Annotated in this window: 44 protein-coding genes, 3 rRNA genes and 1 pseudogene (2 of these 48 only partly in view); 16 read left to right on the plus strand and 32 right to left on the minus strand. The window is 72.5% G+C overall.

Annotated features, from left to right (window positions below; translation table 11 throughout):
- Positions 1-520, plus strand: the 3' portion of a protein-coding gene (locus tag ACTWM8_RS29645; RefSeq protein ID WP_446211801.1) for a TetR/AcrR family transcriptional regulator. 119 nt of this gene lie to the left of the window's left edge; 520 of the gene's 639 nt are visible here — the last part of the coding sequence; its start codon lies beyond the left edge, outside the window; the stop codon is at positions 518-520.
- Positions 517-984 carry an acyl-CoA thioesterase gene (locus tag ACTWM8_RS29650; RefSeq protein WP_446211802.1) on the plus strand — a complete coding sequence of 156 codons (468 nt, stop codon included), beginning with the start codon at positions 517-519 and terminating at the stop codon, positions 982-984. The genes ACTWM8_RS29645 and ACTWM8_RS29650 overlap by 4 nt, the downstream gene beginning before the upstream one ends.
- Positions 985-1,149: 165 nt before the next feature.
- Here ACTWM8_RS29650 and ACTWM8_RS29655 read toward each other — a convergent pair whose 3' ends face one another.
- From ACTWM8_RS29655 to ACTWM8_RS29670, 4 genes are all read right to left on the minus strand, one after another.
- Complete coding sequence (locus tag ACTWM8_RS29655) at positions 1,150-1,605, minus strand: nucleoside deaminase (RefSeq protein ID WP_446214714.1); 456 nt, start codon at positions 1,603-1,605, stop codon at positions 1,150-1,152.
- A gap of 208 nt (positions 1,606-1,813) precedes the next feature.
- Positions 1,814-2,341: a tRNA adenosine deaminase-associated protein gene (locus tag ACTWM8_RS29660; RefSeq protein ID WP_446211803.1), complete on the minus strand. Its 528-nt coding sequence runs from the start codon at positions 2,339-2,341 to the stop codon at positions 1,814-1,816.
- A 119-nt stretch (positions 2,342-2,460) separates the two neighbouring features.
- Entirely contained in the window at positions 2,461-2,628 is a 168-nt protein-coding gene (locus ACTWM8_RS29665; protein WP_170285394.1) for a hypothetical protein, read from the minus strand.
- 73 nt (positions 2,629-2,701) lie between these two features.
- Positions 2,702-3,088: a hypothetical protein gene (locus tag ACTWM8_RS29670; protein WP_446211804.1), complete on the minus strand. Its 387-nt coding sequence runs from the start codon at positions 3,086-3,088 to the stop codon at positions 2,702-2,704.
- A gap of 80 nt (positions 3,089-3,168) precedes the next feature.
- On the opposite strand from ACTWM8_RS29670, the gene ACTWM8_RS29675 reads away from it, so the two are divergent.
- From ACTWM8_RS29675 to ACTWM8_RS29685, 3 genes are all read left to right on the plus strand, one after another.
- Positions 3,169-3,930 (plus strand): M23 family metallopeptidase, encoded by a 762-nt coding sequence (locus ACTWM8_RS29675; RefSeq protein ID WP_446211805.1) that lies wholly within the window; start codon positions 3,169-3,171, stop codon positions 3,928-3,930.
- Between the two features lie 172 nt (positions 3,931-4,102).
- Positions 4,103-7,033 carry a glycosyl hydrolase gene (locus ACTWM8_RS29680; RefSeq protein WP_446211806.1) on the plus strand — a complete coding sequence of 977 codons (2,931 nt, stop codon included), beginning with the start codon at positions 4,103-4,105 and terminating at the stop codon, positions 7,031-7,033.
- A 74-nt stretch (positions 7,034-7,107) separates the two neighbouring features.
- Positions 7,108-8,178, plus strand: coding sequence for a PHP domain-containing protein (locus ACTWM8_RS29685; protein WP_446211807.1), 1,071 nt, complete (start codon positions 7,108-7,110; stop codon positions 8,176-8,178).
- Here ACTWM8_RS29685 and ACTWM8_RS29690 read toward each other — a convergent pair.
- Positions 8,061-9,274, minus strand: a pseudogene (locus tag ACTWM8_RS29690) (DMT family transporter); the annotation flags it as partial. The gene ACTWM8_RS29685 and the pseudogene ACTWM8_RS29690 sit on opposite strands and share 118 nt — an antisense overlap.
- A 173-nt stretch (positions 9,275-9,447) precedes the next feature.
- Here ACTWM8_RS29690 and ACTWM8_RS29695 point away from each other — a divergent pair.
- Positions 9,448-10,116 (plus strand): Uma2 family endonuclease, encoded by a 669-nt coding sequence (locus ACTWM8_RS29695; protein WP_446211808.1) that lies wholly within the window; start codon positions 9,448-9,450, stop codon positions 10,114-10,116.
- Entirely contained in the window at positions 10,100-11,770 is a 1,671-nt protein-coding gene (locus tag ACTWM8_RS29700) for a DUF885 domain-containing protein (protein WP_446211809.1), read from the plus strand. The genes ACTWM8_RS29695 and ACTWM8_RS29700 overlap by 17 nt, the downstream gene beginning before the upstream one ends.
- A gap of 62 nt (positions 11,771-11,832) precedes the next feature.
- Here ACTWM8_RS29700 and ACTWM8_RS29705 read toward each other — a convergent pair whose 3' ends face one another.
- The 6 genes from ACTWM8_RS29705 to ACTWM8_RS29730 form a co-directional block, all read right to left on the minus strand.
- Complete coding sequence (locus tag ACTWM8_RS29705) at positions 11,833-13,323, minus strand: DUF6114 domain-containing protein (RefSeq protein ID WP_446211810.1); 1,491 nt, start codon at positions 13,321-13,323, stop codon at positions 11,833-11,835.
- 83 nt (positions 13,324-13,406) lie between these two features.
- On the minus strand, positions 13,407-14,012 hold the full coding sequence (locus ACTWM8_RS29710) for a DUF6230 family protein (RefSeq protein ID WP_446211811.1): 606 nt from the start codon (positions 14,010-14,012) through the stop codon (positions 13,407-13,409).
- Between the two features lie 393 nt (positions 14,013-14,405).
- Positions 14,406-15,593, minus strand: coding sequence for a DUF3068 domain-containing protein (locus ACTWM8_RS29715; protein ID WP_446211812.1), 1,188 nt, complete (start codon positions 15,591-15,593; stop codon positions 14,406-14,408).
- 69 nt (positions 15,594-15,662) lie between these two features.
- Entirely contained in the window at positions 15,663-16,478 is an 816-nt protein-coding gene (locus ACTWM8_RS29720; RefSeq protein ID WP_446211813.1) for a class I SAM-dependent methyltransferase, read from the minus strand.
- The gene (locus ACTWM8_RS29725; protein WP_446211814.1) at positions 16,475-20,881 is read right to left on the minus strand and encodes an alpha-(1->3)-arabinofuranosyltransferase; all 4,407 of its coding nucleotides are present in this window, start codon (positions 20,879-20,881) and stop codon (positions 16,475-16,477) included. Before ACTWM8_RS29725 ends, ACTWM8_RS29720 begins: the two co-directional genes overlap by 4 nt.
- Positions 20,878-22,539 carry a substrate-binding domain-containing protein gene (locus ACTWM8_RS29730; RefSeq protein WP_446211815.1) on the minus strand — a complete coding sequence of 554 codons (1,662 nt, stop codon included), beginning with the start codon at positions 22,537-22,539 and terminating at the stop codon, positions 20,878-20,880. Before ACTWM8_RS29730 ends, ACTWM8_RS29725 begins: the two co-directional genes overlap by 4 nt.
- A gap of 260 nt (positions 22,540-22,799) precedes the next feature.
- On the opposite strand from ACTWM8_RS29730, the gene ACTWM8_RS29735 reads away from it, so the two are divergent.
- Positions 22,800-23,960: a glycosyltransferase family 4 protein gene (locus ACTWM8_RS29735; RefSeq protein WP_446211816.1), complete on the plus strand. Its 1,161-nt coding sequence runs from the start codon at positions 22,800-22,802 to the stop codon at positions 23,958-23,960.
- Positions 23,961-24,033: 73 nt separating this feature from the next.
- On the opposite strand, the gene ACTWM8_RS29740 is transcribed toward ACTWM8_RS29735, so the two are convergent.
- Positions 24,034-24,198, minus strand: coding sequence for a hypothetical protein (locus ACTWM8_RS29740; protein ID WP_157745799.1), 165 nt, complete (start codon positions 24,196-24,198; stop codon positions 24,034-24,036).
- Positions 24,195-25,913, minus strand: a complete 1,719-nt coding sequence (locus ACTWM8_RS29745; RefSeq protein ID WP_446211817.1) for a hypothetical protein — start codon at positions 25,911-25,913, stop codon at positions 24,195-24,197. The genes ACTWM8_RS29740 and ACTWM8_RS29745 overlap by 4 nt, the downstream gene beginning before the upstream one ends.
- Positions 25,914-26,063: 150 nt before the next feature.
- On the opposite strand from ACTWM8_RS29745, the gene ACTWM8_RS29750 reads away from it, so the two are divergent.
- Positions 26,064-28,406, plus strand: coding sequence for a hypothetical protein (locus ACTWM8_RS29750; RefSeq protein ID WP_446211818.1), 2,343 nt, complete (start codon positions 26,064-26,066; stop codon positions 28,404-28,406).
- A 16-nt stretch (positions 28,407-28,422) separates the two neighbouring features.
- Here ACTWM8_RS29750 and ACTWM8_RS29755 read toward each other — a convergent pair whose 3' ends face one another.
- Positions 28,423-29,178, minus strand: a complete 756-nt coding sequence (locus tag ACTWM8_RS29755; RefSeq protein ID WP_446211819.1) for an FkbM family methyltransferase — start codon at positions 29,176-29,178, stop codon at positions 28,423-28,425.
- A 167-nt stretch (positions 29,179-29,345) separates the two neighbouring features.
- Between ACTWM8_RS29755 and ACTWM8_RS29760 the strand changes: the two genes are divergently transcribed.
- Positions 29,346-30,560, plus strand: coding sequence for a polysaccharide biosynthesis protein (locus ACTWM8_RS29760; RefSeq protein WP_446211820.1), 1,215 nt, complete (start codon positions 29,346-29,348; stop codon positions 30,558-30,560).
- A gap of 135 nt (positions 30,561-30,695) precedes the next feature.
- Here the strand turns inward: ACTWM8_RS29760 and nudC are convergent, their stop codons facing one another.
- On the minus strand, positions 30,696-31,619 hold the full coding sequence (gene nudC / locus ACTWM8_RS29765) for an NAD(+) diphosphatase (RefSeq protein WP_446211821.1): 924 nt from the start codon (positions 31,617-31,619) through the stop codon (positions 30,696-30,698).
- A gap of 158 nt (positions 31,620-31,777) precedes the next feature.
- Between nudC and ACTWM8_RS29770 the strand changes: the two genes are divergently transcribed.
- Complete coding sequence (locus ACTWM8_RS29770; RefSeq protein ID WP_446211822.1) at positions 31,778-33,586, plus strand: VanW family protein; 1,809 nt, start codon at positions 31,778-31,780, stop codon at positions 33,584-33,586.
- A 64-nt stretch (positions 33,587-33,650) separates the two neighbouring features.
- On the opposite strand, the gene ACTWM8_RS29775 is transcribed toward ACTWM8_RS29770, so the two are convergent.
- From ACTWM8_RS29775 to ACTWM8_RS29800, 6 genes are all read right to left on the minus strand, one after another.
- Positions 33,651-34,277, minus strand: a complete 627-nt coding sequence (locus tag ACTWM8_RS29775; protein ID WP_446211823.1) for an NADPH-dependent F420 reductase — start codon at positions 34,275-34,277, stop codon at positions 33,651-33,653.
- 278 nt (positions 34,278-34,555) lie between these two features.
- A 5S ribosomal RNA gene (gene rrf / locus ACTWM8_RS29780) occupies positions 34,556-34,672 on the minus strand.
- Positions 34,673-34,759: 87 nt separating this feature from the next.
- Positions 34,760-37,870: ribosomal RNA gene (locus ACTWM8_RS29785) — 23S ribosomal RNA — on the minus strand.
- 370 nt (positions 37,871-38,240) lie between these two features.
- Positions 38,241-39,757, minus strand: a 16S ribosomal RNA gene (locus ACTWM8_RS29790).
- Together the 16S, 23S and 5S rRNA genes form the textbook arrangement of a ribosomal RNA operon.
- A gap of 1,073 nt (positions 39,758-40,830) precedes the next feature.
- Positions 40,831-41,082, minus strand: a complete 252-nt coding sequence (locus ACTWM8_RS29795; RefSeq protein WP_154941248.1) for an SCO4848 family membrane protein — start codon at positions 41,080-41,082, stop codon at positions 40,831-40,833.
- 137 nt (positions 41,083-41,219) lie between these two features.
- Positions 41,220-41,684 (minus strand): hypothetical protein, encoded by a 465-nt coding sequence (locus ACTWM8_RS29800; RefSeq protein ID WP_446211824.1) that lies wholly within the window; start codon positions 41,682-41,684, stop codon positions 41,220-41,222.
- 283 nt (positions 41,685-41,967) lie between these two features.
- Between ACTWM8_RS29800 and ACTWM8_RS29805 the strand changes: the two genes are divergently transcribed.
- The 5 genes from ACTWM8_RS29805 to pdxR all read left to right on the plus strand — a co-directional run bounded on the left by ACTWM8_RS29805 (position 41,968) and on the right by pdxR (position 47,347).
- Positions 41,968-42,405: a PRC-barrel domain-containing protein gene (locus ACTWM8_RS29805; RefSeq protein ID WP_446211825.1), complete on the plus strand. Its 438-nt coding sequence runs from the start codon at positions 41,968-41,970 to the stop codon at positions 42,403-42,405.
- A 50-nt stretch (positions 42,406-42,455) separates the two neighbouring features.
- On the plus strand, positions 42,456-42,623 hold the full coding sequence (locus ACTWM8_RS29810) for a hypothetical protein (protein WP_446211826.1): 168 nt from the start codon (positions 42,456-42,458) through the stop codon (positions 42,621-42,623).
- 94 nt (positions 42,624-42,717) lie between these two features.
- Positions 42,718-43,773: a tryptophan--tRNA ligase gene (gene trpS, locus ACTWM8_RS29815; protein WP_446211827.1), complete on the plus strand. Its 1,056-nt coding sequence runs from the start codon at positions 42,718-42,720 to the stop codon at positions 43,771-43,773.
- A gap of 289 nt (positions 43,774-44,062) precedes the next feature.
- Positions 44,063-45,781, plus strand: coding sequence for an arginine--tRNA ligase (gene argS, locus ACTWM8_RS29820; RefSeq protein WP_446211828.1), 1,719 nt, complete (start codon positions 44,063-44,065; stop codon positions 45,779-45,781).
- 78 nt (positions 45,782-45,859) lie between these two features.
- A complete protein-coding gene (pdxR, locus tag ACTWM8_RS29825) occupies positions 45,860-47,347 on the plus strand; it encodes a MocR-like pyridoxine biosynthesis transcription factor PdxR (RefSeq protein WP_446211829.1) in 1,488 nt (495 codons plus the stop codon).
- Here pdxR and ACTWM8_RS29830 read toward each other — a convergent pair.
- The 11 genes from ACTWM8_RS29830 to ACTWM8_RS29880 form a co-directional block, all read right to left on the minus strand.
- Positions 47,292-48,752: a UbiD family decarboxylase gene (locus tag ACTWM8_RS29830; protein WP_446211830.1), complete on the minus strand. Its 1,461-nt coding sequence runs from the start codon at positions 48,750-48,752 to the stop codon at positions 47,292-47,294. The genes pdxR and ACTWM8_RS29830 overlap by 56 nt on opposite strands.
- Positions 48,749-49,114, minus strand: a complete 366-nt coding sequence (locus tag ACTWM8_RS29835) for a chorismate mutase (RefSeq protein WP_446211831.1) — start codon at positions 49,112-49,114, stop codon at positions 48,749-48,751. The genes ACTWM8_RS29830 and ACTWM8_RS29835 overlap by 4 nt, the downstream gene beginning before the upstream one ends.
- Positions 49,111-49,458, minus strand: a complete 348-nt coding sequence (locus ACTWM8_RS29840) for a cupin domain-containing protein (RefSeq protein ID WP_446211832.1) — start codon at positions 49,456-49,458, stop codon at positions 49,111-49,113. The genes ACTWM8_RS29835 and ACTWM8_RS29840 overlap by 4 nt, the downstream gene beginning before the upstream one ends.
- Positions 49,448-50,146 carry a flavodoxin family protein gene (locus ACTWM8_RS29845; protein ID WP_446211833.1) on the minus strand — a complete coding sequence of 233 codons (699 nt, stop codon included), beginning with the start codon at positions 50,144-50,146 and terminating at the stop codon, positions 49,448-49,450. Before ACTWM8_RS29845 ends, ACTWM8_RS29840 begins: the two co-directional genes overlap by 11 nt.
- A gap of 58 nt (positions 50,147-50,204) precedes the next feature.
- The gene (locus ACTWM8_RS29850) at positions 50,205-51,509 is read right to left on the minus strand and encodes a TrpB-like pyridoxal phosphate-dependent enzyme (RefSeq protein ID WP_446211834.1); all 1,305 of its coding nucleotides are present in this window, start codon (positions 51,507-51,509) and stop codon (positions 50,205-50,207) included.
- A 28-nt stretch (positions 51,510-51,537) separates the two neighbouring features.
- Positions 51,538-52,755: an MFS transporter gene (locus ACTWM8_RS29855; RefSeq protein WP_446211835.1), complete on the minus strand. Its 1,218-nt coding sequence runs from the start codon at positions 52,753-52,755 to the stop codon at positions 51,538-51,540.
- 49 nt (positions 52,756-52,804) lie between these two features.
- A complete protein-coding gene (locus tag ACTWM8_RS29860; RefSeq protein ID WP_446211836.1) occupies positions 52,805-54,088 on the minus strand; it encodes an ATP-grasp domain-containing protein in 1,284 nt (427 codons plus the stop codon).
- A complete protein-coding gene (locus ACTWM8_RS29865; protein WP_446211837.1) occupies positions 54,085-54,936 on the minus strand; it encodes a B3/B4 domain-containing protein in 852 nt (283 codons plus the stop codon). Before ACTWM8_RS29865 ends, ACTWM8_RS29860 begins: the two co-directional genes overlap by 4 nt.
- A gap of 92 nt (positions 54,937-55,028) precedes the next feature.
- Entirely contained in the window at positions 55,029-56,267 is a 1,239-nt protein-coding gene (locus tag ACTWM8_RS29870) for an MFS transporter (protein ID WP_446211838.1), read from the minus strand.
- Positions 56,267-57,556 (minus strand): amidohydrolase family protein, encoded by a 1,290-nt coding sequence (locus tag ACTWM8_RS29875; RefSeq protein ID WP_446211839.1) that lies wholly within the window; start codon positions 57,554-57,556, stop codon positions 56,267-56,269. Before ACTWM8_RS29875 ends, ACTWM8_RS29870 begins: the two co-directional genes overlap by 1 nt.
- A 52-nt stretch (positions 57,557-57,608) precedes the next feature.
- On the minus strand, positions 57,609-57,671 hold the end of the coding sequence (locus tag ACTWM8_RS29880; protein ID WP_446211840.1) for a prephenate dehydratase. Its footprint extends 585 nt past the window's final position; 63 of the gene's 648 nt are visible here — the last part of the coding sequence; its start codon lies off the right edge, out of view; the stop codon is at positions 57,609-57,611.

Here is a 57,671-nt window from a genome sequence, read left to right on the forward strand (position 1 = left end):
CACGCTCGGGGTGAGCAAGTCCGGCCTGTTCGCGCACTGGCGCTCCAAGGAGGCGCTCCAGCTCGCCACCGTCGACCGGGCGGTGGAGCAGTGGCAGGAGCGGATCATCGACCCGGCGCTGCGCGCCCCCCGGGGCGTCCGGCGGCTCTGGGCCCTGCACGAGGCCCGGATCGACTTCTACGCCGCCCGGGTGCTCCCCGGTGGCTGTTTCTTCGCCAGCACCGACTTCGAGTACAACGCTCGGCCCGGCCCGGTCCGGGACCGGCTCGCCGAGGTGTTCGGCCGCTGGACCGGGTTCCTCGAACACCTCGTCCGGGAGGCGGTCGGCGCCGGCGAACTCCCCGCCGACACCGACGTCCCGCAGTTGGCGTACGAGATCGACGCGCTCGGGATCACCGCCGCGCTGCGGTCCCGGCTGCTGGACCCCGACACCGCCTACCGGCACGCCCGCCAGGGCCTGCTGCACCGTCTGCGGGCGTTGTGCCCCGATCCGACCCTGCTACCGGAAGGCCTCTCATGAGCCACGCCGTCGCCACCCCCTCCGCCGTCGAGTACGGCCACGTCGAGCACGTCAGCGTGTACTTCGACGACCTCGACGCCCTCGGCATCCTGCACAACTCGCGGTACGCGGTGCTGCTGGAACGGGCCCTGACCGCCTACTGGGCCGAGCGGGGAGTCTCGTACCAGGGCGGGCAGCGCAGCGCGCCGGACACCTTCCACGCGGTACGCGAGTTCACCATCACCTACCGCGCCCCGATCGCGGCCACCGGGCCGGTGGCGGTGCACTTCTGGCTCGAACACTTCGGCACCAGCAGCGCCGAGTACGCCTACCAGTTCCGCTCGCTCGACGGCGCCATCGTGCACGCCGAGGGCCGGCGGGCGATCGTCCGGCTCGACCCGGCGACCCTGCGACCCACCCCGTGGACCGAGACCGCCCGCGCGGTGGCCGCGAACCTGCTCCGCCCCGCCCCGACCCCGGCCTGATCGGCCCACCGGCCTGAGCGGGCCACGGGTCTGAGCGGGCCACGGGTCTGAGCGGGCCACGGGTCTGAGCGGGCCACGGGTCTGAGCGGGCCACGGGTCTGAGCGGCGACCGGCCCGGAACGGGACACGGCCTGGAGGGGCCGAGGATGCCGGGTCGGCGGGTGGTCAGCGGAAGAAGGCGCGCAGCAGGGCGGCGCTCTCGGACTCCAGGACGCCGCCGTAGACCTCCGGCCGGTGGTTGAGCCGGCGGTCGCGCAGCACGTCCCAGAGCGAGCCGGCCGCCCCGGTCTTGGGCTCCCAGGCGCCGAAGACCACGGTGGACACCCGGGCCAGGACCAGCGCGCCCGCGCACATCGTGCACGGTTCCAGGGTGACCACCAGCGTGCAGCCGTCGAGCCGCCAGCGACCCAGCCGCTCGGCGGCCCGGCGCAGCGCCAGCACCTCGGCGTGCGCGGTCGGGTCACCGGTCAGCTCGCGCTCGTTGCGCCCGACCGACAGCTCGGTCCCGTCCGGGCCGTAGAGCACAGCGCCGACGGGAATGTCGTCGGAGGCGTCCGCGCCGTCGGGGCCCGGGGCGGGCGTGTCCGGGCCGGTGACGGCGACCTCCAGCGCGCGGCGCATCCACAGTTCGTGCCGCTGCCGGCGGCCCGCCCCGTCCGGGTCGGCCAGCCCCTCGTCCGCGCCGGGCCCGACCCGGCCCACCGCGCCCGGGGTCGGCTGCCCCGGGCGTACGGTCTCCAGCGCCGGGTCGGTCGAGTCGACCGGCTCGGCGGCGCCGGCCAGCGGCGAACCGCCGCCCGGCAGGGCGACTCCGTCGCCGGACGGCGGGTCAGACCTCACGCAACTCCTCGACCTCGTCGGCGCACCCGAGCACCTGGCACACCTCGGCCGTGACGTCGGCCGGGAGCATCCCCTCGTGGGCGCAGAGCCGGAGCAGCTTCTGGGCGGAGATGCCCAGGTCGGCGAGGATGTCCGCGTCGCCGACCGGGTCCGCCTCGGGGTCGACGGCCGGCTGCTCGCTCTCCTCGTCCCCGGCGGCGGACGGCCGGGGCTCCTCGCTCTCGTCCAGCCCGGTGACCGAGGTCTTCAGGTCACCGACGAGCAGCGCGCCCAGCCGGGACTCCTCGGCGTACGCGGAGTCGGAGCCGAAGATCCGCAGGTCCTCCCCCTCGTCCAGGCGCAGGATCACCAGGTAGGCGTCGTCCGCCTCGACGAAGAGCAGTGACAGGTCGGCGTCGGGCTCGACGTCGCGCAGCCGGTCGGCGACGTCGTCGATGTCGGAGGCGCCCCGTAGGTTCACCTCGGCGGCGCTCCACTCGCCCTCGTCGCGCACCACGGCGGCAGCGAAGTACGACACGGTCCCCCCAAAGGCCTCGGCACAGCACGCCGACTCGTTACGCGATGCACGTTAACCGGTCGGGTCGGCAGGCGACCGGTCAACGCCCCGAAGGGCCGGTCAATCCTGAGAAAGTCGCCTCAGCCGGCGACGCGACGCCGGGTGGCGATCAGCTGTCGCAGCCGCTCGGTGCGCTCCCGCTGCGGCTTGTCCCGCTGTCGTACCGCGCGGGCCCCCGCCAGCTCGGCGAGAATCTGCAGGCGGCGACGGCTCCGCTCGGGGTCGAGCCGCGGGGTGGTCCAGGCCATACCGGAAAGCGTCCCCAGTCACAGCGAGTACGTCAAGATGGCGTTCGAAGCGAAGCCGGGCGACGACGCAGCGTCACCACATCGGCCAGTCCGCGCTGGTCGCCCAGCGCACGACCACGATCGCGAACGCGATGCTCCAACCACCCGCAGTGACGATCGCCACCCCGGTCGCCACGCCCCGGTCGCCGGACCGGACGAGGCCGAGAGCGGCCAGCCAGGCCACCACGCCGGCGATCACGGTCCACCACGCGTACCCGGGGACGCCACGGCCGAGGAGGCCGAAGAGCACCAGCCAGGCGGCGGCGAGCGCGCCGCCGGCGGCCACCCCGCTGCCGGTCACCGGGTGCGGCTCGCGCCACGTCGGCCGGCGCGGCGGCCCCGACGGAAACAGACCCGAGGGGGTACGCGCCATGAACTGCCCGGCGGCCGGCCCGGCCGGGTACATGGGCTGACCATCCATCGCCGTCACCGCTCCCGTCCACGCACCCCCGGCGCGCTCCGGGGGACCCTCCCACCGTATCCGTCTGCCAGGATGTCCGGATGTCGTCGCGATCGACCGGCCGCCGCGCGCGTCCGGCGTACCCGGTCCTGCTGTTGCTGGCACCGGCGTTGCTCGCCGGCTGCGCGTCCGGCGACCGACCGGCCGCCGCGCCGAGCACGGTCTGGGACACTCCGTCCGCGACGGCCGCCGCGGACCAGCCGGCGCCGGCCACGGCCGCGCCCTCCGCGAGCCCGGCCGGCCCGTCGGCGTCGCCGAGCCGGGCGCCGCTGCGCCGGGTCTTCCCGGTACGCGCCGGCAAGGTCGCCTACCACCCGACGCACTCGGCGTATCCGGGCACGGACATCTTCGCCGACTGCGGTGAGCCGGTGGTGGCGGTGACCGACGGGACGATCCTGGAGGTGAGCCGGGTGGACCGGTTCGACCGGCGGGGGCCGCTGGGGCCGTACAACGGCGGACTCTCGGTGTCGTTGCTCGGCGACGACGGGGTGCGGTACTACGGCTCGCACCTGAGCGCGATCAGCGCCGGTGTGGACGCCGGGGTGCGGGTCCGCGCGGGGCAGCAGCTCGGCAAGGTGGGCCGGACCGGCAACGCCAACAACGTCTGCCACCTGCACTTCGGCCTGTCGCCGAAGTGCACCGGCCACGACGACTGGTGGATCCGCCGGGGCGTGGTGTGGCCGGCGAAGTACCTGGATTCGTGGCGCCGCGACGGCAACCGGTCGCCGGCTGCCGCGGTGACCTCCTGGGAGCGCGAACACGGCTGCCCGAAGGCCCCCCGCACCACCCCGGACGCCGGCTGACCGGAGGGCACGGGAGCCCGCGCAACACGGTCGTCACCCGACTGACGCATTGACGAAAGTCTTGTCAATCGTTAACGTCCGCGTGTGAGAGAGCGCTCTCTCTAATAACAAACCTCCCGATTCCGACGAACCGCGACCCGGTCCCCCCGATCCGGCGCGCGCTGGAGGAACGATGAACCCTCCCGTCCCACCCCGCCGCACCCCCTGGGTGCTCGCCACCACCACCGCCCTGGCCGTCGTCGTCGCCGGTCTCGCCGTCACCGCCACCGCTCCCGCCGAGGCCGCCACCGTCGGTGCCGGCAGCTACACCACCGACCGGGTCGGCCCCCTGCCCACCGGCTGCGGGGACCTGTCCACCAACCCCCGGCAGTTCGTCACCGCCAACGCGCCCGCCGGCCCGATCCCCACCAACGACTGGTGGTCGTCGTTGCTGTGGAAGCGGACCAACTGCGCGTACAGCGAGCCGCTGCACGCGCACCCCGCCTCCTACCAGCCCTTCGGCGACGGCCTCGGCTTCTCCGCCACCTCCACCCCCACCGTCACCGGCACGGCGACCGGGGTGGGCGAGTACAAGTACGCGTACGCCGAGGACATCCGGGTCGGCGTGACCGGGCTCGGCGCGCCGGTCGTCAAGGTCGACGACTGGACGGACTGGACGGTCAGCCCGTACTGGAGCGACGGCGCGCGTACCCTGCGGGCCACCATCGGCCACGGCCTGCCGTTCGCCTACTTCCGGACCAGCGGTGGCGACGCGTTGATCAACCCCACCGGCGGCAGCCCGACGGTCTGGTCCCAGAACGGCGCCACCATCGGGTTCACCGTCCGGGGCCACGACTACGTCGCCTACGCCCCGACCGGCGCCACCTGGACCGTCGCCGGCGGGCGGATCACCTCCACCCTGGCCGGCAAGGGCTACTTCTCCGTCGCCCTGCTGCCCACCACGCCGAGCACCGACGCCACCACCCGCGCCGACCTGGCCACCACCTACGGCCGGTACGCCCACGCACACGTCACCGGCACCCGGGTCTCCTACTCCTACGACCAGGCCAGCAGCCGGGTCACCACCACGTACGCCTTCACCACCACACCCCGGGAGGGCACCGCCACCCAGACCGTGGTGAGCCTCTACCCGCACCAGTGGAAGGCGCTGGCCGGCGCCACCCCGATCGGCCAGAGCTATCCGTCCGCCCGGGGCCGGATGAAGGTGCTCACCGGCGTCAGCCAGTTCCGCACCACGATGACCTACCAGGGGGTGCTGCCGGAACTGCCCGCCGTCGCCACCGGCGCCGGCGCCGACCTGGCCCAGCTCCGGGACCAGCTCGCCGCGGTGCGGGGCAACCCGATGGACCAGCGCGGCACCGACACGTACTGGACCGGCAAGGGCCTCGGACGGGCCGCCCGGATCGCCGAGATCGCCGACCTGGTCGGTGACACGGAGACCCGTACGGCCGCGCTGAACGCCATCCGGTCCACGCTGAACGACTGGTTCACCGCCACCCCCGGCAAGACGGCCCGCGTCTTCTACTACGACCGGAACTGGGGCACCCTGATCGGCTACCCCGCGTCGTACGGCTCCGACCAGGAGCTCAACGACCACCACTTCCACTACGGGTACTTCATCGCGGCCGCCGCGACGCTGGCCAAGTTCGACCCGACCTGGGCCACCACCGCTCAGTACGGCGGCATGGTCGACCTGCTCATCCGGGACGCCAACAACTACAGCCGCGAGGACACCCGCTTCCCGTACCTGCGCGACTTCGACATCTACGCCGGGCACGACTGGGCCTCCGGGCACGGCTCGTTCGCCGCCGGCAACAACCAGGAGTCGTCGTCGGAGGGGATGAACTTCGCCAACGCCCTCATCCAGTGGGGACAGGCCACCGGCAACACCGCCGCCCGGGACGCCGGCATGTTCATGTACACCAACCAGGCGGCGGCGATCCAGCAGTACTGGTTCGACGTCGACGACGAGAACTTCCCGGCCGCATTCGGGCACTCGACGGTCGGCATGGTCTGGGGCGACGGTGGCGCGTACTCCACCTGGTTCAGCGCCGACCCGGAGATGATCCAAGGCATCAACATGCTGCCGGTCACCGGCGGCCACCTCTACCTGGGCTACCGCCCGGCCTACCCCAGGACCAACTACGCCGAACTGGTCCGCAACAACGGCGGCGAACCGACGGTCTGGCAGGACATCCTCTGGCAGTTCCTGGCCCTCGGCGACCCCGACGCGGCACTGACGAAGCTGCGCGCCAACCCCGGCTACACCCCGGAGGAGGGCGAGAGCCGCGCCCACACGTTCCACTGGATCCGCAACCTGGCGGCACTGGGCCAGGTGGACACCGGCGTCACCGCGAACCACCCGCTGGCGACCGTCTTCACCCGCAACGGCGCCCGCACCTACGTGGCCAGCAACATCACCGCCGCCCCGCTGACGGTGACCTGGTCCGACGGCACCCGGCTGACGGTCGCGGCCGGACGGACGGCGACCACCGGGGCGTACACCTGGAGCGGCGGCAACGCCAACGGCGGCGCGAGTCCGAGCCCGACACCGACCAGTCCGACACCGACCAGCCCGACACCGAGCCCGACGCCCACCAGCCCGAGCCCGACGCCGACCACGCCCCCGCCGACCGGCTCACCGACGCGGTACCTGCTCCCCGGCGGTGGCCTGGGGGCGGCCGGCGGCGCGACGACCACCACCGTGGCGAGCGCCGGCGGCACCAACCACGACGGCACGCCGACCAACCCGGTGGTCTTCACCGCGACCGGCCTGACCATGGCGTACTCGGGTGGGCAGACCCGGTTCGACCTGTTCCTCGACGCCGGCTCGGCCGTCGGCAACGGGGTGCAGGCGCGGGTCTCCTACGACCTGACCGGTGACGGGACCGTCGACCGGGTGGAGACGTACCGCTACTTCGCCACCGACCCGGTCCCCGGCTACGAGCACTACACCCAGAACGCCGGGCTACTCTCCGCCACCGGCGCCCTCGGCAACCTGTCGAACGGCACGGTGAAGGTGGAGGTCTGGTCCGCCATCGGCACGAACCCGACCACCCTCGGCATCGGCGACCGCTCGGTCGTCACGCTGCCGTACGCCTGATCCGCCGTCCCACCACCAGCCCGCGCCGCCGGTCGTACCCCCGACCGGCGGCGCGGGCGCGTAGTTTGCAGGTCATGACCGCCCGGGATCCCATCGCCGACCTGCGCCGGATCGCGTTCCTGCTGGAACGGGCCAACGAGGCCACCTACCGGGTCCGGGCGTTCCGGTCGGCGGCGAAGGCCCTGGCCGAGCTGCCGGCGAAGGAGGTCGCCGAGCGCGCTCGCACCGGCAAGCTCACCGAGCTGACCGGCGTCGGCGACGTCACGGCCCGCTGCGTCGCCGAGTCGCTGGCCGGCGAGGAGCCGGTCTATCTGCGCCGGCTGGTCGCCACCGAGGGCACCGACCTGGACGCCGCGGCCACCGCGCTGCGGACCGCGCTGCGCGGCGACTGCCACACCCACTCCGACTGGTCCGACGGCGGGTCGCCGATCGAGGAGATGGCGCTCGCGGCGGTCGAGCTGGGCCACGAGTACGTGGTGCTGACCGACCACTCGCCCCGGCTCAAGGTGGCCCGGGGCCTCACCGCGGACCGCCTGCGCAAGCAGCTCGACCACGTCGCGGCGGTGAACGAGGCCCTGCCCGCGGGGTTCCGCATCCTCACCGGCATCGAGGTGGACATCCTCGCCGACGGCTCGCTGGACCAGACCGACGAGCTGCTGGCCCGGCTGGACGTGGTGGTCGGCTCGGTGCACAGCGGGCTGAGCGACGAGCGGGCGAAGATGACCCGCCGCATGCTGGCCGCGATCGACAACCCGCACCTGGACATCCTCGGCCACTGCACCGGGCGGATGGTGTCGTCCCGCCCGGCCGGGGTGAAGGGTCCGGGTGACCGCGCGCACCGGCCGCGTACCCGGGGCGAGAGCGACTTCGACGCGGACGCGGTCTTCGCCGCGTGCGCCGAGCGCGGCGTGGCCGTCGAGATCAACTCCCGGCCGGAGCGGCAGGACCCGCCGAAGCGGCTGATCCGCCGGGCCCTGGAGGCCGGCTGCCGGTTCGCCATCAACACCGACGCGCACGCGCCGGGGCAGCTGGACTGGCAGCGGTTCGGCTGCGAGCGGGCGGCGCTCTGCGGCGTCCCCGCCGACCGGGTGGTCAACACCTGGCCGGCCGACCGCCTGCTGAAGTGGGCCCGCACCCGGGGCTGAGGGGGCCGCGATGTCGCCGAAACGGCGGTGTCCGCGAGCCGGGAGACCGCCGTTTCGCCGCAATGGAGTGGATCAGTGTCGGACCGGCGGCCGCGAGGCGCTGCGGCCGGCCGGGTCAGCGGGCGGCGGGCTCCGCGGCCGGAACGGCGGGGATGCCGGTAACCGCCTCGGCGCGCGGGCGGCGCGGGCCGACCAGGCCCTGCGTCACCGCAACGCCGAGCAGCACGACCAGGGCGCCGACGGGCTGGTGCCAGTTCAGCCGCTCGTCGAGCACCACCGCGCCGATCAGCACCGCGAAGATCGGGATCAGGTAGGTCACCGTGGAGGCGGTGCTCGCGCCGGCCACCCGGATGTTGCGCAGGTTGATCACGAAGGCCAGCCCGGTGCCGAGCGCGCCGAGCGTGAGCACGCTGCCCACCACCGGCGCCGACAGCTCGGTCGGCACGGGCGGCGCCCCGACCAGCAGCGGACCGACCACCGCGAGCTGCGCCGTCGCCACCAGCAACTGCGCCGCGGAGAGCGACAGCCCGGAGTACGAGCTGCCGGCGATGAACTTCTTCTGGTACGGAATGGCCACGCCGTAGCAGGCCGCCGCACCGAAGCACATCAACTGGCCGGTGAAGTGCGAGCCGCCGACGCCCTCCCAGACGCCGAGCACCACCAGCACGCCGAGGAAGCCCAGCCCGAGCCCCACCGCCCGGCGCGCGGTCAGCCGCTCGGTGCGGAAGGCCAGCACCGCCAGCGGCAGCACGATGAGCGGCGTGGTGGCGTTCCAGATGCCGGCGAGCATCGACTCGACGCGCTGCTCGCCGTAGCCGAAGAGGGTGAACGGGAGCGCCACCCCGAACGCGGCGACCACGACCAGGTGCGCCCAGACCCGGGGGTCCCGCGGCAGCCGGTCGCGGAGCACGGCGAGCACCACCAGCAGGGTGAGCGCGCCGGTGGCCACCCGATAGAGGGTGAGATGCAGCGGGTGCAGCTCCTCGATGCCGACCTTGATGAAGAGGAAGCTCGCACCCCAGATCGCGGCGAGCGCCAGGAAGCCGGGCAGCCAACTGCGCAGCGGCGCCCGGTCAGGGGTCACATGGGTGGTCACCCCTGACACTCTGCCGCAGGGGTACGACGATGTCCCGCGAAAATCGGACGCCGTGTCGACCGCCACAGCGACCCCGCCACCGGGCGGCCGTCGACCCGCCGAGCCGGTGCGGGATTTGCGCAGGAACCCCGGCGGCGCACCGTCGTTGATCAGCCGGGAGGGGTGAGGCGTTGATGCTGCTGACGCGCGGGTCGGATCAGGTGCTCGACCTCGACGGCGGGTGGACGGTGCAGCGCGCGGAACGCCACCTCCGGGTCGGTGAGCTGGCCGGCGCCCGGCACGAGTGCGTCGACGGTCGGCTGGTGGTCACCCCGTTCCCGCCGGCCACCGAGAGCATCGCGATGGCGAGCCTGGCCAGCGCCCTGGTACCGGCGGCCGAGGCAACCGGCAGGCACGTGCTCGGCCGGGTCAACCTGACCTTCTCGCCGACCTGCTGGATCCAGCCGGACGTCACCGTGCTGCACAGCCTGCCCGCCACCGACGAGGAGGAACGGTGGGTGCCGGCGGAGCTGTGCGCCCTGGCCGTGGAGTTCGTCCGGCCCGGCGGGCCGGCGCCGGACGGGGCGGACAAGCGGCGCCGCTGCGCCGAGGGCGGCGTGCCGTACTTCATGCGGGTGGAGATCGGCAGCTGGATGCGCCGGGTGGCGGTGGAGCTGTTCGGCCTCGACGGCGACGGGCACTACGTGCCCACCGCGCGGGCGGTCGGCGGGCAGCGGCTGCGCGCCCGGTCGCCGTTCCCGATCGACGTCGACCCGGCGCGACTGCTGCCCCGAACATGCCAAACACGCTCGACATCAGGGCCGGTTGGTCACGTAGGGTCGCAGCGTGGGACGAATCGATGACCTCGCGAACCGCTACGTGGCCGACTGGGCCCCGCTGAGCCCGACCGGCGCCACCTACGTCGGCATCGCCGGCTACGACGACCAGCTCGACGACCTCTCCCCGGCCGGCTACGAGGCCCGGGCCGAGCTGACCCGGCGCACCCTCGCCGACCTGGACGTGACCGAGCCGGACACGGAGACCGAGCGGACGGCCAAGGAGGCCATGCAGGAACGCCTCGGCCTGGACCTCGCCCGGTACGACGCGGGTGAGGTGACCAGCGAGGTCAACGTGATCGCCAGCGGGCTGCACGAGATCCGCATGGTCTTCGACCTGATGCCGACCGAGGGCGAGGCCGCCCAGGCCAACGTCGCCGCCCGGCTCAACCGGTTCGCCACGACGCTGGAGGGTTACAAGACCACCCTTCGCGAGGCGGCCGCCGCCGGCCGGATCAGCTCGAAGGTGCAGCTGGTCGAGGTGGCCAAGCAGTGCGACGTCTGGACCGACCCGAACGGCGACAACTTCTTCCACGGCCTGGTGGAGCGGCTCGGCGCGGACGGCACCCTCGGCGCCGACCTGCGCCGGGGCGCCGCGGCCGCCACCGCCGCCACCGCCGAGTTCGGCCAGTTCCTCCGCACCGAGCTGGCCCCGCAGGGGCGGGACAAGCAGGCCGCCGGCCGGGAGCGGTACGAGCTGGCCTCCCAGTACTTCCTCGGCGCGAAGGTCGACCTCGACGAGACGTACGCCTGGGGTTTCGCGGAGCTGGCCCGGCTGGAGGCCGAGATGCGGGCGCTGGCCGCGAGGATCGTCGGCCCGGGCGCGAGCATCGACGAGGCGGTGGCGGCGCTGGACGCCGACCCGGCCCGGACCATCCAGGGCAAGGAGGCGTTCCGGGACTGGATGCAGGCGCTGGCCGACAAGTCCATCAGCGACCTGCACGGCACCCACTTCGACATCCCGGAGCAGGTCCGCCGGATCGAGTGCTGCCTGGCGCCGACCAGCGACGGGGCGATCTACTACACCGGCCCGAGCGAGGACTTCTCCCGCCCCGGGCGGATGTGGTGGGCGGTGCCGCAGGGCATCACCGACTTCTCCACCTGGCGCGAGGTGACCACCGTCTACCACGAGGGCGTGCCGGGGCACCATCTCCAGGTGGCGCAGACGGCGGTCCGGGCCGAGCTGCTCAACCGCTGGCAGCGGCTGCTCTGCTGGGTCTCCGGGCACGGCGAGGGCTGGGCGCTCTACTCCGAGCGGCTGATGGACGACCTGGGCTACCTGGAGGATCCGGGCGACAAGCTCGGCATGCTCGACGGGCAGGCCATGCGGGCGGCCCGCGTGATCGTCGACATCGGCATGCACCTCGAGCTGGAGATCCCGAAGGACAACCCGTTCGACTTCCACCCGGGCGAGCGCTGGACGCCGGAGCTGGGCTGGGAGTTCATGCGGGCGCACTGCCGGGTGCCGGACGAGAACCTGCGCTTCGAACTCAACCGCTACCTGGGTTGGCCGGGGCAGGCGCCGTCGTACAAGGTGGGCGAGCGGATCTGGCTCCAGGCCCGCGAGGAGGCGAAGGCCCGCAAGGGTGCCGACTTCGACCTCAAGGAGTTCCACCGGCAGGCGCTCGACCTCGGCTCGCTGGGGCTCGACCCGCTGCGCAAGGCGCTGGCCCGCCTCTGAGTGCGGTGCCGGGGGCGGGCGGGACGGCCCGCCCCCGGCCACCAGGGGTGGTGGGAGGAAGGTCAGGGGAGAGTGAGCTTCAGCGCCGGCCGGGCGGTCAGCGTGCGGCAGTCGACGAACGCCAGGTCGATCACCGGGTCGGTGAAGGTGACCGAGATCGGCAGGGTGACCGGGATGCCGTCCGGGAACGGCAGGTCCGGCGTCAGCGTGATCTTGATGCCGAGCAGCCGACCGACGAAGCGGGTGGCGTAGAACGCCACGTCGCCCTGCACGGTGAGCCGGTCGGTGACGTACTGCTGGTTGCGCCCCGCCGGGCCGTCCGCCACCAGCTTGAAGTCGTCGGTGACCGCCTTGCTCATGCTGAACTTCAGCGCCTTGAGCGTGCCGTTCGCGGTCGGCAGGTCGACGATCCCCTCGAACCGCAACGAGCTCATGGTGACCGAGGAGCCGGTCAACTTGGACGGCTGCCGGGCCACCTTCGGCTGCCCCGGCTCGGGGGCGATCCGCGGCAGCAGCTTGCCGGGCTCGACCTGGCCGGGCCGACTCGGCCGACTCGGCCGGCTCGGCGCGCAGCCGGTGCGGCTCGACGTCCGGCCGGTGGGGGTCGGTCCGGCGGTCGGCGCGGCCGCCTTCGCGCTCGGTGTCGGGCTGGCCGAGGGGCTGGCGCTCGGCTCCTCGCGCCCGCCCCCGGTGAAGAGGTCACCGATCCCGCGCAGGATGTCGCCGAGCACCCCGCCGTCGCGGGTCGGGGTCGGCGACGGGCTCGCGCTGGCCGACGGCGTGGCGGTCGGCGCGCTCCGGCTGGGTGTCGCGGAGGGGCTGGCGGCCGGCGCGGACGGGCAGGTGGTGGTGGCGGCCGGAACGGGGACCGCCGGGGCGGCCTGCACCGGCGACGGGCGGGTGGCGACCAGCCCGGTGGCGGAGAGGCCGAGCACCATCAGCGCCACGGCGAGGTAGCGCGGGTCGCGGGGCCCGGCCGGCGGGGCGTCGTAGCCGGCGGGAGCCGGGGCGGAACGCTCCTGCTCGTACGCCGGCGCGTCGCCGCGCTGGTGGGGCAGGGTCGGGAGCAACTCGTCCGCCAGCGTGGGGTCGTCGGATCCGGCGTTGTCCCGGTCCTCGTCACCCGGGCGGTCGTCCACCGCGGTGGCGGAAGCATCGGTCGACCTGAGCGGCGTCCAGGCGAAGCCGAGGGCGCTGCCGACCATGCCGAGCAACAGGCCGACGAAGAAGCCGCCGAGGTTGAGACCCATCAGCGAGTAGATCGTGGTGACCGCGGCGACGATCGAGTAGAAGAGCCGCTGCCCCGGGCTGAACCAGAGCAGCAGCCCGCAGGTGAGCAGGATGACGGGGATCAGCAGCGAGTAGAGCCCGGTGGCTCCGGAGTGGAAGCTCAGGCCGTTGAGCGTCATCCGGGTGGAGGCGAACATCTCCACCCCGGCCAGCGCGGTGAACAGGCCGCCCCAGAACGGCCTGGTCCGCCGCCAGCGGCGGAACCCCCGCCAGGCCCGGCCGAGGCCACCGGCGCGGACGTGTTGCGGATCGGCGGTTGTCACGTACTCCTCCTCCTGGCGGAGCGGGGGAACGAGGGACCGGGACGTGGCCCGCGGCGCGTGCCCGCCGCGGGCCACGCTTCAGCTCAGAAGCATTCCTTGCCCTTGGCGGCGTCCCCGACGTTGACCTTCAGTCGGAGGCCGGTCAGGTTGAAGGTGGCCGCCGTGGTGTAGCGGGACACCTGCTCCAGGCCGGTGATGGTGACGTGCTGGGCGTCCTGGCCGAACGAGCCGGCCTGCGCGGACGCGTTCAGGTCGGTGGCGTCGCGGCCGATCCTGATGTTGGTGAACGTCGCGTTGCCGTCCAGGCTGTCCATCGCGATCAGCATGTCCTTGGCGGTCGCCGGCTTGTCGTCACCGGCGTTGATGGTGAGGACCACCGGCAGGCCGGGCAGGTCGGCCCGGACCGACTGGCAGAGCTTGTACAGCTCGGCGCTGCTGATCTCGGAGAGGGCGACGGGGTGGACCTTGCCGTTCTTCTCCTTGACAATGCCACCGTACTGCTTGAAGCCGTCGCCCTCCAGGCGCTCAGCACCGATCTTGAAGGTCTGGCCGGAGACGGTGATGTCGGACGCGATGGCGCCGGACTGCATGCCGAACAGGACAGCGCCGGCGGCGGCCGCCGCGGGCACCATCATCGCGGCGAAACGCCGCCACCGGGTACGTCCCGGGTTCTCGATCCGATCCTGCACGGGTTCCTCCTGGATGGGGGCGGTGCTCTTCGGGGTGGTGTGCCGGTCGGTGGACGGGGGGCGTCCCGGGCCGGGCCGTATCACCTGTTACCGGCGAGTAACGAATGTGCGCATGATGGTGCACCCGCTGAGGCGTGGGTCACAAGACCCGACCTACGGTTCCGTAACTTGTGGACCACCCAGTGATCGACTGTCGTCACCCACGGTGGAGCGACACGCCGAACACACGCCCGGATCAAGCCTCCAAAAGGGGCATTATGCCGCTGCACCGGTAACCCAGCGCAGTCAAACCATCGACAAGTTACGATTAAGTAACAAGTGCTGAGCGTGACGACGCGAACGCGAAGAGGGCGGGTCGACGAATCGACCCGCCCTCTTCGGAGTGCTACCGCGTCAGTGCTTCTCCCGCTCGTCCGACGCCGGCCGCTGGGTCGGCACCGTCGGCTCGTCGTCCGCGCGCCAGTTCGTCGACGCGGGCGGGATCTCGTCGCTCAGCGGGCCGCCCTCGCGGTCCACGGCGGGCTGCTCGGCGGTCGGCCGCTCCTCGTCCACGACCGGCTCGTCGTACCGGGTCGGAGCGGGGGCCGGCGGGACGTCCGCGCGGTGCCGCGCCTCACCGGCCGCGGCGACCGCACCCTGGCGGGCCACCAGCAGGCCACCGATCATCAGCACCAGACCCAGCACGGCCAGACCCACCGGGACGTAGACGCTGATCAGCTGGAGGCTGTTCCGGCTCTCCTTGGCCCGGTCGGCCGAGGCGGTGATGGTCGCGTCGTTGTACGTGAAGTCCGCGTCCAGCAGCGTGGTCGGCGCGCCGAGGTTCGGGGTGAGGACCTTCTTCTGCACCTCGCGCACCTTGATGTACGACCCGGTCACCGGGTCCACCCACACGGTGCGCTGGTTGCTGTAGACGAGCTTGGCGTCCGTCGCGCCCGGGGCGAAGGTGGCCAGCAGCGCGGTGAGCCGGCTCGGGTCGAGGGTCAGCGGCTCGTCGCTGATCACCTGCTCGAACCGGTACGTCTCGATGCCCTTGATGTTCTCCGTACCGGAGAACTTGGCGTCGCGGACCTGGCGCATGTCCCGGTCGAAGATCTTGTAGTCCCGCTTCTCGGTGTTGAAGGGGAACTTGTAGATCTGGCCGGCGAACTGGATCCCGGTGTCGCGCTGGCCGGTGTCGTCGAGCCACTGGCCCTGCCACTTCAGCGCCTCGCCGGAGACCCGGTCCATGGCCAGCTTGGCGCCGTACGCGCTGACCAGTTCCTTGTTGTCGACCCGGTCCACGGTCTGACCGACCTGCCACACCACGGCCTTGCCGTCGAGGTCGCCGCCCAGCTTGGCGGTCTCGTCCTTGAGCTGGTTGACCCGGACGGTCGACCTGAGGTCACCATTATTGATCTTGATGGACCCGTTGTTGATCTGCAGGAACGTCGCACCGGAGGCTTCCGCCACCGACGTCGCTGCCTTCAGGTCGTAGGGGAGCTTGGTCAGCGCGGGGGTCACGACGAACACCAGCCCGGCGGCCAGCGCCAGGAGCAGTACGCCGACCCCGAACAGCACGGCACCGATGGCGCGGTGCTTCATGTTTCCTCCCTGGAGGAGCTCAATTTCGTCGTTGTCGATCAGTGGGATGGCCGCGAGGTTACTACCTGGTCACATCTGGACGCGACCCCCGGTCAGCCCAACTTTTTTCGCCTGCCCGGCAACGTCCGGTCGCTCACCGGTCCGGCGCAGCACGAGCAGGAAGTTCCACGAGCCGATCTCCCGGGCCCCGGGAACCCGGACGATCCACCGGCCCCACCAGGGGTGATAGCGCGGTAGCGCGTCCAGCACCTCGACCTCCGGGTTGCCCCGGGCCCAGCGCAGCGCGTCGGCGATCGAGACCGGGAAGAGCGTCTCGGCGAACCGGTTCTTCGGCGGGCGTCCGTTGCGCCGCTCGTACCGCCGCCGGGCCCGCTGCCCGCCCAGGTAGTGCCAGGGCGCGGTCTCGTGCCCGCCCCACGGGGAGAGCCACGGGGTGAACGAGACGAACAGGACGCCCCCGGGCTTCGTCACCCGGGCCATCTCGTCGAGCATCCGCTGCGGCTCCGAGACGTGTTCGAGCACGTTCGACGAGAAGCAGACGTCGACGCTGCCGCTGCGCACCGGCAGCGCGGTGCCGCTGCCGCGCAGCATCCCGGCCGAGGACTCGGCCGCGGAGAAGTCGCCGACGTCCGGGTCGAGGCCCACGTAGCGGGCGCCGGCGGCGCGGAACGCCTGCGCGAAGTAGCCCGGCCCACCGCCCACGTCGAGCACCGTCCGCCCGGCCAGGCCGGTGTAGCCGGAGACCTGGCGTACCGAGTCGTCGGCCAGCAGGCCGTAGAAGTGGTCCGGGTCGGTCTGCTCGACCAGGAAGGCCCGGAACAGGGCCACCGAACGACCCAGCGTGGCGAACCGGCGGCGGGCTGCCGGTCCCTGTTCAACGGTCATCGCACTACCGTCCCGTCCTCGTCCTCACCGGCGGTCGGCCGGTCACCGTCCGTCGGAACTGTCGCACCCGCCCCGTCATCGCCCGTCGCCGGCCCGCCCGCCGTCCCACCGCGCACGTCCGACGGCGGCACACCGGGCCCGTCGGGGCCGCCAGGCGGCGCATCGGGGCCGTCGGCCGTCGGGACCGCGCCCGGGACCGGGACCACCGCCGCGACCACCGCGCCGATCGCCACCAGCATCGCCGCCTGCACCCACGTCCCGTACGCCCACTCCTGGCCGTGCCCGCGCAGCCGGCCGGCGACCGCGACCACCGTGGCCACGATCAGGCCGCCGAAGACCACCACCGGCAGCGCCCGGCGGGCGAGCTGGCGCAGCAGCATCGCCGCGAGCACGATCGCCACCGGCAGCACCCCACCGAGCGCGGCGAGCAGCACCACCAGCAGCGTCCCGACGAACCAGGGCGCGCTCTCGGCGGGCAGCGACGACCCGTCCTCCGGCCGCCGCCGGGCCGGCCAGGCGGCGAGCACCAGCACGACGAGCGCGGTCAACGCGCCCACCGCCAGGCCGCCCCGGTAGGCCCGGTCGGGGGCGAACTCCAGCCGCACCTCACCGCCGGCCCCGGCCGGCAGCACCCAGGCCTGCTGCCACCCGTCGACCCGGGTGGCCGGCAACTCCCGGCCGTCCAGGGTGGCCGTCCATCCGGCGTTCGCGTTCTCGGGTACGACCAGCAGCGCGCTCTCCCCGCCGGCGACCCGGACCCGGCGCTGCGTCGGCGCCCAGTCCAGCACCGACACGTCGCGGTGCCGGGGTGCGGCGACCGCCGGGCCGGCCGGCCGCAGGGTCACGTCCTGCACCACGTAGCCGCGCGACGGGGAACTGGCCAACCGGTGACCGCCGGCCGGCAGGTCCACCACCGCGCCGGTCTCCCCGCAGACGGTGACCGGCATCGGCCGCCGGGCGACGACGTCGCCGAGGGTGCCGGTGACCGCGGTGTCGTACCGGAAGCCGTCGAGTTCCACCGCGGGGCCGGTGCCGCACGGGGCGGAGATCCGGGTGCCGGCGGGCAGCGGCCGGATCGTCAGGCCGGGAATCTCCACCTCGGCGATGCCAACCGTCGCGGTCCACCCGTTGCCGCGCCGGTCCGCCACCCGGTCGGTGGCCTCCCGCACGACGATCTCCACCCGGTCGGTACGCACTGCGGCGAAGCGGACCAGCCCGTCCGGGGCGACCGGCACGAGCTGGGTACGGCCACCGGCGCGCACCTCGACCCGGGTGGGCGGCGAGCCGATCGGCAGGTCGGCCGGGCGCAGCCGGAGCCGGTCGATCCGGCGTTGCCCCTGCCAGCGCAGGGTGAGGGTGGGTCGCAGGTCACCGGTGCCGGCCAGCCAGGCGGTGCCCGGGTCCCCGTCGACCGCCGCGTACGGGGCCACGGACGGGTCACCGGCCAGGTACGACGAGGCGCCGGCGGTCAGCGACGCCCCGGCCAGCGTCACCGCGCCGCCGGGGCGGGCCACCGCGGTGACCGTCAGCCGGTAGGTACCGGCGGTGGTGCTGCGGAACACCCGGTCCACCCCGAGCGGCTCCTCGCCGACCCGGGCCAGGAAGCGGTCGCAGCGCACCACGGTGCCGGCCGGCCGGACGCCCGCCGTGGCCCGCGTGACCGGCACGACCTCGGAGTTCGCCGGCACGGCGTCGGAGCCGGCCGGGACCGCGCGGGGGTCGCCCTCGGGCGCGTCCGCCGGGAAGCAGGCCGCCCGGTCGCCGGCGCCGCGGCTGAACGACCAGGAGACCGGGCCGGTGCCGGCGGCCGGCAGGTCGGTCGGCACGCGCAGCGCCCGGTGGGGCGTGACGTCGGGGACGGTGAGTTCCCGGATGCCCACCCCGCCGTCGAGCCGGTTGCCGGCCACCGCCAGCACGGTGATCCGGATGGTGCTGGTGGCCCCGGGCAGGGTGTAGTACGTCTGCGCGCCGAGCCCGGCGGCGACGTCGTGGTCGACCGAACCCCGGTCGGTGCTGATCCGGAACCGGGTCACCGGCCAGCCGACCCCGAGGTCGTCGACGAACGCCAGGGAGACCTGCTGGACCTCGCGCGGGGTGTCCAGGTCGAGCTGGAGCCACTGCCCCACCGGCCCGGCCAGGGCCGCGGAGTGCCAGGCGGTGCCGGCGTCGCCGTCGACGGCGGCGAACGGCAGGTACGACGGGTCGGCCGGGGTCAGGTTGTCCACGAAGCTGGCCGCCGTGGAGGCGCTGATGTCGCGCAGTCCCTGGTAGGTGGCGACGGTCTGGTGCCGGCGGCCACCGAAGGGCAGCAGGTCGAGGGCCACCCGCCCCTGCCGGCCCGACTCGGCGGCGGTCATGGTCTGGCTGAGGTTGTCCCGTACCCGGCCGATGTCCCGTTCCCGGCGGCGCAGGCCGTCGGTGACGATCCACCGGTCGCCGGTGGCGCCGACGTCGGCGTCGGCGTCGGGGCGATCCCCGGCCAGCACCACCGGCCGGTCCCGCTCCACCACGCGCTGCTCCAGCAGCGGCAGCAGCGACTCGGGGCCGCCACTGACCGTGGGCACGTCGGCGGTGAGCACCGCCGAGGCGGCCGGCACCGGGCGGTCCACCTCGTACACCTCGACCGCGGGCAGCGGGCCGGCGTCGTCGTCGACCGGGCTGCCGGCGGCCCGGCCGACCGCGTCGGTGCTGCCGAAGGTGGCCACCCGGGTGATACCCGGCGACCCGGCCAGCGCCCGGCGCAGCACCGCCACCGGCGGGGCGTCGGTCTGCGTACGGTCGATGTCGTTGCGCAGCAGCAGGTGCCGGAAGCCGGAGCGGGCCAAAAAGTCGGCCAGCCCGGCCGAGCCGCGGCCACCGGCCAGCACCGTCTCGACGGTGTCCATCATCCGGATGTTGCCGATCGAGCCGAGCGGGATCTGGTGGCGCACCGCCCAGGGTGCCCCGGCCAGCGACTGCAACGGCTCGTCGACGGTGCGTCCCCAGTCGTACTGGCCGAAGCCGGAGCCGGGCACCACCAGCGTGCGGGCCAGCGCGTCCCGGTCGGCGAGCCAGGTGGCCGCGGCCCGCCAGTGCGGCGGCAGGTCGGACCAGCCGGGGCCGGGGCGCAGCAGCCCGGTCCAGGCCGGCGCGGCCGCGCCCAGGACCAGGGCGAGGACCGGTACGAACACCACCGGGCGCAGCCGCAGCCCGGGCCGGCGGCGACGGGCGGCGGTGTGCAGCCGGGTGATCCAGGCGTCGACGCCGTGCGCGAAGCCGAGCATCAGCGGCAGCCGCAGCACCGGTTCCAGCTTGTGCACGTTGCGGAACGGCGCCAGCGGACCGTCCAGCAGGTCGCGGACCTGCTCGGAGAGGGGGCTGTCCAGGCTGCCGACGTAGCCCATGGTGAGCAGGGTCAGCCCGGCCAGGAAGCCGAGCACCAGGAACCGCCGCTCGGGCAGCAGGTTGCCGGCCAGCCCGGCCAGGCCGACCAGCGCCACCACCGCGGTGAGCGCCATCAGCGCCGGGTGGTCGATCAGCAGCCAGCCCGCCGGCCACCACGGGTCGCCCTGGACGATGTACGCCACCCACTGGTTGGTGCCGCGTACCGCCTGGAACAGCGAGGCGACCGCGGTGGTCGTGGTGGACGACTCGATGTAGTCGAGGAACGGCAGGCTGTACTGGCCGAGCAGCAGCAGCGGCACGATCCACCAGAGGCAGACCCCGACCACGCAGACGCACCACCAGCCGACCAGCCGCAGGTGGGCGGCGTCCCAGCGGCGGGAGAGCAGCCACACCCCGGGCAGCACCAGGGCCAGCAGCACCACGGCGGCGTTGATGCCGCCCATGCCGAGCACGGCCAGCGCGGAGAGGGCGGCGGCCCGGCGCGGCGAGCCGATCCGCTTCACCTGGACCAGCGGCAGCAGCACCCAGGGCAGCATCGCCGCGGAGAGGACCTCCGAGGAGAGCGCGCCGATCTCGGTGAGCATCCGGGGCGCCAGCGCGTAGCCGAGCGCGGCGGCGTACCGGGTCGGTTCGGTGCCGATGGCGAACGCGCGGGCCAGCCGCAGCAGGCCGTAGAAGGCGGCGCAGAAGAGCACCGCGCACCAGAGCCGCTGGGTGACCCACGGCGGCACGCCGAGCAGCTGCCCGGCACCGAAGAACGGCCCCATCGGGAAGAGGTAGCCGTACGCCTGGTTCTGGAGTTCTCCGGAGGTGGCCTCCGGGTTCCACAGGTGCAGCGCCCGGGCCATGAAGTGCAGCGGGTTCGCCGCCAGGTCGAGCTTGGTGTCGAAGGTGACCTGGCCGGGGCGCTGCGCGAACGCCAGCACGGTGAGCAGCAGCAGGCTGAGCGCGGTGGCGGGGGCCTCGCGGACGGGCCGGACGATCCGGTCCAGCACCCGCCGCGCCGGGGCCGCGGTCACCGGCGGCACTCCGGGGGCAGGCAGCTCAGTTTGGCCAGGGCGGTGAAGAAGATCTGCCGCATCCCCTTCGGCTGGTCGGTGCGGTAGACCTGCCCGCCGGTGACCTTGGCGATCGCGTTGAGCTCCTCCGGGTCGACGTCCGGGCCGAGGCCGACGAAGACGATCGGCAGCGGCTTGCGCGGGTCCTGCATCGCGGTGAGTTCGGCGAGGAACTTCTTGCGGTCGATGCCCTCGGCGTCCTCGTTGCGCCCGTCGGTCATCACCAGCACCAGGTTGATCCGTCCCGGGGTCCAGTGCCGCCGGGCGTCCCGGTACGCCGCCAGGGTGGAGTCGTACAGGCCGGTGCCGCCCTGGGGCTTGACCTTCACCTCGGCCAGCCGCTGCGCCAGCGCGGCCCGCTGGGCGCGCAGCGGGCGGACCGGCAGGATCTCGCGGTAGTCCCGGTCGCCGTCGACCTTGGTGGAGAAGACCCAGATCCCGAGCTCGCTGTTGTCCAGCAGCAGCCCGGCGCCCTCGCGGGCGGCGCCCAGGGTGACGTCGAGCCGGGTGCCGCCGCCGGGCACCCGGGCGGCCATCGAGCCGGAGATGTCCAGCACGGTGAGGATCCGGGCGCTGCGCTGCACGCCGCTCCACCCGGTCAGCATCTCGGTGACCGTCTCCTCGGCCGGCAGCGCCACCGGTTCGCGGACCGCCGGGTCGAGGCGGCGGTCGCGCGGCATCGCCGGCGGATAGCCGGCGGCGGTACGGAAGCCGTACCCGGTCAGCACCTCGCGGGAGGCGCTGGTCAGCAGGTCGCTGAGGAAGCCGGCGGCGGCGTCCCGCACGGCGTCGCGCGCGGCGGGCAGCACGGCGTACGGCAGGTCGAGCGAGGGCACCGCCACCTCCGGGTACGCGGCGACCAGCTTGTCGGCGCCGGCCAGCGCGTTGTGCCCGAGCACCGCTTGTTCGGTGGTGGCGACCGCGTCGGAGCGGCCGGGCAGCCCGGCGCCCGGCGGCAGCGCGGCCGGCGTACCGGTGGGGCTGAACGTGTGCCCGGCGAGCCGGCGCAGCGTCGCCGCCACCACCGCGCGCGGATCGCGCTCCCCGACGGCGAGCCCCCGGACGCCGAGCAGGGCGGCCACCCCGGCCGGGTCGACGGCCGGGTCGGGAAGCCCGACCGTGCCGGCGCGGGCCCGGGGGCCGACCAGCGGCGCCCAGGTCAGCGGCTTGGCCGGCCAGCCCGACCGGCGGGCCACCGGCTCGGTCACCGCGAGCACCACCGGGGTGCTCGCCACCGACGTGCCCTGCCCGGGCACCTCGAAGGCGCCGGCGGCACGGGCCCGCCGCAGCCAGAACGTCGACTCGGGCAGCCAGGCGTCGGCCACCTCGGCGCCACCGGCCAGCTCGGCGGCGACGGCGTCGGACTCCCGGGACTCCACGGCGATCGACACGCAGGGCTGCCGGCCGACCGAGGCGCGGGCGATCCGGTCCACCGCCGGGGCGACCACAGGCGCGGCGGCCACCCGCAGCCGCACCCGCTCGGCGCACTCCGGCGTCACCCGCTCGTCACGCAGCCAGACGTACCCGGCCCAGCCGACCAGCAGCAGCACCAGGGCCGCGCTGAGCAGCACCACCGGGGAACGGCGGGCGAGCAACCGCGCCGGCACGTCGCCCACCACGGCTGCCTCCCCTACTCGTCGTCGCCCGTCCGCCGGCACGCTGCCGCAGGTCACGGGTGTCGCGGACGGCCTCGGCCGGCATGTTCACCGACCCCGCGTCGTGCCGCGCTGACACACCCTGCCAAGGTTTCGGGTCCCCGGCAAACCCCCGATCGACGAGCTGTTATCCGATCGTCGCTGCCGGTCCGACCCATTGCGTACGCGGCCCGGGCCGCCCTAGGGTGGCGCGATCGTGCCACTTACTGACCGGTAGGAGCAGCGTGGACACCTCCAGCAGCACCACCGCTCGCCACGTGCTGTTCCTGAACTGGCGCGACACCAGCAACCCGGAGGGCGGCGGTTCCGAGGTCTACATCGAGCGGATCGCCGCGGAACTGGTCGCCGCCGGCCACCGGGTGACGCTGCTCTGCGCCGCCCATTCGCAGGGCGACCCGGAGGAGACCAACCCCGACGGCGTACGCGTGCTGCGCCGCGGCTCCCGCCACACGGTGTACGCCCGCGCGGCCCTGACCTACCTGGCCGGGCGGTTCGGGCTGGGCCCGCTGGGCCGGCGCGGCGGCGGCCTGCCGGACCTGGTGGTGGACGTCTGCAACGGCGTGCCGTTCTTCGCCCCGCTGTACGCCGGCCGCCCGGTGCTCGCCCTGGTGCACCACGTGCACCGGGAGCAGTGGCCGGTGGTCTTCGGCCCGTGGATGTGCCGGCTGGGCTGGTGGATCGAGTCCTGGCTGGCGGTCCGGCTCTACCGGCGCTGCCGCTACGTGACGGTCTCCGAGGCCAGCCGCGCCGAGCTGGCCGAGCTGGGGGTGGACGCGGAACGGATCGACGTGGTGCCCAACGGCACCCCGCCGGTGACCGGCCCGCCGCTGCCCCGCACCGCCCACCCGTCGCTGCTGGTGCTGGGCCGCCTGGTGCCGCACAAGCGGGTCGAGATCGCGATGCGCACGGTGGCCGAGCTGGCCGGGGAGCTGCCGGAGCTGGAGCTGGTGGTGGCCGGTCAGGGCTGGTGGGAGCAGCCGCTGCGGGAGGTCGCCGACTCCCTCGGCGTCGCCGACCGGGTCCGGTTCACCGGCTTCATCAGCGAGGAGGAGAAGCACGAGGTGCTCTCCTCCTGCTGGCTGGCGCTCACCCCGTCGCTCAAGGAGGGCTGGGGCCTGACCATCGTCGAGGCCGCCGCCCGGAGCACCCCGACGATCGCGTTCCGCTACGCCGGCGGCGTCGCCGAGGCGATGGTCGACACCGAGACCGGCCTGCTGGTCGACGACGAGGCCGAGTTCACCGACCAGGTGCGCGAGCTGCTCGCCGACGATGTGCGGCGCAAGGCGATGGGCGAGGCGGCGCTGGCCCACGCGGCCCGCTTCACCTGGGCCGCGACCGGGGCGCGCTTCGCGCAGCTGGTCGCCCGGCTCACCGCCACCCGCTGACGGCCGGCACGCGACCTGCCGCAGACACGCGACCGGGGCGCCCGCATCAGCGGACGCCCCGGTCGACGATGGTTCAGCGCGTGCCGTACAGCGTGCTCTCGGAGCTCTGCTCACTCACCTTGGAGTTGGCGGCCTCCTTGGCGGACGGGCTGAGCGCATTCGCCAGACCGACGCTGCCGAGCAGGCCGAGCACGACCCCGAGTACCCCGACGGCGACGAACGCGGGCAGGTTCCTCATCCACCTTCTCCTTCCGCGGGACTCGCGTGCCGGGACGCTACCATGCGCCGCAGCACCTGCGCAGTGCCCGAAAATCCGATGGCCAACACCACCGTTCCGGCCAGCAGGTGGGCGTAACCGACCGGGCCGGGGCCGTCCCGCCCGGCGGGGGCCGTCCAGGCGGGGTTCTCGTAGAGGGTCAACTCCGGACCGGCGTGCGCCAGCCGCAGCCCGACCAGCGACGTCACGGGCACGGCGGGACCCGACGCGCGCTGCACCAGCACCCAGCGCGCCCCCATGGCGGCCAGCGGACGGCCGGCGGCGAGCAGGTCGCGCGCCTCTGCCGCACGCGGGTCCTCCTTGCCGACCGCGACGTCACCCACCCACAGGGTGTCGTCGATCAGCACCGGCGACGACAGCAGGCGCGGGGCCGGGTCGATCACCACCCGGCCGCCGTTCCAGGCGTACCGCTGGTACTCCTGGAACGGCAGGGAGATCACCTCACCCGGCCGGTCGGCCACCTGCCGGGCGACCACCGCCCAGTCCGCCGGGTAGTTCACCGGCGTCAACCGGCCGAGCGCCCCGAAGGCCAGGTCGGGCAGGAGCACCACCGGCAGCATGGCCGCGCCGACCAGCAGCACCGTGCCGGTGGTCCGGTCGAACCGGGTGGCCAGCCGGTCGGCGAGCCGTTCCGCGCCGAGCGCCACGGCCACCGCGAGGGCCAGCGCGTACGGGACGAGCAGCTTCTGCCCGTCGCGGACCAGCCCGCCACCGGGCGCCGTGTCGACCAGCCAGCCGAGCACCGCGGCTCCACCGGGCAGCACGCCGAGCGCCGCCACCAGCCACGACCCGGCGGCCAGCACCAGCAGCCGCGCGGGCGCGCCGGCCGGCCAGCGGCGGCGCAGCAGCAACAGGCCATACCCGGCGAGGAGCAGCAGCAGAACGGTGGCCAGCGGCACGAACGCGGCCTGGCGGGACGCCGGGACGGTCAGCGCGTTCCAGATCCCACCGGTGCCGGCGAGCGCGACCAGCGACCCGCCCCAGTTCTCGGCGCGGGCGGCGAAGGCGGGCACCCCGGCCGGGTCGGAGCGACCCCCGGTGGCGCTGCCCAGCCCGGCCACCAGCCACGGCGCGTTGAGCAGCACGGTCAGGGCGAGTGCGGTGCCGGCCCGGCGGGCGGCGCCGGGGTAGCGGCCGGGCACCAGCACCGCCACCGCCAACAGGGCGATCAACCCACCGGTCGGGGTGATCGCGGAGACCGCCGCCGCCAGCAGCAGCCCGGGCAGCGCCCCGGGCCGGCCCGCGCGCACCCCGAGCGCCGCCGCCACCAGCCAGGGCAGCATCGCGTACGCCAGCAGCAGCCCCCACTGCCCGAGCAGCAGCCGCTCGGCCAGGTACGGCGTCCAGGCGTACCCGAGGGCGGCGACCACCCGTACGGCGGTGCGCGTGGTGGGCACCAGCCGGGCGGCGCCGAGCGCGGCGAACCAGAGGATCGCCACCAGCACCAGTCGTTGCAGCAGCCAGCCGGGCATCAGCTGGGTGGCGAGCGCGACCACGGCGTCCTGCGGCACGGCCCGGGGCAGCGCCGAGGCCGGGGCGATCACGTCCCAGCTCAACGCCTGCCGGGGCACGAAGACCATGTCGTAGCTGAGGACGTACCCGGGCAGCGCCAGCGGGGCGAGCACCACCGCCGCCACGGCGGCGGCCACGCCATACGGCACCAGCCGTCCACGCATCCCTCGACCCCCACCTGCCTGCCGGGCGCGACCCGACCGCGCCGTGGTGGCTCGCCACTGTACGCGGCCCCGGTCGCGCTCCCGCGACGACCGGGAACCACCCGATGACCTGATGGGGCGCCAGGTGGCCGGTGTGGCAGTCTTCCCGCCATGGCATCGACCGGCACGACCACCTCCCCCGAAGGGACCGGCCTCATCGGCGGCTGGGCGCGCGTCCACCCGGTCCGGGCGGTGGCCGTCGCCATGATCCTGGTCAGCCTGGTCTGGCGGGCGCAGCTCGCCTCCCGCGGCTACCTGGCGGTCGACGACTACGTGCTGATCGCCCGGGCCGCGGAGGCCGACCTGACCCCGGGCTTCCTGCTCACGCTCTACAACAACCACTTCATGCCGGCGGCGCTGCTGGCCACCTGGCTGGTGACCCGGGCGGTCGGCCTCGCCTACTGGCCGTACGTCCTGCTCCTCACCGCCGCCCAGGCGGTGCTCGCGGTGAGCTTCGCCCGGCTGCTACGCACCCTGGTCCGCCCCGGCTGGGCACTGCTGGTGCCGCTCGCGGTGTTCCTGTTCAGCCCGCTGACCCTGGAGGCGACCTCCTGGTGGGCGGTCGGGGTGAACATGCTGCCGATGCAGATTGCCATGGTCCTCGCGGTCGGCGCCCAGGTCCGGTACGTGCGCACCGGCCGGCTGCGGCACCTGGTGACCCTCGGCCTGGCCGTGCTCTTCGGGCTGCTCTTCTTCGAGAAGGCGCTGCTGGTGGTGCCGCTGGTCTTCCTGCTGACCGCGTTCCTCTTCGTCGGCGGCCCGCCGGTGCGGGCGGTGCTGACCACCGCCCGCCGGTACTGGCCGTCGTGGCTGCTGCTGACCGTCCTGTCGCTGGGCTTCCTCGCCCTCTACGGCTCCCGGGCGGAGTCGTCGCTGCGCCGGCCGGACTCGCTCGGCGAGGTCCTCTCCTTCCTCTGGCAACTGCTCGGCTCCACCGTCGTACCGGGTCTGCTGGGCGGGCCGTGGCGCTGGCTGCCGGCCGGTGACGGCGCCCCGGTGACCGCACCGCCGGAGCTGGGCCGGTGGATCGCCTGGGCGGCCTTCCTGGTGCTGGTCGTGCTGACCGTCCGGCTGCGCCGGGTCGCCGGCCGGGCCTGGCTGCTGCTGGCGTCGTACCTGACCCTGGTGACCGCCCTGCTGGCCGCCACCCGGCTGGGCTCGATCTACAGCGACGTCGCCGGCGCCGTCCCCCGGTACGTCAGCGACATGGTGGTGGTGGCCGCGCTCTGCATCGGCGTCGCGCTGCTCGGCCTGCGGCCGGTGCCGGACCGGTTCGCCCCCGCCGATCCGGCCCCGGCGGACCGGGCCGACGAGACCGACCCGGACCCGGACGACGGGGACGCCGCGCGCGCGGACGGCGACGGGACGCTGGCGACCACCGGGAGGGCGGCGACCGACGACGAGGACCCGGGCCGGTTCGCCGCCGCGCCCGAGCGGGTCGCGGCCGACGTCGAGCGCCCGGCCGACTCCGAACCGGCCCCCCGGGTCGCCGTGCCGGCCGCCGCCTACCGTGGCCACGGCGTCCTGCACGCCGAGTACGACGACGACGATCTGCCGCCCCCGGTCCGTCCGCCGGCCGCGCGACCGTTCGACGCGCCACCGCAGCGGGCCGGCGCGGCCGCCGCCACGACCCCGCCGGCCGCCACCCCGCCGGCTCCGCCCAGCGTCGACCCGATGGACCGGACCGGCGACCCGACCCCCACCGAGCCGCCCGCCGACCGGCCGGAGCAGCCGGCCGGGCTGGCGGCGGTCACCGGCGGCCGGGACCCGGACGACCCGCCGCCCCCGGCCGTGCTGGTACGCCACCGGGAGGCGGTCTCCGCCGGCCTGGCCCTCGCCCTGGTCGCCGGGGGTCTCGGCACCGCCTGGACGACCGCCCGGTTCGGCGACGAGTGGGCGGTCAAGGCCGGGCGCACCTACCTGGACACCGTCCGCGCCGAACTGGCCGCCGCCCCGCCCGGCACGGTCTTCCTCGACCAGCCGGTCCCCGGTGACGTGGTGCCCACGCTCTCCGCGCCGTACAACCGGCAGTCGACGTTCTTCCGCGCCCTGCCGGAGCGGCCCGTCTTCGTCACCGAGGCGGAGGCGCCGTCACTGTTCGACCCCACCGGCCGGATCACCCCGGTCCGCATCGACGGCCCCACCGTCCAGCCGGGGCCGGAGCAGGCCTGCGGCTGGAAGGTCACCGACGGCGAGACGGTGCGGATGCCGCTCACCGGGCCGCGCGACGACTGGTTCTGGGTGGTCCGGATCGGCTACCTCAGCTCCGGCGACAGCACGGCCACCTTCCGGTTCGGCGGCAAGGAGAAGCGGTTCCCGGTGAAGACCGGGCTGAACCAGATCTTCTTCGAGTTCACCGGCGGCGGGAACACGGCCGAGCTGAGCGTCGCCGACCCCGGCGTCACGCTCTGCACCAACGAGGTCGCCATCGGCACCCCGACGCCGCAGCAGTGACGCCCCCGGCCCGGGGTCACTCCGGCCGGAACAGCACCGAGTTGACGTAGCGGGGGCGGGGCCAGAGCACCCGACGGGCGAAGCTCTGGCCCACCCGGGCGATCGCCTCCCGCTGGTGCCGCCCGAGGTCGAAGTCGGCCAGCGGCACCCAGGTACGCCCCGGCAGCACGTACCCCCGGTAACCCCAGCCGGTGAGCAGCTCCAGCAGCGGCTCCACCGGCTGGATCCGCTCCTCCACCTCGATCAGCAGCACCGGCCGGTCGCGGCGGATCGTCTCCGCCCCGCCACGCAGCGCCGGCAGCTCGTGCCCCTCGATGTCGAGCTTGACGAAGCGCACGTCGGCCAGGCCCAGCGAGTCCAGGGTGATCCGGCGTACCTGCACCGGGCTGCCCTGCTCCGGCTGCTCCAGCGACGAGGTGCCGACGATCGCGCCGCCGTCGGGCAGATAGAGCGCGGCGGTGCCCTCGTGGTCGGAGACGGCCGCCTCGACCACCTCGACGGTGGGGAAGGCGGTGCGCAGCTGGCGGGCCAGCGGGGGCGTCGGCTCGACCGAGACGACCCGGTCGGCCCGGCGCAGCAGGCGCGCGGTCCACGGGCCGTACCAGGCGCCGATGTCCACGGCGGTGCCGCCGCGCGGCACGAAGTCGGCCAGCCGGGCCAGTTCGGGCTCCACCCGCGGATAGACCAGCCGGATCCCGCCCGCCACCCACCGCTCGGGAAGCTTCGCGGCCAGCCCGGAGGTCGCTGCCGCGGCCACGTTCGTCGACGCCATGGGGCAGCACACTAGACCCTTCCCGGCCACGAGGGCAGGGGTCGCGGGTGCGGGGCTGACGGCCGGACGGTCGAGCGGTACCGTCTCCCCGGTCGGGCCGGGGAGGTCTCGGCCGCCGCCGGCCGCGAGCCGCGGTCGTCGGAGCAGCGTGGGCCACTCGGGGCGGCATGACACAGACCATCAGCAGGGACGCCGGCGCGGCGCGGCTCGGTGCCGCCGGCGTCGCCGTCACCGTGGCCACGACCCTGAGCAACGGCCTGGCCTACCTGGTGCCGGTGCTCGGCGCCCGCCGGCTCGACCCGGCCGACCTGGGCGCGCTGGCCACCGTGTTGGCGCTGGGCGCGATCGCCGCCGTGCCCGGCTTCGGGCTGCAGATCGCCGTCGCCGTGCACCGCGCCCGGCGCGGCCCCACCCCCACCGGCCGACTGGCGCTGCTCACCGCCGGGGTCACCGCCGGGATCACGGTCGCGGCCGCGCCGCTGCTCACCGTGCTGCTGCGGCTGCCGGTGGCGCTGACCCTGCTGCTCGCGGCCACCACCTTCGCCACCGTGCTGGCCGGCCGCTGGCTCGGCGAGCTCCAGGGCGACCAGCGCTTCCTGCGCCTCTCCGCCGGGATGACCGTGCTCGCCCTCGGCCGCTACGGCGGGCTGATCGTCGGTCTGGCGCTCGGCACCGGCCCGGTCACCGCGCTGCTGCTCACCACCGTCACCGGGCTGCTCGTCCTGCCGCTGCTGGCCCGCCTCGCCCGCACCGCCCGCCCGGGACCGTCCGCCGCAGCATCGGAGGGCGGCCTGCGACCCACCCACGTGATGACCGCGTGCGGGGCCACGCTGGCGATGCTCACCATCTCGTACGCCGATCTGCTGCTCGCCCGGCAGCTGCTGTCGGCGGACGGCTCCGGGGCGTACGCGGTCGGCGCGGTGCTCACCAAGGGCGCGCTCTGGGCGCCGCAGGTGGTGACCCTGCTCGCGCTGCCCCGGCTGGCGCAGGGCGATCGGCGGGCCCGGGCGCTGGGCCTGGCGGTCATCCTCGCCTGCGGCGCGGTCCTGGTGGGGGCCGCCGCGCTCGGCGGCGAGCTGGCGTTCCGGCTGGCCGGCGGCGCCGACTATTTGCACCTGGCCGGCGAGGCCCCGCTCTTCGCCGCCACCGGCGCCCTCTACGCGGTCGTCTTCATGCTGGTCAACGACCGGGTGGCCAGCGGCGCCCGGTTCCCGGCCGTCCCGCTCTGGGTGGCCACCGCCGGCCTGGCCGGCGCGGCGGTGCTGGTCGCGCCGCGCACGGTCGAGGGGATCCTCACCTGCGCGCTGGGCGCCGCCGCGCTGACCGCCGCCGTGATGGCCTGGCTGGCCCTGCGCCCCCGCGACCCGTCCCCCCGGCCCTGACCCACCGCGGCGCGACCGGCCGGCCCGGCACCTGATCCACTCCGCTTCGCCGACGTCGGGGTGTCCGGGCGACCGCAACACCCCCACCTCGGCGACCTGGAGTCGATCTCCGGCGTCGGGAGCCCCGGGGGTACGTCAGTCGCCGGCGGCGAGCCAACTGCCGAGCAGATGATGGTCGATCGAGTCGGGCCGGCCCAGCGGCCGCCCCTCGGCCTCCCGGCGGCGCAGCTCGTCCCGGGTGAACCAGCGCGCCTCCAGCAGCTCCTCGCCGTCCACCCGGACCTCCTCGGAGGCGGCGGTGGCCCGGAACCCGACCATCATCCCGGCCGGGAACGGCCAGGCCTGCGAGCCCTGGTAGGACAGCGCGGAGAGGGTCACCCCGGCCTCCTCGGCCATCTCCCGGCGGACCGCGTCCTCCAGGCTCTCGCCCACCTCGACGAACCCGGCCAGCGTCGAGTACGCCCCCTCCGGAGCGCCGGCGTGCCGGGCCAGGAGACAGCGGTCGGGCGACCCGGGCGCCTCGACCAGCACGATGATCGCCGGTTCGATCCGGGGGAAGAGCAGCCGCCCGCAGCGCGGTCCCGAGCAGGCTCGCACGTGCCCGCCGTCGCGTGCCACGGTGGCCGAGCCGCAGCTGCCGCAGTACCGCTGCTGCCGGTGCCAGTGCAGCAGCCCGCGCGCGTACGCCTGCACCGCCGCCTGGGCCGGGTCGAGCCAGGCGACCAGGGCGCGCACGTCCGCGGTGGCGGCCGCGCCGGCCAGCCGGGCCGCCTCGGGCGCGGTACGCCCGGAAAGGTCCACGGCGAAGACCGGAGCCTCGCCGTCCAGCCCCAGGAAGACGGTCTCGTCGGCGGCGGCGAGCACCTCGGGGGCGTCGGCCGGGTGCAGCCGGACCGGCGTCTGGTCGGCGGTGACGAGGCAGTGGTCCCGCCAGAGCGGCAGCAGCACGGCCCCGGGATCGGTCAGCTGGGCGGAGATCCACTCCCGGTTGCCGCGCAGCGCTCCCGCCCGGTCCAGCCACCCGCCGCCGTACGCCAGCACCCGATCTGCCACCCGCACACCGTGCCACGGCGGCACCCGGGCCGGATGACCGGGTCGGCTCCGCCGACACGCGGTGCGCAAGGTGGCCGGCCGCACGGTGTCCACCGGCTTGCGCGTTGGTTACCGTAGACGTCTTCCGGGGGCCCGCAACCCCCATGTGGTACGTCCCGATCGAGGTGGCTGTGACCCTTTACGGCGACAAACGTGTCTCCGACGACCGGCCGACGGTGCAGGTCACCGCGGTGACCTGGCCGGGCGACGAGCCGGAGCCGACCGGCAAGCCCGGCTCGGGCTGGTCCCGGTCGCGCCGGGGCCGACTGCTGCTCGCCGGCGGCCTGGCCGCCGTGGTGCTGGCCGGTGTGGGCGGTGCCGGTGCCTACGCGTACGCCGGGGACGTGCCCCGGGGCACGACGGTGCTCGGCGCCGAGCTCGGCGGCCGGAGCCGGGCCGAGGCCGCCCGGGAGCTGCGCGCCGAGTTGGAGCGCCGGGCAGCCACCCTGAACGCCCCGCTGACGGTGCTGGTGGGGGAGCAGAAGGCGGAGATCAGGCCGGCCGACGTGGGCCTGGCCATCGACGTGGAGGCCACGGTGGCGGCGGCCGCCGAGGCCGACGCGCACCCGGTGAGCCGGCTGCTCGGCTCCCGCACGGTCGACCCGGTGGTCACGGTTGACGCCGACCGGCTGGACGCGGCGCTGCGCGGGGTCGTCGGCAAGCAGGGCCGCGAGATGACCATGCCGGCGATCATCTTCACCGGCACCACCCCGAAGCCGGTGTACCCGAAGCCGGCCCTGTCGGTGGACCGGGAACACTCCGCCCAGGTCGTCACGAAGGGCTGGCTCGCCGGCGAGCAGGTGACCGTGCCGCTGGTGGAGAAGGCCCCGGCGACCACCGCCGAGGAGGTGGACCGGCTGGTCGAGGAGCTGGCCCGGCCGGCGGTCGCCCAGCCGGTCACGCTCACCACCGACAAGGGCACGGTGACCATCCCGCCGGCGGCGATCGCGCGCGGGCTGCGCTTCTCCGCCGACGAGGCCGGCAAGCTGACCCCCCGGGTGGACGTGAAGCGGCTGCGCGCCGCCCTCGGCGACAAGCTGGCGTCGATCGAGTCGCCGCCGAAGGACGCGACGATGACGATCTCCGGCGGCAAGCCGAAGATGGTGCCCGGCCGCGCCGGCCAGCAGCTCGACTCGGCCGCCCTCGCGCGCGACCTGCTCGCCGTCCTACCCAAGGCGGACGGGCGGACGGTCAGCGGCCAGCTCAAGCCGGCCGAGCCGGAGCTGACCGAGGCGAAGCTCGGCGCGCTGGGCATCAAGGAGCGCGTCTCCACCTTCACCACCCGGTTCCCCGGCGGGCTCTCCTCGCCGCGCAGCCAGAACATCGTCCAGGCCGCCAAGGACGTCGACGGCACGGTGGTGAAGCCGGGTGAGACGTTCTCCCTCAACGGCCACACCGGCGAGCGCGGGTACGACCAGGGCTACAAGGACGCCCCGGTGATCGTCAACGGCAAGCTGGTGCCCGGCGTGGGTGGCGGCGTCTCGCAGTTCACCACGACGCTGTTCAACGCCAGCTACTACGCGGGCCTGGAGGACGTCGAGCACAAGCCGCACTCGTTCTACTTCAGCCGCTACCCGGCGGTGATCGAGTCGACCATCTTCTGGCCGGACCTGGACTTCAAGTTCCGCAACAACACCCCGCACGGCGTCCTGATCGACACCTCGTACACGTCGAGCACGATCACCGTGTCGATCTGGAGCACGAAGATCTACGACAGCGTCAAGACCGAGTACGGCCCGCGCCGCAATATCACCGCGCCGAAGACGGTTCACCTCGAGCCCGGCCCGACCTGCATCTCCGCCGTGGGCAGCGAGGGGTTCACCCAGGACGCCTTCCGGGTCATCAAGAAGGACGGCAAGGTCGTCAAGCGGGAGAAGTTCAGCTGGACCTACGACCCCGAGCCCCGCTTCATCTGCGGCCCCGAGCCGTCCTGACCCCGGGCACGACGAAGCCCCGCCGGCTGATCGCCGGCGGGGCTTCGTTCTGTCGTACGCGCGCTCAGGGCCGCGCCGCGGCCAGTCCCTGCCGTACGCCGTCGGCGTCGCGGTCCGTGCCGTAGACGGGGGTGTCGGGCTGCTGCCGCCAGCTCTCGTCGAGGGTGCCGGCGTCGACCGGGTCGAAGCCGAGCGAGTCGACCAGCTCCATCACGAGCTGCTTCGCGTCGGCGTCGTCGGCGGCCACCGGCAGGCCGATCCGGTCGCCGGCGCCGGCCGGGCGGCCGTTGTCCATCAGGTGCTGGGCCTGGATGTTGTTGAAAGCCTTCACCACCCGGGCGCCCTTGAGGTGCTCGGCGGTCCACCGGCTGGAGCTGAGGCTGCGGTCCAGCAGCTCGGCGATGTCGCCGTCGCGCTGCGGGTAGTAGTTGTCGGCGTCGACGACCACCTTGCCGTCGAAGAGTTCCGGGGGGAGCGCGGGGACGGCCAGCAGCGGGATCGCCACGATCACCAGTTCGGCGTCCTGCACGGCCTGCTCCAGCGTGCCCGCGGTGGCGCCGGTCTCCTGCGCCAGGTCGGTGAGGGTCTGCGGCCCCCGCGAGTTGGCGACTGTCACGTCGTGGTCGAGAGCACGCAGCCGCCGGGTGAGCGTCCCACCGATGTGCCCCGAGCCGATGATTCCAATCTTCATGACCACTCCTGCCTCCGCCGGTCCCGACGGTCAGTTCCGGTCGTACGGTGAAACAGGTACCCCGACCGGTCCGCACCGATTGCGGACGAGGCGTACTCCACGTCACGTTTTCCGCCATCACGGCGGGGGACCACGCGGCGGCGCGGGTCCCGCACCGACGGTACCGAGAAGAGGTGGGCCACCCGGGCGATTCGCCGAACGAGGGGCAGGGTGATTTTCGGGGGTGGGTATACCAATCAGGGCCACCCCTTGAAAGGGGTGGCCCTGATCGAATGGTTGTCCGGCGGTGTCCTACTCTCCCACACCCTCCCGAGTGCAGTACCATCGGCGCTGGAGGGCTTAGCTTCCGGGTTCGGAATGTTACCGGGCGTTTCCCCTCCGCCATGACCGCCGTAACTCTATCGACATGTCAAACAACTCGACCAGCAACGCTGGGTGTTGTTCGTTTGTCGGGAGTTGCACAGTGGACGCGTAGCAGCTTTGTAGTCAAGTCCTCGGCCTATTAGTACCGGTCAACTGAACCCGTTACCGGGCTTACATTTCCGGCCTATCAACCCAGTCGTCTAGCTGGGGGCCTTACCCATCCAAGGATGGTGGGATACCTCATCTTGAAGCGAGCTTCCCGCTTAGATGCTTTCAGCGGTTATCCCTTCCGAACGTAGCTAACCAGCCGTGCCCCTGGCGGGACAACTGGCACACCAGAGGTTCGTCCGTCCCGGTCCTCTCGTACTAGGGACAGCCCTTCTCAAGTATCCTACGCGCACGGCGGATAGGGACCGAACTGTCTCACGACGTTCTAAACCCAGCTCGCGTACCGCTTTAATGGGCGAACAGCCCAACCCTTGGGACCTGCTACAGCCCCAGGATGCGACGAGCCGACATCGAGGTGCCAAACCATCCCGTCGATATGGACTCTTGGGGAAGATCAGCCTGTTATCCCCGGGGTACCTTTTATCCGTTGAGCGACACCGCTTCCACTCGCAAGTGCCGGATCACTAGTCCCGACTTTCGTCCCTGCTCGACCTGTCAGTCTCACAGTCAAGCTCCCTTGTGTACTTGCACTCAACACCTGATTGCCAACCAGGCTGAGGGAACCTTTGGGCGCCTCCGTTACCCTTTAGGAGGCAACCGCCCCAGTTAAACTACCCACCAGACACTGTCCCTGAACCGGATAACGGTCCGAAGTTAGATACCCAAATCAACCAGAGTGGTATTTCAAGATTGCCTCCACCCATACTGGCGTATGGACTTCACCGGCTCCCACCTATCCTACACAAGCTAATTCGGATACCAATGTCAAGCTATAGTAAAGGTCCCGGGGTCTTTCCGTCCTGCCGCGCGTAACGAGCATCTTTACTCGTAATGCAATTTCGCCGGGCCTGTGGTTGAGACAGTGGGGAAGTCGTTACGCCATTCGTGCAGGTCGGAACTTACCCGACAAGGAATTTCGCTACCTTAGGATGGTTATAGTTACCACCGCCGTTTACTGGCGCTTAAGTTCTCCGCTTCGCCCCGAAGAGCTAACAGGTCCCCTTAACGTTCCAGCACCGGGCAGGCGTCAGTCCATATACATCGAATTACTTCTTCGCATGGACCTGTGTTTTTAGTAAACAGTCGCTTCCCCCTGCTCTCTGCGGCCATACAACGCTCCACCCGCGTGGGGCTTCACGTCTCCGGCCCCCCTTCTCCCTAAGTTACGGGGGCAATTTGCCGAGTTCCTTAACCACAGTTCGCCCGATCGCCTCGGTATTCTCTACCTGACCACCTGTGTCGGTTTGGGGTACGGGCCGCTAAGAACTCGCTAGAGGCTTTTCTCGGCAGCATAGGATCACTGACTTCACCTGAATCGGCTCGGCATCACGTCTCAGCCTTCATGCACCACGGATTTGCCTATGGTGCGGCCTACACGCTTACCCCGGCACAACCACCGGCCGGGCTCAGCTACCTTCCTGCGTCACCCCATCGCTTGACTACTACCCGCCAGGTTCCCACGCTCACCGACATTGACCCGAAGGTCGCCGCCGGTTTGGGTGGTTAGCACAGCGAGGTTCGTCAGGGTCGCTCTTTCGCGGGTACGGGAATATCAACCCGTTGTCCATCGACTACGCCTCTCGGCCTCGCCTTAGGTCCCGACTCACCCAGGGCGGATTAGCCTGGCCCTGGAACCCTTGGTCATCCGGCGGAAGGGTTTCTCACCCTTCTTTCGCTACTCATGCCTGCATTCTCACTCGTGCCGCGTCCACAACTGGGTCACCCCGTTGCTTCACCCGCGGCACGACGCTCCCCTACCCATCCACACACCTGCACAAGGAATCAAGTCCAAGCGAGGTTGAAATGTGAATGCCACAGCTTCGGCGGTGTGCTTGAGCCCCGCTACATTGTCGGCGCGGAACCACTTGACCAGTGAGCTATTACGCACTCTTTAAAGGGTGGCTGCTTCTAAGCCAACCTCCTGGTTGTCTATGCGACCCCACATCCTTTTCCACTTAGCACACGCTTAGGGGCCTTAGCTGGTGATCTGGGCTGTTTCCCTCTCGACTACGAAGCTTATCCCCCGCAGTCTCACTGCCGCGCTCTCACTTACCGGCATTCGGAGTTTGGCTGATTTCGGTAAGCTTGTGGGCCCCCTAGACCATCCAGTGCTCTACCTCCGGCAAGAAACACGCGACGCTGCACCTAAATGCATTTCGGGGAGAACCAGCTATCACGGAGTTTGATTGGCCTTTCACCCCTAACCACAGGTCATCCCCCAACTTTTCAACGTTGGTGGGTTCGGCCCTCCACGCGGTCTTACCCGCGCTTCAGCCTGCCCATGGCTAGATCACTCCGCTTCGGGTCTAGAGCATGCGACTGAATCGCCCTATTCAGACTCGCTTTCGCTACGGCTCCCCCACACGGGTTAACCTCGCCACATGCCACTAACTCGCAGGCTCATTCTTCAAAAGGCACGCCGTCACCCCGCAAGGCTCCGACGGATTGTAGGCGAACGGTTTCAGGTACTATTTCACTCCCCTCCCGGGGTACTTTTCACCATTCCCTCACGGTACTCGTCCGCTATCGGTCACCAGGAAGTATTTAGGCTTACCAGGTGGTCCTGGCAGATTCACGGCAGATTTCAGGGGTCCGCCGCTACTCGGGAACACCCACAGAAGGTCAGCAACTTTCACGTACCGGACTATCACCGTCTACGGTTGGCTTTTCCACACCATTCGGCTAGCCACTGACTTTGTAACTCCTCGAACAAGTGTCAGCTCGTTCAGCGGGGTCCCACAACCCCGACCACGCAACCCCTGACAGGTATCACACGCAGCCGGTTTAGCCTCGATCCGCTTTCGCTCGCCACTACTCACGGAATCACTAAATTTGTTTTCTCTTCCTACGGGTACTGAGATGTTTCACTTCCCCGCGTTCCCTCCATACACCCTATGTGTTCAGGTGCAGGTGACACCACATGACTGGTGCCGGGTTTCCCCATTCGGACACCCTGGGATCACAGCTTGGTTGACAGCTCCCCCAGGCCTATCGCGGCCTCCCACGTCCTTCATCGGCTCCTGGTGCCAAGGCATCCACCGTTCGCCCTTGACAACTTGACCACAAAGATGCTCGCGTCCACTGTGCAATTCTCAACAAACGACCAACCCACAACCCGATCCGCCCCACACCAGCCCGACCAACCGCCGGCGGTATGCGAGGCCAGGCCATGCCTGGCAACCGTCCCCCACCACAGGTGGGGTCATGGTTCTGAAAGACAACCGATGGTTGTTCTTTCAGGACCCAACAGGGTGCTTTGCGTTCCTCCTCAGCCGCACCAGGACTCCGTTCCCACCACACGAGGTGGCTGTACTAGGTGATCCCGGCCGTTGCCGAGCACGAACTCGCCAGTGTCTCCGCCATTGAGCACCCCACCATCGCATTCGGATGGCGCGGGCTCCTTGCACCCTTTCGGGTGAAGGTGCTCCTTAGAAAGGAGGTGATCCAGCCGCACCTTCCGGTACGGCTACCTTGTTACGACTTCGTCCCAATCGCCAGCCCCACCTTCGACGGCTCCCTCCCACAAGGGGTTGGGCCACCGGCTTCGGGTGTTGCCGACTTTCGTGACGTGACGGGCGGTGTGTACAAGGCCCGGGAACGTATTCACCGCAGCGTTGCTGATCTGCGATTACTAGCGACTCCGACTTCACGGGGTCGAGTTGCAGACCCCGATCCGAACTGAGACCGGCTTTTTGGGATTCGCTCCACCTCACGGTATCGCAGCCCATTGTACCGGCCATTGTAGCATGCGTGAAGCCCTGGACATAAGGGGCATGATGACTTGACGTCATCCCCACCTTCCTCCGAGTTGACCCCGGCAGTCTTCGATGAGTCCCCGCCATAACGCGCTGGCAACATCGAACGAGGGTTGCGCTCGTTGCGGGACTTAACCCAACATCTCACGACACGAGCTGACGACAGCCATGCACCACCTGTGACCGCCCCCGAAGGACCTCACATCTCTGTGAGTTTTGCGGCCATGTCAAACCCAGGTAAGGTTCTTCGCGTTGCATCGAATTAATCCGCATGCTCCGCCGCTTGTGCGGGCCCCCGTCAATTCCTTTGAGTTTTAGCCTTGCGGCCGTACTCCCCAGGCGGGGCGCTTAATGCGTTAGCTGCGGCACAGGGAACCGGAGAGGCCCCCCACACCTAGCGCCCAACGTTTACAGCGTGGACTACCAGGGTATCTAATCCTGTTCGCTCCCCACGCTTTCGCTCCTCAGCGTCAGTATCGGCCCAGAGACCCGCCTTCGCCACCGGTGTTCCTCCTGATATCTGCGCATTTCACCGCTACACCAGGAATTCCAGTCTCCCCTACCGAACTCTAGCCTGCCCGTATCGACCGCAGGCTTGGGGTTGAGCCCCAAGTTTTCACGGTCGACGCGACAAGCCGCCTACGAGCTCTTTACGCCCAATAAATCCGGACAACGCTCGCGCCCTACGTCTTACCGCGGCTGCTGGCACGTAGTTGGCCGGCGCTTCTTCTGCAGGTACCGTCACTTACGCTTCGTCCCTGCTGAAAGAGGTTTACAACCCGAAGGCCGTCATCCCTCACGCGGCGTCGCTGCATCAGGCTTCCGCCCATTGTGCAATATTCCCCACTGCTGCCTCCCGTAGGAGTCTGGGCCGTGTCTCAGTCCCAGTGTGGCCGGTCGCCCTCTCAGGCCGGCTACCCGTCGTCGCCTTGGTAGGCCATCACCCCACCAACAAGCTGATAGGCCGCGAGCCCATCCCAGGCCGAAAAACTTTCCACCCAGCCTCATGCGAGGCCAGGTCATATTCGGTATTAGCCCCGGTTTCCCGGGGTTATCCCAAAGCCTAGGGCAGGTTGCTCACGTGTTACTCACCCGTTCGCCGCTCGAGTACCCCGAAGGGCCTTTCCGCTCGACTTGCATGTGTTAAGCACGCCGCCAGCGTTCGTCCTGAGCCAGGATCAAACTCTCCAACAAAAACTTGTTGAAAACATGTCCTGACAACAAAAGTGTTGCCAAAGGAATCCCAACCAGCCAGACACAAAGCCTGACCAGTCCGGGGTATAAATCATAATTGGCACTGGCTTTTCAAGCACCCTGTTGAGTTCTCAAAGAACAACCACACACCGCCCGGAAACCCCCCGAAGAGGACCCCCGACCCGGGGCATTTTCACTCTGTCGTGACCGCCGCTCTCGCGCCGGGCACTTTTACTACGTTACCTCACCGTCTTCCCCGTGTCAACCGGTGTGTCCCGGTCTACCACGCTTCGTACGGGTTGGCGCCAACGACCGCACGCAGCGGTCACCCGCGGGCGCTTGATCATCGGATTTGACAGGCCGGCCGCTGCGGTCTCCCGCAAGCTCGCCCGGTGCCCTGCCGGTCGACAACCTTACCCGGTCGGTTCCGCCTCGCCAAATCCGCCTCGCAGCGTTTCGGGGGGCACCGCCCGGTCCCGGGCTCCGAGGAGTACCACCCTCGGTGCCGGGAGCTCGTTCCCGCGCTCCGGCCTTCAGGTCTTTCGCCCTGTTTCGTCCGTTCCGCGCTGGCAGAGAGAAAGTTACGCGTCTGCGGGTTTGATCGTCAAATCCGGGGGAAGCGTCCCCCGTCACATCATCTTCCCCCGACTATCCCCGCAGGTCAGGCATTTCGCGCCGGCCCACCGGAGGTCGCGGTCCCCCGCCGACAGGGGTAGCAATGCCCGGTTTGGCCCGAGATTCCGCGACGCCGCTGAAGGCATGGCACCGCGGGTGATCGAGCGACCGGCCAGGCGCGACGTCGCTTCAGCTCGGCATGGGTCCCGGCGCGGCGAGCTCCCCCGGCGCCCGACCAGGCAGCTGACTTCACGGCCGATGGTCTGCCGCTCCCCCAATGGGGAGAGGGACCGGGTGGTTCCGCACCACGGGCCAGGGAAAAGGAGCCGGTGGTCCGCACCACGGAGCTGGCGAAGTGACTGCGCTCCGGGGCTGGATGGGAGGTCGGAAGGCCGCTCGCCGGTCGCCCGGAGCTGACGGGCCGGGGAGCGGCCTCAATCGGTGGGGGACCCGGCCGGTCAGGCGGACCGCCGGCGGGCGGCGAGCCAGCCGCGTACGCCGAGCACGCCGACGGTGGTGCCGATCGCCAGCGACGTCGCGATCAGCAGGGCGTGCACCCAGAGGAAGCCGGTCGGTGTGCCGTCGCCGACCGTGCCGGTCGACCAGGCGCGCGGGTCGTTCCAGATGGCGACCGCGAACCGGGGCCAGATCACCCAGCTCCACACCCCGACCGCCACGAGGAACACCGACCAGCCGCGGGAGAGCACCATGGCTGGTCAGTATGCCAGCGGACGACGCCCGGCCGACCGGTACCCGCAGCTCAGTGGGCCGCCCAACGGAGTGCGGCGGGGCGGCCGCTCGGTCCCCGGAACCCGCGACGAGCACGGACCCCGGGGACCGGGAGCGGTCAGAAGCAGGTGCCGATGCCGCCGATCGCCGGGTTCGCCCGGTCGTGGTAGTGCACGGTGCCGTCCGGGTCGGCCATCAGCGCGCCCCAGATGATGCAACCACCGCGGACGTACGCGCGGGTGGGGCCGGCCGCGTACAGCCGGTTGCCGTCGTCGGTCTGGGTGGGCAGGTACTGGGCGGCGAGGTAGACCTGGGTACGGGTCAGCATGCCGACGTACGCCGCCTTCACCGTCACCGTGCAGCCGTACCCGGTCATCGGGTTGTAGAGCAGGTGCACGGTCCCGAGCCGAGCGCCGGCCGTCTGGTTGCGGATGGGGTCCTGGTCGATCTGGGTGTAGCCGAGACCGCAGAGCGACTGCGCGGTGTACGGGTTGACCGCCGCCTGCGCCGACGCCCCGCCGGCGCCGACGAGACCCACCGCCAGGGCCGTCACGATTCCGATACGCCGAATGGTGCGAAACATCTGCGTCCCCTTTCTCGGTGCTGCCGGATGCAGGACCAGAATCGTCGGCGGCACCCGCCGGACGAATGTGCCAAGTGGACACTGCCCCACCCCGCCGGGTGTGCGTGGAAACGATCACAGCGCCGCTGAGCAGCGGCCGGACGGTGGAGGAAATAGACGCTCGCCGAATATGACGTACTTCGCACCGCGCGCATTCGCGTGAACGAAGAATTGCCGTACCGTTTCCCGCGCGCGCGGGCGGGGCACTTCCTGGTGGACGACGACGAATCGGAGGTGTCCGCAGATGCAGCCGTTCAACCCGTGGACCTGGCGCGATCCGGCGGCGCTCGCCGGCGGGTACGACCGGGCGGACCCCGGCGCGGAGCCCCGGCGGCGGACGGAGCACGACGGGCCCGACGCTCCCGGCCCGGGGACCCCGGTGGACCTGGTGGGCTACCGGGTGGAGGCCACCGACGGCCGGATCGGCGCGATCGACGAGGCCAGCGACGACGCCGACGCCCGCTACCTGGTGGTGGACACCGGACCGTGGATCTTCGGCCGCAAGGTGCTGCTGCCGGTGGGCACCATCGCCCGGGTCGACCACCTGGAGCGGGTGGTGCACGTCGACCGCACCCGGGAGCAGGTCAAGGAGTCGCCGGCCTTCGACCCGGACGCGTTCGGCGAGCCGGACTACCGCCGCCGGGTGGGCAGCTACTACGAGGAGAGCTACCGCAAGGGCTGACCCGATCGGCCGGGCCCCACGATCCGCGTCGGTGCGGTTACCGTGGACACATGGTCCGGCCGGTCATCCTCACGCCGGAGGCCGTCGACGGCCTCCCGCGTGACCTCCTGCCGTCCTTTCCGAGCGGCCCCGGCGACGGCCGGGAGCGGATCCTCGACGTGCTTCGTGCCGGTGGGTTGCGGTTCCGCGCCGGCGCGCGATGGCGGTTCGTGCTCTGACGAGCCGACCCCACCGACCCTCAGGCGACCACGCCCCGGGTCGATCCCGCGCGCGTGCGCGTCCCGTCAATCCTCGGCACGAAAGGCCATCACCATGTCCGTTGCACGGATGCTCACCGGGGACCGCCCCACCGGGCGGCTGCACCTCGGTCATTACGTCGGCAGCATCGCCAACCGGGTGGCGCTGCACCGGCGGTACGAGAGCTACTTCATCATCGCCGACCTGCACATGCTGACCACCCGCCACCGCCGCGAGGACATCGCCCAGGTGTCCCGCAACGCCCGGGAGATGGTCACCGACGTCCTGGCGTGCGGGGTCGACCCGGCCCGGGCGACGTTCTACCTCCAGTCCGCCATCCCGGAGGTCGGGGACCTGAACACGCTGTTCCAGAACCTGGTGACCGTGCCGCGCCTGGAACGGGTGCCGTCGGTGCGGGAGATGGCAAGGGACGCCGGCCGCGCGGAGATCCCGTACGGCCTGCTCGGCTATCCCGTACTCCAGGCGGCGGACATTCTCTGCGTGAAGGCGCAGGTGGTGCCGGTCGGCAAGGACAACGCGGCGCACGTCGAGGTGACCCGCGAGATCGCCCGCCGCTTCAACCACCTGTACGGCGAGGTCTTCCCGGTGCCGGAGATGATCGCCTCCGACACGCCCACCCTGGTCGGCACCGACGGCCAGGGAAAGATGAGCAAGAGCAGGGGAAACGCCATCGCGATCGCCGACGACGCGGCGACCGTGCGCCGCAAGGTGATGGCCATGTACACCGACCCGAACCGGGTCCGCGCCGACGTGCCGGGCACCGTCGAGGGCAATCCGGTCTTCGCGTACCACGACGTGTTCAACCCGGACCGCGCGGCGGTGGGGGAGCTCACGGCCCGCTACCGGGCCGGGCGGGTCGGCGACGTCGAGGTCAAGGAGGCCCTGGCGGCGGCGCTGAACCGGTTCCTCGATCCGATCCGGGAGCGCCGCGCCCGGATCGAGGCCGACGCCGGCCTGGTCGACCAGCTGATCGTGGACGGCACCGAGCGGACCCGTGAGCAGGTCCGCCGGACCGTCGTCGAGGTCCGCCGGGCGATGGGGCTGACCGGGGCGTACCAGCAGGTGCGGCGCCGGGCCGAGCGCGCCCGCAAGGCCGCCGCCACTGCCTGACGGCGACGGTACGGCCACCGGGCCGGCCGGGGAACACGGTGTACGCGTCGCCGGCCGGCCCGCTAGGCTCTCCGACATGACCAGCGCGCCTGCCCACACCACCGGACCGTCCTGTGACGTCCAGGTCGGTGCGGAGCGACGCCGGCGATCCGTCGCCCGCCCGCGCTGACCATTTCCCTGCGACCGGCGGATCGAGCCGCCGGTCATCGCCGATCGTCCTCGGTCCGCCCGCATCCTCCCGTGTCCAGATCCGCGTGACCGCGCGGATCCGAGCGAGATCGGCGTACCCATGGATCTTGAAAGGCTGCTCACCGACCGGCTGGCGCCGGCGTTCGCGACCGTGGCCGGCGGCCCGGTCGACCCCCTGGTGCGGCGCTCCCCGCGCGCGGACTTCCAGTCCGACGCGGCGCTGGCGCTGGCCCGGCGGCTCGGACGCCCGCCACGCGACATCGCCGCGGCGGTGCTGGACCACGCCGAGCTGGACGACGTCTGCGCGGCCGCGGAGGTTTCCGGGCCGGGCTTCCTCAACCTGACGGTGGCCGACCGGACGCTGGCCGCGCTGGTCTCCGGGCTGGCCGGCGACGACCGGCTCGGCGTGCCGGTGGCGCCCGCGCCGGAGACCGTGGTGGTCGACTACTCGGCGCCGAACGTGGCCAAGGAGATGCACGTGGGGCACCTGCGCTCCACGGTCATCGGCGACGCCGCGGTCCGGCTGCTCGACTGGCTCGGACACCGGGTGGTGCGGGTCAACCACCTGGGGGACTGGGGCACCCCGTTCGGGATGCTGATCGAGCACCTGGTCGACCTCGGGGAGGCCGAGGCGACGCAGGAGCTGTCGATGGGCGACCTCGACTCGTTCTACAAGGCGGCCCGGGTGAAGTTCGACGCCGACGAGGCGTTCCGGGAGCGGTCGCGGCAGCGGGTGGTCGCGTTGCAGGGCGGCGACGAGCGGACGCTGCGGCTGTGGCGGCTGCTGGTGGAGCAGTCCGAGCGGTACTTCCTGACCGTGTACGAGCTGCTCGACGTGACGCTGACCCGGGACGACTTCCGGGGCGAGAGTGCCTACAACGACCGGCTGGGCGGGGTCGTCGACGAGCTGGACCGGCTCGGGCTGCTGCGCGCCAGCGACGGCGCGGACTGCGTCTTCCCGCCCGAGTTCACCGGCCGGGACGGCGAGCCGTTGCCGCTGATCGTGCGCAAGGGCGACGGCGGTTACGGCTACCCGGCCACCGACCTGGCGGCGCTGCGGCACCGGACCGACGACCTCGGCGCGACCCGGCTGCTCTACGTCGTCGGCCTGCCGCAGCGGCAGCACTTCGCGATGGTCTTCGCCGTCGCCGAGGCCGCCGGGTGGCTGCGCCCGCCGACCCGGGCCGTGCACCTCGGCTTCGGCTCCATCCTCGGCTCCGACGGGCGGATGCTGCGCAGCCGGGCCGGCGGCTCGGTGAAGCTGGTCGGGCTGCTGGAGGAGGCGGTCGCCCGGGCCACCGAGCTGGCCCGGGCCAAGAACCCCGAGCTGGACGCCGAGGCCGCCGCCGAGATCGGCCGGGCCGTCGGCATCGGCGCGATCAAGTACGCCGACCTGGCCACCGACCGGGCCCGGGACTACGTGCTGGACTGGGAGCGGATGCTCTCCCTGGACGGCAACACCGCGCCCTACCTCCAGTACGCGTACTCGCGGATCCGGTCGGTGTTCCGGCGGGCCGGGACGGACGTGCGGCCGGACGCGGAGATCCTGCTCACCGAACCGGCGGAGCGGGCGCTGGCGTTCGAGCTGCTCGGCTTCGCCGGGGTGGTCGCCGAGGTGGAGCGGACCCTCGAGTTCCACCACCTGGCCGGCTACCTGCACCGGCTGGCCAGCACGTTCAGCGCCTTCTACGAGCGCTGCCCGGTGCTGCGCGCCTCCGGCGAGCTGCGGGAGAGTCGGCTGGTGCTCGCCGACGTCACCGCCCGGACGCTGCGGCAGGGGCTGCACCTGCTCGGCATCCGGACCGTCGAACGGATGTGACCGGGTGCCGCGCGGCTAGACTCGGAGCGGCGTCGATCGGGGGAGCGTGCGCGGGTGGGTTCGTCCCAGCTTCTGATCGTGCTTGACCGCGACAGCACGATGCCGTTGCAGCAGCAGCTCTGCGAGCAGATCAGCGGGTCCGTCCGGGCCGGACGGCTGCGCCCCGGCGACTCGGTGCCGCCCAGCCGTGAGCTGGCGCACCAGCTCGGCGTCTCCCGCACGGTGGTCACCCGGGCGTACGAGCTGCTGCGGGCCAACGGGGTGCTGACGTCCCGGCGGGGATCCGGCACGCGGGTCGGCGGCACCCTGCCCGAGCCGGCGCCGCCCGCCGGGCGGCCCGACCGGGCCCCGCTACGCCCCGAGCCGCCGTTGCCCACCGACGACGGCAGTCCGCTGTGGAAGCCGTGGGAGCCGGCCCCGATGCAGCAGCCGGGCGGGGCGTACGACTTCCGGCACGGCACCCCGGCGCTGGCCAGCTTCCCGGTCACCCGATGGCGACAGTCGCTGGCCGAGGCGGTCAGCCGGGCCGACGTCGCCGCACTCGGGTACGGCCCGGCCGAGGGTTCCCCGGCGCTGCGCGCCCAGATCACCGCGCTGCTGCGGCGCAGCCGGGCGTTCGACGCCGCCCGGGAGCACACGCTGGTCACCAGCGGCGCCACCCAGGCGATGGACATCCTGGTCCGGCTGCTGGTCGGCCCGGACGACGTGGTGGTGATCGAGGATCCGAGCCACACCGTGCTGCGGCAGATCTTCGGCTACTCCCGGGCTGCGGTGGTGCCGGTGCCGGTCGACGCGGAGGGGTTGCGGGTCGACGACATCGAGCAGTTGGTCCGCGCCCACGGTCACGACCCGGCCCGGGTACGCCTGATCTACGTCACCCCGTCGCACCAGTTCCCGACCGGGTTCATCATGTCCGAACGGCGGCGGCGGGCGCTGCTGCGCTGGGCCCGGGAGCATCGGGCGACGGTGCTGGAGGACGACTACCACAACGAGTTCACCTTCGCCGCCGAGCGGCTGCCGGCGCTGGCCGCCGACCCGCAGGACGCTGACGTGGCGTACGTCGGCAGCTTCAGCAAGACCCTCTTCCCGTCGCTGCGGATCGGGTACACGGTGCTGCCGCCGCACCTGGTCCGGCCCTTCCTCGGGATCAAGTGGATCACCGACCGGCTGACCCCGACAGTGCCCCAGGAGGCGCTGGCCGAGTTCATCGCCTCCGGCGCGTACGCCCGACACATCGGCCGGATGGACCGCCTCTACCGGCAACGCCGCGCCCGACTGTTGGAGGCGCTCTACGAGCACTTCGGCGCCGGGGTGCGGATCTCCGGCGCGGCGGCCGGGCTGCACGTGCTGGTCACCCTCGGCGGCGCGCCCGACACCGCCGAGGCGGAGATCGTGCGCGCCGCGGCCACCCGGGGCGTCCGCGTCTACCCGGCCTCGGGCTACTTCGTGACCGAGCCGCCGACCGAACCGACCTTCCTCATCGGGTACGCGGCGCTGCCCACCGCCCGGATCACCGAGGGAGTGGCGCTCCTGGCCGCCGCGGTACGGGAAGTGACGGCTCGGTGAACCGGGGGCGGCGGAACCGACTCCGCTGCGCGTACGGCACGGTGCAGTCGAAGACGGCCTTCGCGGTCCGCCCGTCGGCGGAGATCGCCCGGGAGTAGCCCGTGTGCTGGCTCGGATCGAGCGGGAAACCCTCCCGGTCCGGCAGCACGCGCAGGTCCTGGTCGGCCTGGAACCGGGTCACCATCGCCCACCACAGGTCCTGGTCCGACTCCACGTCAACGTCCTCGTCGACGCAGAGCACCAGCTTCGCCATCCGGAACTCCTCCACCACCGCCTCGGCGGACGCGAGTACCGCCGCGTCGTCCCCGGGATCGCGCTTCGCCGGCCACTGGAGCACCACCATCAGCTGGCCGCCGCCGGCGGTGTGGCAGTTCACCGCCCGTACCGGGGTGCCCCGGCGGTTCAGCAGGTCCAGCACCGCGGCCTCCATGCCGAAGCCGAGCAGCACCGACTGTTCGTGCCCGGGGCCGGAGACCGCCTGGAAGATCGGGCTCTCCCGGGCGGTGACGGCGGTGACCCGGACCAGCGGCAGCGACGGGTGCGCCCGGCCCTGGTAGCCGAGGAACTCCGGGGTGGCCACCTCGCCGTGCCGGCTCTCCGGCGCCCGCTCGGCGAGCAGCTCACCCTCCAGCACGTACTCGGCGTGCGCGATGAACTCGGCGTCGACCGTCCGGCACGGCAGCAGCTCCACCGGTTGCCCGGCGAGCGCGCCGGCCACCGCCAGCTCGTCGACGCTGGGCGGCACCAGCGACGTCGGGCAGCAGGACGACAACAGCACCGCCGGGCCGAGCCCGAGGTGGATCGCCACCGGCAGCGGACGGCCCTGGCGCAGGGCGGCCTGGTGGGCGAGTTCGAGGTCGCGTCCGGGGACCATCCAGATGGTCAGCGTGTCGGGGCCCTGGACGCACATTCGGTGCACGGACAGGTTGCGGACCCCGGTTTCCGGGTCGGTGGCGAGCACTGCCCCCAGGGTCAGGTAGGGCCCGGCGTCCTCCTCGGTGAGGACCGGCACCGGCAGCGCGGTCAGGTCGAGCGGGAGCGTGCCGCGCGGCCAGCGGGCGGGGTCGGTGGCGGGCACCGGCGGGCGAGGCGCGGCCACCGCCGCGAGGAGCCGCCGCGGCAGCTCGGCCGGGGTGCAGCCGAGCAGGCCGGCGGCCCGCCGACGGGTGCCGTAGAGGCCCATCAGCACGGCCCGGGCCGGGCCGTGGTCGGGCCGTACCCGGTCGAAGAGCACCGCCGGGCCGGGGCCGGTGGGCGGCGCCGCGGGCGCCCCGGCCCAGCGGGCGTAGTGGGCGGAGACGCCGTACCTGGCGGGTAGTTCCGCGCCGACCCGGACCAGTTCGCCCGGCAGCAGGTCGAGGGTGGCCAGGGCGTGCCGCAGGTCGACCGGCGGGCGGGCGGTCATCGCTCCCCCGCCGCCGGCTCGGCGCGCCGGGCGTCCATCATCTCGAGCTGCATCCGGGTGAGCTCCTCGATCAGGGCGCGGTACGTGCCGACCGCGACCGCCGGCGGCATGCCGTGCCGTTCGGCCAGGTCGTGGACCCGGTCGAGGACCTGGCGGACCCGGTCCGGCGACCGTACGGCGGCCTCGTCCGTCTTGTGGACGGTCAGCTCCCGGACCACCCGGGTGCGCTCCGCCAGCAGCTCGACGATGCGCTGGTCGAGCCCGTCGATCCGGGCCCGGAGCGCGGCGATCCGGGTCGGGCCCTCGGCGGCGCCGGCCGGCGTGGAGCCGGCCGGTGCCACGACCGGGTGCTGGTCGCTCACGGCTGGGGAACCTCGTCAATCACGAAGACGACGGTGGGCTCGGCGTGGCTGCCCTGCGACCGGTGCTCCTCGTCGTCCGGGATGACGAAGCCCATGCCGGGGCGGCAGGGCACCGACCGGTCCTTGAAGTGGATGGTGAACTCGCCCTGCAGGACGTAGCCGGTGTGGCCGCGCAGGCACCACTCGTGCTCGTCGAAGCCGGGGGGCAGCTCCAGCAGGCGGAGCCGGCGGCCCCCGACGTACGCGATCTTGACGCGACCCTCCGCGCCCGGCTTGTTCCACTTCTCCCACTCGGCCCCGGGGAAGTCGATGCCGACCGGCGGGGCGACCTGTTCAGTGGACAATTTCGATATCTCCTCTGTTCGGGACGGATCCGCTCCGGCGAGGTCGCGGAATGCGCTCGTTGGGGTCCCGCTGCGGCAGCACCGGACCGCCCGCGACACGCTGGTGCCGCTTGAGCAGCTGCACCATGTCGAGCATCCGGTGCACCATCCGCTCCAGCGCGTCGACGCCCTCGGTGTCGGTGAGACCGGGCGTGCCGGTGGTGTTGCGCAACAGGACGGGAAAGCCGCTGCCGACCAGGATCATCCGGTTGAGCAGCAGGTTGTTCACGATCTGGTTGTGCACCGAGGAGTCGCTGTACCGCCGTCCGGTGACGATGATGCCGCCGACCTTGTCGGCCAGCGGACGGGTGAAACGCAGGTAGCCGACGCCGACCCGTTCGATGAAGACCTGCATCAGGTGGGCCAGGCCGAACCCGTGCACCGGGGCGGCGTAGATCAGCCCGTCGGCCCGGACCATCTGCTCCACCAGGGCGGGGACGTCGTCGTCCACCTGACAGGGCGTCGTACGGCTGTTGCAGTCGCCGCACGGGCTGCACGGCGAGATCCGGTGGTCGCGCAGGCGGATGGTGCGCAGGGTCGCACCCCGCTCCGCGATCAGGCGGCCGGCGTGCTCCACGGCGATATCGGTGTTGCCGCCCGCCCGCTCGGAGCCGTTGATGGCGAGGATGGTCACTGCTTCGCTGTGCATGGCAACCCCCGTTGCTCGTCGTCGAGGTGGGCGCCGCACCGCGCCCACCTCGGCGAGATCAATCCGTCAGCTTTCCGGCGAAGTAGTCGATGTACGCCTGCATGTCGAAGTGGCCGTGCCCGGAGAGCGAGAAGACGATCGCCTTCGACTCGCCCGTTTCCCGGCAGCGCAGCGCCTCGTCCACCGCCACCCGGACGGCGTGGGTGGACTCCGGTGCCGGCACGATGCCCTCGCTGCGGGCGAAGAGCACGCCGGCCTCGAAGCAGGCCGTCTGCGGCACCGCCCGCGCCTCGATCAGGCCGATGTCCCGCAGCGCGCTGACGATCGGCGCCATGCCGTGGTAGCGCAGGCCGCCGGCGTGGATCGCGGGCGGACGGAAGTCGTGGCCGAGGGTGTGCATCTTGGTCAGCGGGGTGAGGCCGGCGGTGTCGCCGAAGTCGTAGTCGTAGCTGCCCTCGGTCAGGGACGGGCAGGAGGCCGGCTCGACGGCGACGAACCGAACCGTCGGGCCGCCGTCGAGCTGCCGGCGCAGGATCGGCAGGGCCAGCCCGGCAAAGTTGGAGCCGCCGCCGGCCGCACCGACCACGATGTCCGGGTAGTCGTCGGCCATGTCGAGCTGGAGCAGCGCCTCCTGGCCGATGATCGTCTGGTGCATCAGCACCAGGTTGAGCACCGAGCCGAGGGCGTACTTGGCCGCGCCGCCGCTGTGCAGCGCCGCCTCCACCGCCTCGGAGATGGCCAGGCCCAGGCTGCCGGTCGAGTCCGGGTCGGCGGCGAGTGCCGCCCGGCCGGCCTCGGTACGGGTGCTCGGGCTCGCGGTGACCGACGCGCCGAACGTCTCCATCAGGCCCCGCCGGTACGGCTTCTGGTCGTAGCTGACCCGGACCATGAAGACCTCGCACTCGAGGTCGAAGTAGGCGCACGCCATCGACAGCGAGCTGCCCCACTGCCCGGCGCCGGTCTCGGTGGTCAGCCGGGTCACGCCGTCCTGCTTGCTGTAGTACGCCTGCGGCACGGCGGTGTTCGGCTTGTGGCTCCCGGCGGGGCTGACCCCCTCGTACTTGAAGTAGATGCGGGCCGGGGTGCCGAGGGTCTGCTCCAGCCGGCGGGCCCGGACCAGCGGGCTCGGCCGCCACTGCCGGTAGATGTCGAGCACCGGCCCGGGGATGTCGACGTCCCGCTCGGTGGAGAACTCCTGGGCGATCAGCCCGGCCGCGAAGAGCGGTTCGAGGTCGGCTTCGGTGATCGGTTCCCGGGTGCCCGGATGGAGCATCGGGGGCAGCCCCTTGGGCAGGTCGGGAACCACGTTGTACCAGGTGGTCGGGATGTCGCTGTCGGGCAGGACGAACTTCGTCGCGGTCATCGGTCTCTTTCGGTGAGGGGTGGACGGATCAGGGACGGGCGGTGGCCGGTTCGGTCGCGGCCGGCAGCGGCCGGGCCGTGGGTCGCACCCGCAGCGCTGCGAAGGCGACGACACCGACCACCGGTGTCAGCAGGAGGAGCAGGAGGACGGGACGGTGCCCGTGGGCCTGCCAGACGAAGCCGAGGCCCATCGGTACGACGAGCCGGGCGGCGCTGAGCACGAAACCGTTGAGGGCCATGAAGCCGCCGACCCGCCGCTCCTCCACGTGGTCGGCGATGTACGTGGGCACCACCACCGAGGCGATGATCTCCCCGACGGTCCAGACCGCGGTGGAGAGCAGCACGGCGGGCAGGGAGAAGCCGACCACCAGGATCGCCATGCCGGTCGACCAGAGCAGACCGGCCGCGATCAGGAGGGTCCGGGTCGGGTACGCCTTGATCCGCTTCTCGATCAGCATGCCGACGCTCACCACGACCAGACTGTTGATCGTGTAGACGGCGCCCACCACGGCGACCGAGGAGTGCAGCACGGTGGTGACCGCGAGGGGCAGCGTGTATTCGAGGCCGATCAGCGGTGCGACGTAGCAGAAGGAGACCAGCACCAGCACCGCCACGTCGAAGTCCCGCAGCAGTCCGGCCCGCCGGGTGGTCGCGGTCGGCACGGCCGCCCCGCGCCGGGTGTCCGCCGGTACGCAGATCCGGATGGTGGCCGCCGCGATCAGGCCGAGCAGGATGTCGCCGGCGAACATCAGCTGGTAGGAGTACGCGGCCGCCAGACCGCCGAGCAGCGGGCCGACCCCCATGCCGAGGTTGTTGGCGATGTAGCTGACCGTGTACGCGAACGGCCGCTGGTCGGGTTCGGCGAGGTCGGCGATCAGCGTGTTCGCCGCCGGGGCGAACATCCCCATCCCGACCAGCGCGACGAAGAGCATGGCCGCGTACGTCCACGGTGGCCCGTCGAGCACGGCCAGGCCGAGGTAGCCGGCCGCGTTGAGCAGCAGGCTGGACACCAGCGCGGCCCGCCGGCCGGCCCGTCCGCAGACCGGGCCGCTGAGCAGGCTCCCGACGAGCAGGCCGGTGCTGCCGACGGAGATGAGCACCCCGGCCTCACCGGCACCCAGGTGCCGGCTCTGCACCAGGTAGACCGCGAGCAGGGGGAAGACGAACATCCCCGCGCGGTTGATGAAGGACGCCAGGACCAGCATCCGCAGCGGGCGCGGCAGGGCCTTGAAGCGGTTCAGCCACACGGCGTCGGTCTCCTTCCAGGGTGGTGGGGCGTACGCGGGACCGGCCGGGTCAGGCCGGCCCGGCACTCCCGGGGGTGTCGGTCCCGGCCGGATCGGCGGCCCCGGCCGGGGCGACGTCCACCGGTGCGGTGCGGACCTGGAAGGAGTCCCGGACGGTCTTGAACCGGGCGCGCACGTCGTCGAAGTCCCGCCCCTCGCAGACGTACCAGCCGAGGACGTCGTTGGAGGCGGTCGGCGGGGCGAGCACGTCGCCGACGCTCTTCCACACGTCGGCGTCGAGCACCGAGTCGAGCGCCCGAAGCTCCTCGGCGGTCGTGATCGCGGTGATCCGGCCGTACCGGTCGGAGCACAGGTACTCGGTGCCGATCTCCGGGCCGAGCGTGGCGGCCGGCATGTGCCCGGGGTCGAGCTCCAGGCGGCACCACTCGCCCGCCAGGTTGATCCCCCGCCCGGCCTGGATGGCGGGGACGATCGAGCCACCACCGGCCCGGGCCGCCGCCTCGCCGAACACCACCTCGCCCTCGTCGCGGAGGAAGAACTCCACGTGGGCGACGCCGGTCCGCATCCCGAAGCCGCGCAGCACGGTGCCGTTGGCCGCCAGGATGCGGCGCTCGGCCGGGGTGAGGTCGTGCTTGCGGGAGACCGTGCCGCCGGGCTCGTCCCGGAACTCCAGAATCGAGTACGTGTACCGGGAGAGCTGCTCGAAGACCACCTCGCCGTCGCACAGCAGGGAGTCGACGTGATACTCGACGCCCCGGACGTACTCCTCCACCCGGTAGTCGTGCCGGGCGTCGGCGACCAGCGGCCACACCCGGTCCAGGTCCTCGGCCGAATCGAGCCGGTGGGTGTCCCCGCAGGCCCAGCCGGCGTAGGGCTTGACCACCACCGGGTACCCCACCTCGGCGGCGAACTCGGCCACCGCGCCGACGGTGTCGGGGCGGCACGAGCGGGCGACCGGCACACCCAGCTCGGTGGCCCGGCGGTGCATCACGTTCTTGTCCCGGAAGGTCAGCGCCTGCTCCGGGTCGAGGCCCGGGATGCCGTGGTCCCGCCGGCAGCGCGCGGCGGTCAGGACGTCCCCCTCGAAGAGCGGGAAGATCCGTTCGACCGGGTGCGCGGCGACGATCTCCGCCACCACGGACCGGACGGCCTCGGGGTCGTCGAGGTCCGCCCGGTAGCAGGGCAGTCCGGCGACCTCGGCGGCCGGCTGGCCGGTGGGGATCAACGCGACGGCGGCGACGCCCAGCTCAGCCGCCGCGGCGACCACGCTGCGGAACTGGGCGGCGTAGCGGCCGGCCGCCGGTCGGTAGACGACCAGGATCGAGCGGTTCACGGACGGGTCCTTCCGGGGCTGCCGGCGGGGCTGAGCGACACGCCGCCCAGCTCGCCGGGGGACGGGTCGCCGACCGGGGCGGTGAACAGGACGCCCGTGGCGGCCGCCCGGTCGAGCACCAACTGCTGGCGGGCCGTGGCCGGCGACGCCGCACCGGTCAGCTCGTCGAGCGCGGCGGTGAGCCGGGCCAGCGCGGCCTCGACGTCCGCCCGACCGCCCGGGTGGGTCGCCTCGACGGTGAGCAGCAGCCGGTGCCGACCCAGGTCGGTACGGACCAGGTGGCCCTGCCGCCAGTTCCACCGCCGCGAATGCGCCCGCCCGTCCGCGTCCGCGTAGACGACCTCGCCCAGCTCGGGGCGCTCCGGCTCGTCCGGCGCCCCGAGCGGCAGGTAGGTCTCGGTGCCGTCGGCCGGCCGGACGACGAGGTCGGCGATGCCGGCGACCGCGCACGAGGCCACCGGCAGCGCCGACCCGAGCGAGACGCTGTTGCAGAGGTCGACCAGGGAGTTGATCCGGGGCAGCCGGTCACCCTTGGCCACCCGTCGGGCGATCGACTCGGCGGCGCACGGGAACCGGTTGGGGTTCACCCCCACGGCCCGGTACGCCTCCCGCCACGCGGCGATGCCGGGCAGCTCCGCCACGCCCGCCTTGTCGAGGCCTGCGGTGTGCAGCGCGTCCTCGGCGGCGGTCAGCAGGGCGGCCACCACCGGGTGCTCCGGCACGACCTCCCCCGCCGGTACGGCGATCAGGCCGAGGACGTAGTCCGGTACGGCGGTCAGCACCCGGTCGTCGACGCGGACGGCGAGCCGGTCGGCACCGTCGCTGAGCTGGGTCATCGTGTTCCTCATGGGTCGTCGGACGGTCAGCTCGACCGTATGCAGCGGCCGGCTGCCCGGTTGTGGCCAATCCCGGCGGATCCGGTGAGGCCAATTCCGGGCGGTCAGCGGGGTGACGCGCCGGTGGCGGCCCCGTCGGGAGCCGGTCGGGCCGGTTCCCCGGCGGCACCGACCGGGCGGTCCGGCCGGTTTCCGGTCCGGGCGCCGAGCAGCGCGGTGCCCAGCGCCAGCACGCAGAGCGCCGCGCCGACCGGTCCGAGCAGGTCGAGCGCGTCGACGCCGCCGTGCCGGAGCAGCCGGTTGCCGAGGAAGCCGCCGAGGGCGATGCCGACGAAGGTGGCCGACGAGTTCAGCGACAGCAGCAGCGGCCCGGAGCCCGGCGCGATCGCGAAGAGCCGGTGCTGCTGGGCCGGTTGGGTGGCCATCGCGGTGACGCCCCAGGCGGCCATCGCCAGCCCGGCCGGCACCAGGGCCTGCCGGGTCAGTGGCAGGGTGGCCAGCACCACGGCCAACCCGGCCACCGCGACCAGCAGCACCGGCAGGGCGCCCCACCGGTCGGTGGCCCGGCCTCCCAGCACGGTCCCGGCCACCGCCGGTACGCCGAAGACCAGCAGCAGCACCGCCAGCACCGTGCCGTCGCCGTCGGTCGCCGGGGCCAGCAGCGCCCCGACGTAGGTCAGCGCCAGGTAGCCGCCGGTCATGAAGAGCGCGGTGGTGAGCACCGCCAGCCCGACCCGGGTCTCGCGTACCGGGGCGAGCCGGACGGCCAGCCCCGGCCCGGACGGCAGCCGCAGCGCCGGCAGGCCGACCGCCACCGCCACCGCGCAGGCCGCGCCGACGGCGGCGAGCAGCCAGAAGGTGACCCGCCACTGCAGGTCCGCGGCGACCCAGGTGCCGAACGGCACGCCGACCACGGTGGCCGCGGACAGACCGCCCAGCACCACCGCCATCGCCCGGCCCCGGCGCTCCGGCGGGGCGAGCGCGGCGGCCGAGGCGGAGGCGGCGGGAACGTAGAGCGCCGCGCTGACCGCGGTGAGGACCCGGGCGAGCAGCAGCAGGGGCAGGTCGGGGGCGAGCGCCGAGGCGACGTTGCCCAGGGTGAAGCCGACCAGCGAGATCGCCAGCACGGTGCGCCGTTCGAGCCGGCCGGTCAGCGCACCGAGCACCGGCGCGGCGACGGCGTACGCGAGGGCGAAGACGGTGCTCACCCAGCCGGCCGAGGCGACGCTGACCCGCAGCGTCCGGGCCACCTCGGGAAGCACCCCGGCCACCACGAAGGTGTCGGTGCCGATGGCGAAGGCACCGACCGCGAGCAGCGGGACGACCGGTACCACCCGCCGCATCACGCCACCGCCACGGAGTGCGGGGCGCGGTACCGGCCGGCGTCTCCGGCGACGACCCGACCGCCGAGCAGCACCAGCTCGATCGCCTCGGGCCGGCCCAGCACGGTGATGTCCTCGGCGGGGTCGCCGTCGGTGACCACCAGGTCGGCGAGGCGCCCCGGCTGGACGGTGCCGGCGTCGTCGCCGCGGCCGGCGAGCCGGGCGCCGTTGGCGGTGGCCCAGGTCAGCACCACGGGTGCGGGGATACCGGCCATGGTCACGTACGTCTCCAGTTCCTCGGCGTACTGGCCGTGCGGCGTCCAGGCGAAGCCGAAGTCGTCACCGGCGACGATCGGGATGCCCAGCTCCACCATCAGCGGCAGGATCCGCAGGGTGTTCTCGACCTCGGCGGTGAACTCCAGCGTCTCCAGGTACTCCGGGGTCTTGCCGTACCGGGTGCCGGTGGTGAGCAGCCGGTGCGGCTGGTGCAGGCTCGGCACCACGAAGATGCCCCGCTCGGCGATCGCCTCCAGCGCCGCGTCGTCGGCGTACGTGGCGTGGTCGATGACGTCGACGCCGGCGGCGATGGCGTTGCGGATGCCGGCCAGCCCGCGCGAGTGCGCCCGGATCCGGACCCCCCGCTCGTGTGCCGCCCGGGCGGCGACGACCAGCTCCTCCGCGGTGAAGAGCAGTTCGTGCGAGCGCCCGTTGGGGAAGGTGTCGTCGCCCGTGGAGAAGACCTTGATGATCTCCGCGCCCTGGGCCACCTCGGTGTCGACGTACTCGACCAGCTCCTCCGGCGTGTCGGCGAGACGCATCAGGTCGCTGGGGATCCGCTGCTTGACCGCCGGGTTGCGGCGCTCGGGCGGGCCGGAGACCATCAGGTCCCGGCTGCACGGGGTGATCCGCGGGCCGGGCAGCCGCCCGGCGTCGATCGCCCGGCGCAACGCCATGTCGATGCCGGCCACCGAGCCGGCGCCGACGAAGGCGGTGTAGCCCAGCTTGAGCATGGCGGCCGCGTTGGCGGCGGCGCCCAGGGCCACTTCGGGGACGGTGTGCTTGAACAGGGTCTCCCGGCCGTCGAGCACGTTCAGGTAGGCGATGTGGGTGTGGCCGAGCGTCATGCCCGGCATCACCGTCCGGCCGTCGAGGTCGAGGACCTCCACCTCCGGGTCGTCCAGGGGAGCCTGCGCGTCGGGCAGCACCGCGACGATGCGCTCGCCGGCGAGCAGCACGCTGTGGCGCGGGCGGGAGGCCAGGCCCAGTCCTTCCTGGACGGTGGCCCGGTGCAGCAACGTTCGTCGGGACACGGGGATCGCTCCGGTTCTCTCGGGGTTGGTGCGGGACGAGCCGAGGGTGGGCTCAGCGGTGGCCGAAGAGGGTCCACACGATCTCGGCGCCCGGGCGGCTGGCCACCCATCGCAG

It is taken from the genome of Micromonospora sp. IBSANI012 (genome assembly GCF_052814045.1).

What these genes read in the sequence shown, in the direction of transcription:
- ACTWM8_RS29650 (WP_446211802.1), top strand. Translation starts at nt 517, where the DNA reads ATGAGCCACGCCGTCGCCACCCCCTCCGCCGTCGAGTACGGCCACGTC.
- ACTWM8_RS29655 (WP_446214714.1), bottom strand. Translation starts at nt 1,605, where the DNA reads ATGCGCCGCGCGCTGGAGGTCGCCGTCACCGGCCCGGACACGCCCGCC.
- ACTWM8_RS29665 (WP_170285394.1), bottom strand. Translation starts at nt 2,628, where the DNA reads ATGGCCTGGACCACCCCGCGGCTCGACCCCGAGCGGAGCCGTCGCCGC.
- ACTWM8_RS29670 (WP_446211804.1), bottom strand. Translation starts at nt 3,088, where the DNA reads ATGGATGGTCAGCCCATGTACCCGGCCGGGCCGGCCGCCGGGCAGTTC.
- ACTWM8_RS29675 (WP_446211805.1), top strand. Translation starts at nt 3,169, where the DNA reads ATGTCGTCGCGATCGACCGGCCGCCGCGCGCGTCCGGCGTACCCGGTC.
- ACTWM8_RS29680 (WP_446211806.1), top strand. Translation starts at nt 4,103, where the DNA reads ATGAACCCTCCCGTCCCACCCCGCCGCACCCCCTGGGTGCTCGCCACC.
- ACTWM8_RS29685 (WP_446211807.1), top strand. Translation starts at nt 7,108, where the DNA reads ATGACCGCCCGGGATCCCATCGCCGACCTGCGCCGGATCGCGTTCCTG.
- ACTWM8_RS29695 (WP_446211808.1), top strand. Translation starts at nt 9,448, where the DNA reads ATGCTGCTGACGCGCGGGTCGGATCAGGTGCTCGACCTCGACGGCGGG.
- ACTWM8_RS29715 (WP_446211812.1), bottom strand. Translation starts at nt 15,593, where the DNA reads ATGAAGCACCGCGCCATCGGTGCCGTGCTGTTCGGGGTCGGCGTACTG.
- ACTWM8_RS29720 (WP_446211813.1), bottom strand. Translation starts at nt 16,478, where the DNA reads ATGACCGTTGAACAGGGACCGGCAGCCCGCCGCCGGTTCGCCACGCTG.
- ACTWM8_RS29740 (WP_157745799.1), bottom strand. Translation starts at nt 24,198, where the DNA reads ATGAGGAACCTGCCCGCGTTCGTCGCCGTCGGGGTACTCGGGGTCGTG.
- ACTWM8_RS29745 (WP_446211817.1), bottom strand. Translation starts at nt 25,913, where the DNA reads ATGCGTGGACGGCTGGTGCCGTATGGCGTGGCCGCCGCCGTGGCGGCG.
- ACTWM8_RS29750 (WP_446211818.1), top strand. Translation starts at nt 26,064, where the DNA reads ATGGCATCGACCGGCACGACCACCTCCCCCGAAGGGACCGGCCTCATC.
- ACTWM8_RS29755 (WP_446211819.1), bottom strand. Translation starts at nt 29,178, where the DNA reads ATGGCGTCGACGAACGTGGCCGCGGCAGCGACCTCCGGGCTGGCCGCG.
- ACTWM8_RS29760 (WP_446211820.1), top strand. Translation starts at nt 29,346, where the DNA reads ATGACACAGACCATCAGCAGGGACGCCGGCGCGGCGCGGCTCGGTGCC.
- ACTWM8_RS29775 (WP_446211823.1), bottom strand. Translation starts at nt 34,277, where the DNA reads ATGAAGATTGGAATCATCGGCTCGGGGCACATCGGTGGGACGCTCACC.
- ACTWM8_RS29795 (WP_154941248.1), bottom strand. Translation starts at nt 41,082, where the DNA reads ATGGTGCTCTCCCGCGGCTGGTCGGTGTTCCTCGTGGCGGTCGGGGTG.
- ACTWM8_RS29800 (WP_446211824.1), bottom strand. Translation starts at nt 41,684, where the DNA reads ATGTTTCGCACCATTCGGCGTATCGGAATCGTGACGGCCCTGGCGGTG.
- ACTWM8_RS29805 (WP_446211825.1), top strand. Translation starts at nt 41,968, where the DNA reads ATGCAGCCGTTCAACCCGTGGACCTGGCGCGATCCGGCGGCGCTCGCC.
- ACTWM8_RS29810 (WP_446211826.1), top strand. Translation starts at nt 42,456, where the DNA reads ATGGTCCGGCCGGTCATCCTCACGCCGGAGGCCGTCGACGGCCTCCCG.
- trpS (WP_446211827.1), top strand. Translation starts at nt 42,718, where the DNA reads ATGTCCGTTGCACGGATGCTCACCGGGGACCGCCCCACCGGGCGGCTG.
- argS (WP_446211828.1), top strand. Translation starts at nt 44,063, where the DNA reads ATGGATCTTGAAAGGCTGCTCACCGACCGGCTGGCGCCGGCGTTCGCG.
- ACTWM8_RS29830 (WP_446211830.1), bottom strand. Translation starts at nt 48,752, where the DNA reads ATGACCGCCCGCCCGCCGGTCGACCTGCGGCACGCCCTGGCCACCCTC.
- ACTWM8_RS29845 (WP_446211833.1), bottom strand. Translation starts at nt 50,146, where the DNA reads ATGCACAGCGAAGCAGTGACCATCCTCGCCATCAACGGCTCCGAGCGG.
- ACTWM8_RS29850 (WP_446211834.1), bottom strand. Translation starts at nt 51,509, where the DNA reads ATGACCGCGACGAAGTTCGTCCTGCCCGACAGCGACATCCCGACCACC.
- ACTWM8_RS29865 (WP_446211837.1), bottom strand. Translation starts at nt 54,936, where the DNA reads ATGAGGAACACGATGACCCAGCTCAGCGACGGTGCCGACCGGCTCGCC.
- ACTWM8_RS29870 (WP_446211838.1), bottom strand. Translation starts at nt 56,267, where the DNA reads ATGCGGCGGGTGGTACCGGTCGTCCCGCTGCTCGCGGTCGGTGCCTTC.